Genomic DNA, 56474 nt, shown 5'->3' on the forward strand with positions numbered 1-56474 from the left:
CGTTCAATCAGGGCGTCGCCCGCTTCAATGTCAACGCCGGCAGATTTGTAGGACAGGGGTGTTTGGCTCATAACAGGGACTTTTTAGTAGCGTTTAGTGACTTTTCAGTAGCTATTGGCGGGTGCAGTGGTAGCTGTGATGCTGGGTAAAATGGCACATGGCGCGCAGCGTACCGACAGTAGCTGTGCCAGGCGTTTGCGCAGCCGCAGCACGGGGTGTGGCTTGGCAACAGTCGCTATTGTATGAATCTGTCGCCCTTTCTTGTGTACAAACGCTGATACCAGGCCCTTTTAGTCAATACACCATGCTCTTATCCCCCCAATTGCGCACAAGCCTGCTGTGGCTGGCCGTCGGCCTGTCCGCCGTGTGGCTTCTGAGCGCGCTGGCACCTGTGCTCACGCCGTTTATCGTGGCGGGCGTGTTGGCCTACGCGCTGCACCCAGTGGTGGAGCGCATGGCCTGCTACAACATTCCAAAGTGGCTGGGTGCTGGCATTGCCTTGGCCGTGTTGTGTGTGGTGTTGGTGGCTTTGTTGTTGCTGGTTGTGCCGGTGGTAACCAAGCAGCTGCCGCTGCTGCGCGACCAAATTCCAGCGCTGCTAACCCACTTCAACCAGTGGGCCACGCCGTTAGCCGCGCGTTTTGGCCTAAGCCTCACGGTAGATGTAGACATGGTGCGCCAGACCTTGCGCACCATGTTGGCCGGACACGAAACCGATATCTTGCAAACCTTGCTCACCTCGCTGCGCATTGGTGGCAGTGCCTTGCTGGCCGTGTTGGGTAACGTGGTGCTCACGCCCATAGTGGCTTACTACCTATTGCTGGACTATCCGCGTGTGCTGAGCAAAGCCATGCTGGTGGTGCCAGTGCGTTGGCGCGATAGCGTGCAACATTTTTTTACAGACGTTGACCACATGTTGGGCCAGTACCTGCACGGCCAAGCCCTGGTGATGTTGGTGCTTGCCGTGTTGTATGTGGTGGCATTGACCTTGGTGGGGTTGCAGCTGGCCTTGCCCATTGGCCTGTTTACCGGCTTGGCCGTGTTTGTGCCTTACATAGGTTTTGGCTTGGGGTTGATCATTGCGCTATTGGCTGCAGCCCTTCAGTTTCAAGACGCTACAGGCGTGCTGTGGGTGGCGGCTGTCTACGGCGTTGGGCAAGTGCTTGAGAGCATGTGGCTTACACCGCGTTTGCTGGGTGAGCGTATTGGCTTGCATCCCATCACCGTTATTTTTGCGCTCATGGCCTTTGGTCATTTGTTTGGCTTTGTGGGCGTGCTCATTGCGTTGCCTGCCGGTGCGGTGTTGCTGGTGGCCTTTGGCCGCTTGCACAAGTTGTACCTGGCCAGTGACTTGTACAACGCTGCATGAAACAACTGGCGCTAGACATTGGCTTGGCGCCGCTGCCAACGCTGGACAACTTTGATGCCGGTGGCAATGCCGAGTGCTTGCGGCACTTGCGTATGTGGGCAGCACACGTTAGCCGCTCACCTGTGCCCACTTATTTGTGGGGGGAGGCCGGTAGCGGCAAGACGCATTTGCTAAGCGGTTTGCGCCATGCCTTGGTGGAGCAGGGTTTGCGTGTGGGCTGGATGGACGCCAGCGTCTTGCACCCGCGCAGCTTTGACGAAAGCTGGGATGCCGTGGTGCTTGACGACTGCCAGCTGTACACCGCAGAGCAGCAAGCCTGCGCGTTTAACTGGTTTGTCAATGCGTTGTCGCCTGCCAATGGTGTGGTCAGGGGCGTGTTTGCAGCGGGTTTGCTGCCCCCAGCCGACTTGGTGTTGCGTGACGACTTGCGTACCCGGCTGGGTTGGGGTCATGTGTTCCAATTACATGCACTCAATGAAGCACAGCGCCGGGCGGTATTGCGCCGCGCCGCCGATGAGCGCGGGCTGATGCTGGGCGATGAGGTGATGGACTTTATGCTCAATCGCTTCACGCGTGACCTCAGCAGCCTGATGCAATTGCTGGCCCACCTAGACCAATACGCGCTGCGTACCAAGCGCGCCCTCACAGTGCCGCTGATAAAGGCCATGCTTGAGGCCAACGACTAACTTATGAAACTCGCACTTTTTGACCTGGACCACACCTTGCTGCCGCTGGACTCTGACCACGCGTGGGGTCAGTTCACGGTGCAGTTGGGTTGGCGCGACGCCCAACAATTTGCCAAAGCCAATGACGCCTTCTACCAACAGTACAAGGCGGGTACCTTGGACATCAACACCTACATACGCTTTGGCACGCAGCTTGCGCGATTTGGGTGACAACGCGCAAGCCTTGGCTGCACGGGCCCATGAGCAGTTCATGGCGCAGGTGGTATTGCCCGCGATTCGGCCGCAAGCCAGGGCCTTGCTGGACAAGCACCGCAGTGCTGGCGACGAGATTGTGCTGGTGACTGCGACCAACGCCTTTATTACCGCGCCCATTGCCAAGGCGTTGGGTATTGCCCACCTGATTGCTGTTGACTTGGTGCTGGACAACAATGGTGTGCCAACCGGCGACATTGCGGGCACGCCGTCCTTCAGAGAAGGCAAGGTCACACGTGTGGAACAATGGCTGGCTGACAGGGGCCTGAGCTGGGCTGATTTGCAGTACAGCTACTTTTACAGCGACTCCATCAACGATTTACCCCTTCTGGAGCGTGCCACTCATCCGGTCGCTACCAACCCGGACGATAGGCTAAAGGCTATCGCCACCGAGCGCGGCTGGCCCGTGCTGGATTTATTCAATGATTAAAAAATTTATAAAAAAACTACTGGGCGGCTCGCAGCCGTCTGAAGCATCCAGGTTTGGTGAGCGCGTAGACGTGCCTGCCAAGACACACAAAATCAATCTTGACTTGGTGGATAAGCGCGCCATTGATGTGGTGCAAACGCTGCAAGATGACGGCTTTGAGGCCTACATTGTGGGCGGCGCTGTGCGTGACTTGCTGTGCGGTGTGCGCCCCAAGGACTTTGATGTGGCCACGGATGCCACACCTGAGCAAGTCAAGCGCTTGTTCAGGCGCGCCTTCATCATTGGCAGGCGCTTTCGCATAGTGCACGTGGTGTATGGGCGCGGACGTGAGCACGAAGTCATAGAGGTGTCTACTTTTAGGGCCTATCTGGATAGCGCTGACGCGCAACAGGTCAGTGGCAACGAGCGCACCAGCAAGCACCAGCTGGCCACTGCCACGCACGCCGTTGACGCATCAGGTCGCGTATTGCGCGACAACGTGTGGGGCCCCCTGGAGGAGGATGCGGCCAGACGCGATTTCACCATCAACGCCATGTATTACGACCCCACGACGCAGGTGGTGGTGGACTACCACAACGGTATTCGCGACGCGCGCAAACGCGTGATGCGCATGATTGGCGACCCGGCCATGCGTTACCGTGAAGACCCGGTGCGCATTATCAGAGCCGTGCGTTTCATGGCCAAGTTGTCACACTTGGGCTTTTCGCTAGACAAGGCATCGCGCGAGCCGTTGGTGCTCAGCGCCAAGTTGTTAAACGATGTGCCGCAAAGCCGTTTGTTCGACGAAATGCTCAAGCTGCTGCAAACCGGCCATGCTGTTGCCACCGTAGAGACACTGCAAAGCTTGGGGCTGGCCAAGGGCATTTACCCATTGCTGGATTTGGCTGTGGCGCGCGCATCCAGTCCGTTTGTACACCAAGCCTTGGTGGATACCGACAGGCGCGTGGGCGAAGACAAGCCCGTAGCGCCTAGCTTTTTGCTGGCCTGTGTGTTGTGGTCAGACGTGCGTGATGGCTGGGACAAGCGCTTGCGTGCGCAAAAAGGCCCACGTCCCAGCAGTTTTCCGGCGTTGCAAGATGCGGTGGACGACGTGTTTGAGTCGCGTATTGGCGACGTATCGGGTCGTGGCAAGTTGGGTGCAGACATGCGCGAAATTTGGACCATGCAGCCACGCTTTGACAAGCGCACGCCAAGCAGCGCCATGAGTTTGGTCGCGCAAAACCGCTTCAGAGCTGGCTTTGACTTTTTGCGCCTGCGCGCCCAAGTGGGCGAGGTAGAGCCCGAATTGGCCCAGTGGTGGGAAACCTTTAGCATGGCCTCGGACGATGAGCGCTACGACATGCTGGAAGCCTTGCGCGCACAAGCCAACACCAAAACACCACGCAAGCGCGCGCCGCGTACAACTGCATCAAGCAAAGCGGCGGCCAACACCGATGCGGCGCTTGATGCGGACAACAATGCAGTTGCCACAAATGCGCAAGACATAGGGCTTGCATTGCGAGACGATGATTCAACTGGCGATGCCGGTGCACCCGCGCGCAAACGCCGTCGCCGCCGCCGCAAGCCCACTGGTGGCGACTTGGGCGGTGATGGCTCGGACACGCAGTCCGGTTAAGTAGCCGTGGCGGTGCGCTGTTTTATTGCGCTGGGTGCCAACCTGGGCGATGCGCGTGCACAGGTGCTGGCCGCGGCTTCAGAGGTTGCGGCCTTGGGTCTACCAGGCACCAGCAGCTTGTCGCCGCTGTATGCAAGCCCACCGTGGCAGGCAGATGGGCCAGACTATGTCAACGCTGTGATGGGCATGGACACCACGTTAACGCCGCCGCAGTTGCTGGCGGCGCTGCAGGCTATAGAGCTTGCTGGTGGGCGCGTGCGCAGCTACGCCAATGCACCGCGCACGCTTGATTTGGATGTGCTGCTGTACGGCAGTGCAAGCATTGGCTCGCCGCAGCTGACAGTGCCGCACCCACGCATGTGGCAGCGCGCGTTTGTGGTGCTGCCATTGCGTGATGTGGCACCGCATTTGGTGAGTGATGCGCAGTTGCAAGCGGTGGCGGACCAGCCAATTCGACAAATCCACTAACGCAGCATGTCAGGGTGCCAAGCGCTCACGCAACCACGTTGTGTCGTTGCTGGGCGTGTATTGCAGCCTGTCGTGCAGGCGGCTTTTGCGTCCTTGCCAAAATTCCCAGCGTGTGGGCTTTAGTCTAAAACCACCCCAGTGCGGTGGGCGTGGTGGGTTGAGCAAAAATTTGGCACCGTATTTGGCGGCTGCGGTGACCAAGACATCGCGTCCGCTGATGACTTCGCTTTGTGGGCTGGCCCATGCGCCAATGCGTGAGTCCAGTGGGCGGCTGTGAAAGTAGGCGTCACTTTCGGCGTCGCTGACTTTCTCGACAATGCCTTCAATGCGTACCACGCGCTCCAGCTCTACCCAATGAAACTGCAGGGCTGCATAGGGGTTGCCCGCCAGCTGCTGGCCTTTGCGGCTGTTGTAGTTGGTGTACCAAACAATACCTTGTTCGTCCAAGCCCTTGATCAACACCACACGCGTGCTGGGGCGCATGTTGTTGTCCACGGTGGCCAGTGTCATGGCGTTGGGTTCTGGTATCTGTCCCTCAATGGCCTCGTTCAGCCATTGCTCAAACTGCAACCTGGGGTCAGCTTTGGAGTCTTGCTCGTTCAAGGCGGCGCGTTCGTAACTTTTGCGCAGGTCGGCGATATGTTGAGTGCTCATGTGGCAAGTATATTGGGACTGGTCGCGCAGCCAATCTGATGGCGATGGCGTGACGCCTAATGCGTTTGCAGCGCTACCAAGACTTACAATTGGGTCGCAGGGCGCGCCGTTGCCCGGATCTCATTTTTTACAAAGGTATTGCAATGCAATCAGACAGCAACGAACAAGAACGCGTGGTTTTGTGCCTGTTGTTATCTATCCTGGTATTGGTGATTGGTGGTGTGGTGGGCTTGGGCGTTTTGAAAACCAAGGGCGCAACGGCTGGCGTATCGACTTCATCAAACAGTGCTGCTGTTGCATCACAAGACGCTGCCCTTGCTGAGGCTGAAGGCTACGCCAATGACGCCAGTGTGATTGTGGATGCTGGTGCGGTGACGTTTTACTTTGCAACGGGCAGCGCTGAGCTGGCCTCTGGCGCCGGTGCTGCCCTGGGTGACGCTGTGACTGCAGCCAAGGCCGGCAAGTTTGTGGTGTTGTCCGGTTTTCATGACGAGACCGGTGACCCGGCTTTCAATGCCGAGTTGGCCAAGCGCCGTGCCATGGCAGTGCGTGCATCGTTGCTGATGGCCGGCGCACCTGAAGACCGCGTGGTGATGAGAAAACCCGAGGTGCTGATAGGTACGGGCAGTTATGCGCAAGCGCGCCGCGTTGACGTGATGATCAGCGGCAACATGGTGCAGTGAACAGCCACTGCGTCTTGAAAAGTCCCGCATCTGCGGGATTTTTTACGTTGACTCAGGGCGCTGAATCAGCTCTATCTTGTAGCCGTCAGGGTCTGTCACAAACGCAATGACGGTGCTGCCGCCTTTGACTGGGCCTGCTTCCCGGGTGACGTTACCACCGGCTGCTTTTATCTTGTCGCAGGCTGCGTAGGCGTCTGCCACGGCAAGCGCAATATGGCCGTAGGCCGTGCCCAAGTCGTAGTCACTTTGGCCCCAGTTGTAGGTGAGCTCCAGCTCAGCGTGTTCAGGGTTGGAGCCGTAGCCAACAAATGCAAGCGTGTATTTGTACTCTGGGTTCTCGGATTTGCGCAGCAGCTGCATGCCCAAGACGTCTGTGTAAAAAGCGATGGACTTGTCTAAGTCGCCAACGCGCAGCATGGTGTGTAAAAGTCTCATGAGCCTGATTATGCTGGCAATTCGAAAACCAAACAGGTGGTGCTGGCGTGTGCGTACAAGGTGCCGTCAGGGCCAATGAGTTTGGCTTCGGCAGTGGCCAGTTGTTTACCGCAGTGCAGCACGGTACCTATGGCCCGCACAAGGGGTGTTCTGGCCAGGTTGACCGCTTTGACCAGGTTGACGCTGAGCTCGGCTGTGGTGTAACCGCGCCCCACTGGCATTTTGCTGTGCACCGAGCAGCCCAGCGCCGAGTCCAAAATGGCAGCGTACCAGCCACCATGCAAAGTGCCCATGGGGTTTAAGTGTGCAGGGCCAGGGCGGCCTTGAAACACTGCGCGGCCGTCGCCAACATCGACCAGCATAAAGTCCAGCGTGGCACCAATAGAGGGGTAGGGCGCGTTGCCAGCAAGCATGGCTTGCATGGTTTCCAGCCCTGTTTTACCGCCAAATTGTGCGGGCGTCATCACGCCAGGGCCGGCGCCTGTTTCCATGACGTGGCGTTTGGCCGCCTCGTCGGCCAGCCATTGCTCAAGAACGCTGTCTGCGTTTGTGGAGGTGGGTAGTGGGGCAGTATGGGAAGACATGCCCCGTATGGTGCCCAAAAAAACAGGCGTCCCAGACGCCTGTGTGACTAACGCAAAGTCGCTGCTTACTTGATGCGGCCAAAGTTGGTGCGCAGTGGGTCGGCTGGGCCGCGGTTACCGCCGCCCTGGCCACCACCATTGCCACCCGGGCCACCACGGCGGCGATTGCCGCCATTGCCGCCGCCACCGCGACGCTCACTCATGGCGTCAATGCTGGTGCGCAATGGGTCTGGCTGACGCGCGCCGCTGTGGTCACGTGGCTCGCCCCGCTCGCGGTCTTGGCGCTGGGCACCACCGCTGTTTCGCCTGGGTGCATCACCAAAAGCTTCGTTGCCGCGCTCTGGCCTGAAGCCTTGACCACCTTGACCACCTTGACCGCCCTGACCGCCACCACCTGCGCCATTGCGTTGTGGGCGACGACGGCGGTTGCCGCGTGAGTCCGGGTTGCGTGCTTCCTGGCCTTCGCCGCCAGCTTCAGCACGTGGGCTGTTGCCTTCGCTTCTTGGTGCACCGCCTTGATTGCGTCGGCCTTGTCCGCCACCGTTGCGACCACCACCATTGCCGGCGCGCCCGTGGTTGCTTTCTTTTCGCGGATGCGTTGCATCATTTCGCCCCGTGCGGCCTTGCCCGCCGCTGCCATGACATCGCGTGCGGGTGGCTTTCCAATGCCGCCCCACAACACCTGGCGACCCATGGCGATGGGTTCAGCTTTCTCGCCTTCGTCTGGACCAAAGCCGTCTATGATTTTGACTTCAATGCGCTGGTTGATAAAGCGCTCTACGTCTTGCATAAAGCCTTCTTCGTCCATACACACCAGACTCACAGCCTCACCACTGGCACCGGCGCGGCCTGTGCGGCCAATACGGTGCACATAGTCTTCGCTGATGTTGGGTATTTCGTAGTTCACCACGTGTGGCAGCTCGTCAATGTCAATGCCGCGTGCGGCAATGTCTGTTGCCACCAGGGCACGCACTTCACCGCTTTTAAAACCAGCCAGCGCTTGCGTGCGCGCTGCTTGGCTTTTGTTGCCATGCAAGGCCATGGCGGTGATGCCTTTGTCACTCAAAAATTGCGCGACGTGGTTGGCGCCAAACTTGGTACGCGTAAACACCAGCACTTGTGACCAGTTGTTTGCTTCAATGACGTGTGCCAACAGCTCTTTCTTCTTGGAGCGACCAACTGGGTAAATCCACTGGCTGATGCGTTGCACCGTTGTATTTTTGGGCGTGACCTGAATGTGCTGTGGGTCGCGCAACAAGTTGTTGGCAAGCTGTCGTATTTCGTCACTGAAGGTGGCCGAAAACAACAAGCTTTGCTTGTGCGCAGGCACGATGGCCAAGACTTTTTTCACGTCGTGAATAAAGCCCATGTCCAGCATGCGGTCGGCTTCGTCAAGCACCAAAATCTCAACGTGCGACAAGTCCAGTGCGCCTTGGCCGACCAGGTCTAGCAAGCGCCCGGGCGTGGCCACCAAGATGTCTACGCCTGCGCGCAGCTTCTTGACTTGGGGGTTCATGCCCACGCCACCAAACACAACAGTGGAGGTGAGGTCAAGGTTTTTGCCGTACAAGCGCACAGACTCTTCGACTTGAGCGGCCAGCTCGCGTGTGGGCGTCATGATCAGGGCGCGCACAGCATTGTTTTTGCGCTCGCGCTGGCTTAGCAAATGCAGGATAGGCAGCGTAAAACCTGCGGTTTTACCGGTGCCGGTTTGTGCACCGGCGAGTACATCTGCGCCAGACAGCACGGCCGGAATGGCTTGCGCTTGCACAGGTGTGGGGGTTTCGTAACCTTGCTCGCGCACGGCGTCCAGAATGGCAGGGGCCAGATTCAGTTCTTCAAAAGTCATTGAGTTAAAAGGTGCCGTCTCACGGCACTGGTGCATCGGTCTGCCTTTGGTGGTTACCTTGGGCCAGTCTTAGACCGATCAGTTTGGGTGTTTGAGTGGCGAGACTGTTGGTTTGAAGCCTTCGCTTACCCGCAGCATTGTGCTGCCGTCCGGGCGACTGGTGGCCCAAGACTTGTCCATTATCAGCGTTTTTAGAGGCTTGACGTTGGCAAATACGAGGCCAGCTGATCATTGTGTTGTGCAAAGACCACGGCCAGCAGCGCGGCAAAGGCCTGCAAATTCTCACCAAGCTTTAAGTGGGCTGGCTTATAGCTGGGATAATAGGCGGTTTGGCCGTTGGTCAATATCGTGTTTGATTGTTTGTTTAGTTGGGATAAGTTGCATGGCACAGTATGTTTTTTCTATGAATCGGGTGGGCAAAACTGTGCCGCCCAAGCGTCAGATTTTGAAGGACATCTCGCTGAGCTTTTTGCCTGGCGCCAAGATTGGTGTCTTGGGCTTGAACGGCTCTGGCAAGTCCACGCTGCTCAAAATCATGGCCGGCATTGACAAGGAAATAGAGGGCGAAGCCATTGCCATGCCGGGCATTCGCATTGGCTATTTGCCCCAGGAGCCAGAGCTGGACCCTGAACACAACGTACGCCAGGCCGTAGAAAGCGGTATGGGTGAAGTGCTGGAGGCCAAAGCGCGTCTGGATGCCGTGTACGCGGCCTATGCGGAAGAAGACGCCGACTTTGATGCCTTGGCCGCAGAGCAGGCACAGCTGGAAGCCATCATTGCGACAGCGGGTGGTGCTGATAGTGAGCACTTACTTGAAATTGCGGCTGACGCCTTGCGCCTGCCCGCTTGGGACGCCATCATTGGCCACTTGTCTGGCGGTGAAAAGCGCCGTGTGGCCTTGTGCCGCCTGCTGCTGTCCAAGCCTGACATGTTGTTGTTAGACGAGCCTACCAACCACCTGGACGCCGAAAGTGTGGAGTGGCTTGAGCAATTTTTGGCCCGCTTTTCTGGCACTGTGGTGGCCATTACCCACGACCGTTACTTTCTGGACAACGCGGCCGAATGGATTTTGGAATTGGACCGCGGACGCGGCATTCCCTACAAGGGCAACTACTCGCTGTGGCTGGAGCAAAAAGAGGCGCGCCTGGAGCAAGAGCAGCGCACGGAAGACGCCCGCACCAAGGCCATGAAAAAGGAATTGGAATGGGTACGCCAAAACCCCAAGGGCAGGCAAGCCAAGAGCAAGGCGCGTTTGGCGCGCTTTGAGGAGCTGTCTGATTACGAATACCAAAAACGCAACGAAACCCAGGAAATCTTTATCCCCGTGGCCGAGCGTTTGGGCACTGAGGTGATTGAGTTTACGGGCGTGTCCAAGTCATTTGGTGATCGCGTGCTGATTGACGACCTGAGCTTTAAAGTGCCTGCCGGCGCGATCGTAGGCATTATTGGTCCCAACGGTGCTGGTAAATCAACGCTATTCAAGTTGATTCGCGGTATAGAGCAGCCTGACAGCGGCGACATCAAAACCGGTCAAACGGTACAAGTGGCTTTTGTAGACCAAAGCCGCGAGGATTTGGACGACAGTAAAACGGTGTGGGAAGACATCTCTGGCGGCCTGGACATGATCACTGTGGGCAAGTTCCAAATGCCCAGCCGTGCTTACTGCGGTCGCTTCAACTTCAGCGGCGGCGACCAGCAAAAACGCGTGGGCAACTTGTCTGGTGGTGAGCGTGGACGCTTGCACTTGGCCAAAACCTTGGCTGAAGGCGGCAACTTGTTGTTACTGGACGAGCCATCTAACGACTTAGACGTAGAAACCCTGCGCTCACTCGAAGACGCGTTGTTGGAGTTTGCGGGCTGTGCCATGGTGATTTCTCACGATCGCTGGTTCCTGGACCGCATTGCCACGCATATTCTGGCGTGCGAGGGCGACTCTAAGTGGGTGTTCTTTGATGGCAACTACCATGAGTACGAAGCGGACAAGGTGAAGCGCTTGGGTGCCGAGGGCGCCAAGCCACAGCGTATTCGCTACAAGGCTTTGAAGTAAACGCCATGCACGACGTAGAAGCGGTTAGGGCGCACACGCTGCATTGGCTGGAGCAGGCCGTGATCGGCTTAAACCTGTGCCCGTTTGCCAAAGCGGTTTACAACAAGGGGCAGGTGCGCGTGGTGGTGAGCAGTGCCAGGCACTTGGACGGTTTTCTAGACGAGTTAGACGCGGAGCTCTTGCTGCTGCGCGACACGCCCGCAGCAGAGGTAGACACCACCCTGGTGGTGCACCCAGGTCTGTTCCCGGATTTTCTGGTGTTCAACGACTTCCTCAATATTGTGGACGACGTGGTGGCCGAGCACGAGCTGGAAGGCGTGGTGCAAGTGGTGCCGTTTCACCCCGAATTTCTATTCGGCGGTGAAGACGAGGCTGACATGAGCCATTACACCAACCGCGCGCCTTTCCCCATGTTGCACTTGCTACGCGAAGACAGCTTGTCTGCCGCGATAGATGCGCATGGCGACACAGAGGCCATACCCGAGCGCAACAAGGCCGTGCTGCGTGAGCTGGGGCTACAGGGCTGGCGCAAGTTGATGATGGCCAGCGCGAACTGACCACCAGACAACTGCTGCAACGCTGCAACGCTGCAAAAAAAAGCCGCTGCACTCGTGAGAGCCAGCGGCTTTTTTGATGCCAAGCCCTTTGCAGGGCTTAGGCCTTATCGCAATTACTGCTTGTCAAACGGCATGGCCATTTGAGACAGATCGCGCTTGGTCTCTACCAGTACCAGCGGGCCGTGGTCCACCACAACCGCTGGCACGCGCTCACGTGGCACGTGTACAGGCTTGGGCTCCGCAGCGATGGCGGCTTGCGCTTGCGCGATTTTGTCCGCATCGGAGTTCACCCAAGTCAGGCCAGAGCCGGCAGCGATGGCGCTCATGGCGTCAATGGCCAAGGTGTAGTTGCCAATACTGGGCATACGCTTGCCAGCCTCTGATGCAGCTACAGGTGCGGCTGCAGGTGAGCTTGCAGGTGCAGGTACAACCGCTGCTGGTGCAGCAGCTGGTGTAGCCAAGACTTGCTCGGCAGCGGCCTGTTGTGGCTCATCTTCTTGCGCCTGGCTGTTGTCAGCTGCTGCGTTGTTGCCTTCGCCAGCGTTGTCACCATCATCACGGCGGCGGCGGTCGCGTCCGTAACGATCACGGCTGCGACGCTCACGTGGCTGGCGTTCGGCCTGCTCGTGGGCTGGTGCGCTGGCCTGGTCTGTCTCGCCTGTTTGTACGTCAGTCGATTGCTCAGTGGCTGTAACAGAAGAATCCGTATCAGCCGCGGGGCGGTTGAAGTAGCTGTAGCTAGGCGTTTCGTTGGCTGCGCTGGCAGAGTTCAACGTGTTGGTGGCGTTGTCGTGTGCGGCTGCATCAGCAGATGATTGCTCGTTGCCCTGGCTAGTCGCCGCTGCGCTGCGCTCATCTGATTGCTCGCTGCGGTTGCGGTCACTGCCACGGCGTGCTCCGCGTTCACCACGCTCGCCACGTTCACGCCTGGGCGCGCGTGGCTTGTTGTCAGCGTCTACGCTGGCGTCTGTACTGGTGACGTTGGCGTTGTCAGCAAAGCCATTGTGTTGCTCGGCGTTGCCGGTGCCTTCGGCACGATCGTTGCGGTTGCGTGTGCGACCGCCACGTTCGCCACGACCTTGGCGTTCACCACGCTCTCCACGCTCACTGCGTTCGGCTGTGTCGCCGTCTGCTGCGCGCGGTCCGCGGTTGCGGCCGCGTGCAGCGCGAGATCCTTCGCCCTCGCTGCGTTCGCCACGGCCACCGCGCGCACCACGTGCGCCGCGCTCGCCGCGTTCACCTCGACCTGAGCGCTCACCTTTGGCGCCGTTTTTGTCTGCGTCTTTGCCGTTGCGCGTGTGCGGCTTTTTTGTAGTGGTGGCGGCGTCTTTGCCAAAGCCCAGCAAGCCCATGATCCAGTCCACAAAGCCACCACTTGCACCTGCAGTTGCAGCTTTGGCGGCAGGCTTTTGCGCTTTGGCCGGCGCAGCAACTGGCGCGGGCATGGGTTCATCGCGCAGTACGCCCTTGATGATGGGCTCTTGCTTGTTAGCGCGTTCCTGGCTGCGGCGTGTCACGGTGGCTACGTCGTCTACTTCTTCGGCCAAGGTGTAGCTGGCTTGCAAGTTGTCCAGGCGGGTGTCGTCGTGCTTTAGGCGTTCCAACTTGTACTGTGGTGTGTCCAGTGACTTGTTGGGCACCAGCAGCACGTGAATGCGCTGTTGCAGTTCAATTTTGGTAATCTCTGTGCGCTTCTCATTCAACAAGAAGCTGGCTACTTCGACGGGCACTTGCACCAACACAGCAGCGGTGTTGTCCTTCATGGACTCTTCCTGAATGATGCGCAAAATTTGCAGCGCAGAGCTCTCTGTGTCGCGAATGTGGCCAGAGCCACCGCAGCGTGGGCATGGAATGGATGCACCCTCACTCAGCGCTGGGCGCAGGCGTTGGCGGCTCATTTCAAGCAAGCCAAACTTGCTGATAGAGCCAAACTGCACACGCGCACGGTCTTGACGCAAGGCGTCGCGCAAGCGGTTTTCAACGTCGCGACGGTTGCGCGCTTCGTCCATGTCGATAAAGTCGATCACGATGAGGCCAGCCAGGTCGCGCAGCCGTGCTTGACGTGCCACTTCTTCAGCGGCTTCCAAGTTGGTGCGTGTGGCGGTCTCTTCAATGGCGCCGCCTTTGATGGCGCGCGCTGAGTTCACGTCAACCGAGACCAGGGCTTCAGTGTGGTCTATGACGATGGCGCCGCCACTGGGCAGCTGCACGGTACGGGCGTAGGCCGACTCGATTTGGTGCTCAATCTGGAAGCGTGAGAACAACGGTGTGTCGTCGCTGTAGCGCTTCACGCGGTGACCGTGCTCGGGCATCACATAGTTCATGAACTGATGTGCTTGCTCGTAGATGTCGTCGGTGTCTATGAGGATTTCACCGATATCGCTGTTGAAGTAGTCGCGAATGGCGCGTATGACCAGGCTGGATTCCTGGTAAATCAAGAACGCGCCTTTGCCATTGGTGGTGGCACCGTCTACAGCGGTCCACAACTTGAGCAGGTAGTTCAAGTCCCACTGCAGCTCTTCAGGCGCACGGCCAATACCAGCGGTGCGCGCGATGATGCTCATACCGTTGGGGTATTCGAGCTGATCAAGCGCGGCCTTCAGTTCTTGGCGGTCTTCACCTTCAATACGGCGGCTAACGCCGCCGCCACGTGGGTTGTTGGGCATTAGCACCACATAGCGCCCAGCCAGGCTGATGAATGTGGTGAGCGCTGCGCCCTTGTTGCCGCGCTCTTCCTTCTCGACTTGCACCACCAGGGTTTGACCCTCTTTGATGACGTCTTGAATGCGTGCTTGGCTGATAGATACGCCAGAGGCAAAGTATTGCTTGGAGATTTCTTTAAAGGGCAGGAAACCGTGGCGATCTTCGCCGTAGTCGACAAAGCAGGCTTCTAGCGATGGTTCAACGCGTGTGACAACAGCTTGGTAAATATTGCCCTTGCGTTGTTCGCGGCCTTCAATTTCGATTTCGTAGTCAAGTAGTTTTTGGCCCTCAACAATGGCCAAGCGGCGCTCCTCGGTTTGAGTCGCGTTAATGAGCATCCGTTTCATGATGCAGTTCCTTTTCAAGCACAGTCTGACCCAAATGGGTCCAAAGCCATGAATGAGCGGCGGGCAACACAAACGTCGGGTGGAATTGCCGGAGAGCAGCAGTTGAACCATGTTGGCCGGTGTGCACTAGGGTGCGTACGGGCCTGATATCAGCCTGCGCGTAGGCGCGTGACAATCAAATCGCTTGGTGACGCTATGGGTCCAAGCCGGTCTTGTTGTCTCAAGCAGCTTCTTGCATGCCAGCTGCTTGATAAGGTATTCCGTCGTTAGGGTTTGCGTGTCCGGTACACATTCCCAAAGCTGGTGTGCTGCGGTGTAGCGCGGCGAGCTCATGCGTAGCTGAGTCATTCAAGCCGCGTAGACCGAACTCACGCTCACAAGCAGTGGTAGGCAACGCTGCGTCTTTTTGACCGGTTGCCAGCGCTTGGGCGCTTGGCTTTGTTTGGTCAAACTTTTGGTGGTGATTTAAAGCGTTAAAAAATCAAACACTTAAAAGCTTCTTTGGACGCAGCGCTATTATAGGGGACGCTTGCCACCAATGGGTGTTTTTATGCAAGTTCGCTGCAAAAGGTTACCTCAGTGCAAGAAGCCATACGTTATTTGACCGTTGATGAATCTGGCCAAGACCAGCGTTTAGACAACTTTTTGTTTAAACATTTGAAGGGTGTGCCTAAAACCCACGTTTACCGCATTATTCGCTCTGGGGAAGTGCGTCGCAACAAGGCCAGAGTGCAGGCCGATACGCGTTTGGCCCAAGGGGACGAATTGCGCATTCCCCCAATACGCTTGTCCGAGCGCACACCAGACAGCCCACAGCAACTCGCTGGTACAGATATATCGGATGCTGCGCCGCCAAAGTCACTTCCTGTATTGTTTGAGGACGATGAGTTTTTTGCAATCAACAAACCAGCCGGTATTGCGGTGCATGGTGGCAGTGGTGTGGCTTTTGGCGTGATTGAGCAGTTGCGTCGTGTTCGCCCACAAGCCAAATATTTGGAGCTGGTGCATCGTTTAGACAGGGAAACCAGCGGCATTTTATTGATTGCCAAGAAAAAACGCGCACAAACAGCACTGCAAGATCAATTCAGGGCCAGGCAAACCGGCAAGGTTTATTTGACTTTGGTGAAAGGTGCATGGCAAAAGCCTCAGCACACGATTGATGCTTCTTTACAAAAATTCAATTTAAGCAATGGTGAGCGCCGTGTGCGGGTAGTGGCCAAAGACCATGCCGATGCCATGGCCAGTTTGAGTTTGGTGAAGTTGCTAAAGGTGCATGCCCCAAGCGCATTGACGCAACCGCACAGCAGCAGCTTGTTGGCCGTTACTATCAAGACAGGCCGTACCCATCAAATACGCGTGCACATGGCGCATGCGGGGCACGTGATTGCTGGCGATGATAAATATGGTGATTTTGATTGGAACAAGCAGCTACAGGCTGCTGGCTTAAAACGCATGTTTTTACATGCGTGGCGTTTGCAGTTACGCCACCCGGTAAGCGGCGAGGCCATGCAGTTGCAATGTGAATTGCCGCCTGAGTTGCTGCCGTGGGCAAAAGGTGATTCGCCCTGACAGCCTATTACGGCTGCATTATCTTGTAATCATGAGAAGCAAATGCGTGAAAGATTATGGATTGTCAATAACCACGGTTAATTCACGGTTTATTTGATATATAAATTTCTTTCAGATTAGAATAATGTACATTGTCATTTATTAATTAGGAGTAAATTATGGCTTCATATGAAGAGTTGCGCGCACAAGCTGAAGCGCTAATGGCGCAGGCTGAGCAAGTACGCAAAGAAGAAATTGCCTCTGTGATTGCGGGTATCAAAGCAACCATGAAGCAATACAACATCAGCGCCGCCGACTTAGGCATCGCTGGTGGCCCGCGCAAAGTGCGTGTTGCCAAAACACCAGGCGTGGTCAAGTACCGTGGCCCCAATGGCGAAACGTGGGCCGGCGGCCTGGGTAGAAAGCCTCAGTGGGTGCGCAACATCATTGACGCTGGGCGTAACATTGAAGAATTCAAGGTCTGAAGAGCCTTGTTCGTCGCCAACCACCTCATGCGAGTGAGGTGGTTTTTTTTCGTCCAAGCATTGAGGTGATGCTTGGTGGACAATGCACGCATGACAGACACAAACGCTTACAGCAACACCAATTACCGTCAGTTTGACCTTATTGCGTTTGACTGGGACGGCACGCTGTACGACTCTACAGCCGCCATTACCCATGCGATTCAGGCTTCTGTGGTGGACTTGGGCTATGCCCAGCCCAGCAAAGAGCAAGCCTCTTATGTGATTGGCTTGGGCTTGATGCAGGCCTTGGCCCATGCTGCCCCCGATGTTCCGCAAGACCGCTACGCCGAGCTGGGGCAGCGCTACCGCCATCATTTTTCCAAGGCCTTGGCCGACCTCAACCTGTTTGACGGCGTGTTGCCCATGCTGCACGCGCTGAAAGCCACTGGCGTGAAGTTGGCCGTTGCCACCGGCAAGTCGCGCAGCGGCCTTACCGAGGTGTTGCAAACCATGGACTTGCGCGGCGTTTTTGACGACTCGCGCACAGCCGACGAGACAACTGGCAAGCCTGACCCTCACATGCTCTACGAGCTGATGAGTAGCTTGGGGGTGGGACCCGAGCGCGTGTTGATGGTGGGGGACACAAGCCATGATTTGCGCATGGCCAATAACGCCGGTTGTGCGAGTTTGGGTGTGAGTTTTGGTGCACATGACCAAGCCAGCCTGGACGCCTGCAAGCCGCTGGCCGTGGTGCACAGCGTTAGTGAAATGCACCAGTGGTTGCTGGCGCGTCTATCAGGCTAGTCAATGACTGACCCAGTACCACACAAGCCTGAGCAGTGGCTGGAGTTGTGTGACAGCGCAGCCCTGACAGACGGCGGCTTGGCGGTTGGCTTTGAGGTGCTTTATCAGTCACAGGCCTGCCGCGCATTTGCCATTCGCTTCGAGGGCCAGGCCAGGGCTTATCTCAACCGCTGCACGCACGTCGCCATGGAGATGGATTGGGTGCCAGACCGCTTTTTTCAAACGACCGCCAGTGGTTGCTGTGCGCCACACACGGCGCAACGCATCACCCCTTGACAGGCGCTTGTGTGGGGGGACCTTGCAGCGGTGGCCTCACAGCTGTTGAGCTGCTTGAGCACGGCGGCAAAGTGTATTGGCGGTCACAATACGACTTGCTGCCAGTTGTTTTCTGAGCCGCCTGGCCAATGCTAGCGCTTGGCAAACTCTTTACCGCCATCACGATTCAAGCCTATTGCCATGACCAAGGACAACTCCATGCAACCCGCCACACCCGACGCCTCAAGCACCATTGGCGACAACTCCTCCAACTGGGAGCGTGACGCGCTGCGCGAATTGCTGCAAGAGCAGGTGCGTGCTGGGCGCTCGACCAGGCGCTGGAACTGGTTTAAGCGCGGCTTATGGTTGGTGTTGTTGTTGGGTGCAGCCTGGTGGATTGTGCAAAACAACCGCGCTGGTCATGCCATGCCAGCCAGCAGTGCCCATACAGCGTTGGTGGTGGTGGAGGGGCAAATAGCATCAGACACAGAAGCCAGCGCCCAAAATATCAACAGAGCCTTGCAACTGGCGTTTGAAGACGATGGTGCACAAGCTGTCGTGATGCTGATCAACAGCCCAGGCGGCAGCCCCGTGCAAGCAGGCATGGTATTTGACGAAATGCGTCGTCTCAAAGCCCTGCACAACAAGCCTTTGTATGCAGTGGTAGAAGAGACTTGTGCGTCTGCGGCCTATTACATTGCCGCTGGTGCAGATGATATTTTTGTAGACAAGGCCAGTGTGGTCGGCAGCATCGGTGTACTCATGGATGGCTTTGGTTTTACGGGCCTCATGGAAAAGCTGGGCGTTGAGCGGCGCTTGCGCACAGCGGGTTCAAACAAAGGGTTCTTAGATCCATTTGCACCTGAAAATCCAGAGCAAATGGCGCATGCGCAAGCCATACTGGACCAGATCCACCAGCAATTCATCGCTGCAGTGCGTGAAGGTCGTGGCAAGCGACTGAAGGAAACCCCAGACATGTTTAGTGGCTTGTTTTGGACGGGTGAGCAAGCCGTAGAGATGGGTTTGGCCGACAAGTTGGGCAGCCTGGACTTTGTCGCTCGCGATGTGGTGGACGCGCCAGATATCGTGGACTACACCGAGCGCGAGTCATTCAGTCAACGCGTGGCCAAGCAACTGGGGGCTGCAATTGGGCAGGGCGCTATCAAAGCCCTGGCTGGCAAAGGGCTGGAGTTGCAGTAATGAGCCGCAGCAGCGCATGCACAGAGCGCTGCGCTGCTGGGCTTTGCTGTCATGCGTTGTGGTTATCATCAGCGCATGACCATGACATCCACTGATAGCGCGCAAGCCGCAGCACTACCCGTTAGAAAAGCTGTATTCCCCGTGGGCGGCATGGGCACACGGTTTTTGCCAGCCACCAAAGCCATCCCCAAAGAGATGCTGCCCATTGTGGACAAGCCGCTGATTCAATACGCGGTGGAAGAAGCCTATGCTGCGGGCATACGCGAAATGATTTTCGTAACAGGCCGACACAAGCGCGCCATTGAAGACCATTTTGATACCGCTTTTGAACTTGAGCATTCGCTAGAGGTTGCGCATAAAACCGATTTGCTCAATCTGGTGCAAGCCATCAAGCCCGACGATATGCAGTGTGTGTATGTACGCCAGCCAAGGCCCCTGGGCTTGGGCCACGCCGTCTTGTGCGCCGAGGCGCTGGTGGGCAATGAGCCTTTTGCCGTGCTGTTGGCCGACGACTTGATGGTGGGTAAAACGCCGATATTGGCGCAAATGGTGCAGGCTTACGCACAAGTGCAAGCCAGTATTCTGGCGGTGCAAGAAGTGCCACGCGAGCACACCAAGCGCTATGGCATTGCAGACGTAGCGGGCAACCAAGATCAGCTTGCCAAAGTGTTTGGTTTGGTCGAAAAACCACAGCCTCAAGATGCACCGTCGACTTTGGCGGTAGCCGGACGCTACGTACTGGACAGCGCGGTGTTTGAGGCCATTCGCAAGCAGCCTGCGGGTGCTGGCGGTGAGCTACAGCTCACCGATGGCATTGCCGCGTTGATGGCCTCGCAAAGCGTGTACACCTACCGCTACCAAGGCCAGCGCTACGACTGCGGCAACCAAGCGGGCTTTTTGGCCGCCACGGTTGATTTGGCCCTACAGCGCGACGACATAGCGCCCGAGTTCAGACAACACCTGAAAAGCGTTTTGGGTGCGGCCTGAGTTCGGATGGTCTAGGCGTCATTGCTGCGAAAAATACGCGCCAGCAAACCGCGTTTAGGTGGCTCGGCGGCAGTGGGGTTGGCTGACTCGGCCAACACCGGGGCTGTGGCCTTGGCCTTGTTGGGGGCAGGCGCGGCAGCAAGCGGCGCTGCACTGGCTGTATAACTGCGCTGTTGCATAAAGCTGTTCAACACCTCTGATGCACCAGAGGTCCGACTGAGCTCACTGATGCCGGCACGCGCAGTTACGGCTTTGTGGCGCACATGGGCCATGCCTACGTCGGCCACACTTTTTGCAAATAATTTAAACGATGCACCAGCAGGATCGGGCAGCTCGCTGAGGTAGCCCTTTTTAAACAACTGCTTGGCTTGAGGAAAGTTCAGCACGGGCGGGCTTAGTATGAAGCCAATGGGAAACGTTTGCGACGTAAAGACCTCCCGCATGGAGTCTGTGGACTCCACACGGCTGGGACAAATCATGAGTTGCGGCGGTGTGCGCACTGTGGACTCAAACACCCAATGCAAGTTGGATAAAAAGCCAATGGTGGCCGCCACCTCGATACCAGACATTGACACAGGCGTGAGCACCACGTCGTAGTCAAACAGCCAGTTGCCGTCCAGTGCATCAGACCAGGTCAGGTCGGCCACCACGACATCAGAGCTCTCGGCTGCGTGGCGCAAGTGGCGCCTGGCATCAAGCGCTGCGCCGCGTCTGCCCAAGTCGAGCGGTAAAGGGTGGTGTTGCACGACCACCCCGATTGGGCGGGCCTCGCGCAGCCAGTCGCTGGATGAGCCGTGCAAGTCCAGATCCAGCAGCGTAGTGGTCAGGCCTAGCTCTGCTTTGAAGTAGGCGGCCAAATTGGCAGAAATGGTACTTTTGCCCACACCGCCCTTGCGGCTGGTGATCAAAATCTTTAACGGTTTGGCAGCTGAGAGGGTTGTTTGCATAAGAGTTGCTCGGCAATGTGTGCAGAGCAGCTCATTATGCAAATAGCTCTAGATTTGCATATTAGTTAAAAGTAGCGGTTCTGGTTTGGCGTGCCTGTAAATGAGTAGTAATTCATACATGCGACGCAAGGCTCACGCCGCACGAAAGGACGACTGGCGGTTACGACGCAGTAAGGGCTGTGCGCATTTTCTTCATGGCAGCGACTTCAATTTGGCGAATGCGCTCGGCGCTGACACCGTATTCACTGGCCAGTTCATGTAGCGTCATACCGCCTGATCCATCATCGTTGACCTTCAGCCAGCGTTCGGTCACTATGCGTTGGGCGCGCTCGTCCAGCTGGGCAAGCGCGCCAGCTACGCCGTCAGTGGCCAAGTGTTCGCGCTCTTGGGCCTCCAACACCGCAGTGGGCTCAAAGCGCGCATCGGTGAGGTAAGAAATGGGGCCAAAGGCTTCGTCACCGTCACCATTGGGCGTGGGGTCTAGCAACACATCGCCACCGGCCAAGCGCGCCTCCATTTCCAATACGTCTTCAGGTTTTACATTCAGCCGGCTGGCCATAGTGGCGACTTCGTCAGGGTTTAGCGTGTTGCGTGCGCTGCTGCCTTCTTGGCCCTGCGCGGTTTGGTGCATGCCGGCCTTCATGGAGCGCAAGTTGAAAAACAACTTGCGTTGGGCCTTGGTCGTGGCCACTTTCACCATGCGCCAGTTGCGCAGCACGTATTCGTGAATTTCGGCCTTGATCCAGTGTGTGGCGTAGCTCACCAAACGCACGCCTTGCTCGGCGTCAAAGCGGCGCACGGCCTTCATCAGGCCGATGTTGCCCTCTTGAATCAAGTCGTTGTGGGGCAGGCCATAGCCCAGGTACTGGCGCGACACCGCCACAACCAAGCGCAAATGCGACATGATGAGCGCGCCGGCTGCATCTAAGTCGTTGTTATCTTTTAGTTTTCTGGCGAAGTCTTGTTCTTGCTCTAGTGTGAGCATGGGCAAGCGGTTGACGGCACCAATGTAGGCGTCAAGGCTGCCAAGTGGAGGCAGCACAGACCATGGGTCGCGTACTGCCATTTGTTGGGGGGTCAAGGTCACGAGTGCATTCATTTGCTTGTCCTTTTCATTCATCACCCTATGATGTTAGCACTCTATCGGTTTGAGTGCTAAGACTTTGGGTAAATCGTTTATGGGCGGCCAGCAAGGCTCAGCAAAGCGCGTTCAGGCATGCTGGTGCCCAGGCGTAGTACTAAAAGGCGCGTGTTGTTGATGCGGGCGCTTGGCGCATCAGCCAAGCGGTTGAGATCAGGTGCGTCTGTGTACCAAGCTGGCGGCCAATGCATTGAGCGACTGCGTGTAGCCGTTGTCAGGCAGGCGCTGAATGGCGGCCATGGCGCGTTGGGCTTCAAGCTGGGCCACTTCGCGCGCTTGTACGAGGCCGCCATGTTGATGTATCAACTGTTTGATGCGCTCAAGCTGCGATAAATCACCGTTTTCAATGGCGCTTACGATGAGGTCATGCTCTGCGCCGCTGACTTGCTCCAGGGTGCAAATAACGGGCAAGGTGAGCTTGCCTTCGCGCAAATCGTCGCCCAGGTTTTTGCCCAGCTCTTGTGCCTGGCCTTCATAGTCCAACACATCGTCAATGATTTGAAATGCTGTGCCAAGGGCTTCGCCGTATTCGGCGCAGGCGGCTTCAGTTTGTTCGTCTTGCTGGTTCAATATCGCGGCAATGCGGGTACTGGCTTCAAACAGTTTGGCGGTTTTAGAGCGAATGACGTGCAAGTAGCCGTCACGCGACAGCGTGGCATCGTGCATGTTCATCAGCTGCAGCACCTCGCCTTCAGCGATGACGTTGGTGGCGTCCGACAGCACTTGCATGATGCGCATACTGCCCGCATCCACCATCATTTGGAAGGCGCGCGAATACAAAAAGTCACCCACCAGTACGCTGGCGGCATTGCCAAACAACTCGTTTGCGGTGTCGCGGCCGCGGCGCATGGTGGACTCATCCACCACGTCATCGTGCAACAAGGTCGCAGTGTGAATAAATTCCACGACCGCGGCTAGCGAATGGCGGTGTGCGGTGTCGGCGCCCAGGGCGCCAGACATCATCAGCAGCAAAGCGGGGCGCAGGCGCTTGCCGCCGCTTTGAATGATGTAGTTGGCCACTTGTGAGACCAATACCACCTCACTGTGCAGCTGGGTGCGAATCACCTCGTCGACCAACTGCATGTCGCTGGCCACAATGGCTAGCGGGTTGGTGGGGGCTGGGGTAGCGTTCAATTCGGTCAAGGCAGCAAGGCAGTGGTTGTTGGCAACAGAAGATGGTGCGCACGAGACAAACACCCGAGCCGCACGCCCGATTATCCACAAACACGGGTTACTGGTTGACAACGACTTATCAAGGCGACAGCCAGGGCAACTGAGACGCGCGCAGGAAAGTGACAGGTGCGACGGCAAAAAAACTCATGTTTAATCCGTTGCTGACGAGTCATGCAATGACGCACTGTTGTGTGCGTCATACCGCTTGAGGTGCTGAAGCGGTTGACTGGGCGGCACAGTACAAGCTGCGCTTGACACCACATAGGGCATTTTTTAATGAACACACTAGACAAGCTCAAAGCTACCAGCTTGGTGGCTTTGTTAAGCGTGGCGGCTATTTCAGTTGCCACGTTTTGGAGTCAAAACGATTTGAGCAAGGCCATGGACAATCGTTTTGTGTCCAGAGGGCTGGCCGCAGAGTTGCGCTCCAGCTCCGAGGAGCTGACGCGCTTGGCTAGAACCTACGTGGTAACAGGCGATGACCGCTACGAAGATGCTTACTGGCGGGTATTGGATGTGCGCAACGGCAAACTGCCGCGCCCAGATGGGCAGCAAGTGGCGCTGCACACACTGATGCAGCAGCAGGGTTTGACCAAGGCTGAGTTTGAGCAGCTCAAGCCAGTCCATGAGTGGGTGCACACCCACCGCCTTGGCTTCACCAAGGCTGAGTTTGAGCAGCTCAAGAAAGCCGAAGACAACTCCAGCAACCTGGTGACTACCGAGGCCACTGCCATGAACGCCGTCAAGGGTTTTTTTGATGACGGCCAGGGCGGCTACACCGTGCGTGGTGAGCCAGACGTAGACATGGCAGTGAGCATCATGTTTGACCAAAAGTACCATGCAGACAAGGCTTCGATCATGGGGCCCATAGACGAGTTTGAGCGCATGTTGGACGAGCGCACATCGACGCATGTACGTGACGCCGAGCGACTTGCTGACAGCCTGATGACTGCGTTGTTGGTGACAGTATCAATTTCCATAGCCTTGGTGTGGTGGGCCATTAAGCGCCACGGCGATGAGTTGCATTTGGCGGTGTCGCGTCTGCTAGAGTCCACTGCCAACGTGAGCGCTGGTGCGGCGCAGGTTGAGTCTGCCAGCCGGTCATTGGCGGGCAGCGCAGCTCAGCAAGTAGACGCGCTAGAGGCTATAGCCACCTCCACCACGCAAACCACGGCCATGGCCAACGAGAGCGCCAGGCGCACGCAGCAAGCTGGTCACCTGGTGGGGCAAGAGCAGCACAAGCTGGCTGAAGTTGTGGCCCTGCTGCAAGACATGGTGCTGGCCATGCAGGCCATTGATGAAGGCGGCCAGCGCATCACCAAAATCAACAATGTGATTGACGACATCGCATTCCAGACCAGTATTCTGGCCTTGAATGCGGCGGTAGAAGCTGCGCGCGCGGGCGAGGCTGGCCAAGGCTTTGCCGTGGTCGCCGATGAGGTGCGCAACTTGGCCATGCGCAGCACGGCTGCGTCTAAAGACACGGCAGATCTGATTGAGGCTGCGGCAGAGCGCACCCAGTTGGGGCGCGAACGCGTGTCACAGGTTGAGAAAGCGGTGTCGCAGTTGTCTGAGCAAGCCAAGCAGGTGTACGGTATTGTGGCTGGCGTTCAAGACGCCAGCGAGCAGCAGCGTGCCGCGCTGTCACGCGTGGCGCAGGCCCTGGACGACATAGAGACGAGTACGCAGCAGGCAGCATCTGGTGCTGAGCAGGGTTCTGCGGCATCAACCGAGTTGGCCGCGCAAGCTGTCGCGCTCATGGAGGTGGCACAGGATTTGAGCCGAATGGTGGGGACAAAGGCTTAGTTTGCCGCCTTTGTGTGTTCAACCCATGCTTTGTCGCCCCAGCTGGCAGGCAAGTCACCAGGCCTGTTCACCAGCACAGTAGGGCAGCACAGTAGGGCAGCTGCAAGTGCATGGCGGCTTGTGGCGGGCTGTGAAGAATTGTGGTGAAAGCGCGTCACATCAGTCAGATTGGGCGGTGGCAACGTGGCTGACTTGACTAAATATGTGCTAAAATCATGGGCTTGGCGGAAATTCGTCTGCCATTGATTTTTAGAGGTATCTATGTACGCGGTCATAAAAACCGGTGGCAAACAGTATCGTGTTGCTGCCGGTGAAAAAATTAAAGTAGAACAGATTGCTGCGGAAGTGGGTCAAGAGATTGTGTTGGATCAGGTGTTGGCAGTCGGTAACGGCTCAGACATCAAGATCGGCGCTCCCTTGGTCGCTGGTGCAGTAGTAACGGCCACTGTGGTTTCCCACGGTCGCGGCGACAAGGTTCGCATTTTCAAAATGCGTCGTCGTAAGCACTATCAAAAGCGCCAAGGCCATCGTCAAAACTACACAGAGCTGGCTATCGGCTCTATCAACGCATAAAGGTTGAGTAACCATGGCACAGAAAAAAGGCGGCGGCTCAACGCGTAACGGACGTGATTCCAATCCAAAAATGCTGGGTGTCAAGGCATTCGGCGGCGAATTGGTAACGGCCGGCTCTATCATCGTGCGTCAGCGCGGTACACGTTTCCACCCCGGTTCCAATGTTGGTATCGGCAAGGACCACACTTTGTTTGCAACCGTTGACGGTCACGTTGAGTTTGCAGTCAAAGGTGCGCGCAACAACAGCGTTGTGAACATCAAGGCAATTGCCTAAAGACTGGTTAGTGGACAGCTCAATGCTGACAGACACGCTTTGCGGCGGTGTTTGTCGGCTTTAAGCCTCATTAAAAAAAGGTCCTGTTGGGGCCTTTTTTTATTGCATGGTTTGCAATGCACACAAAGCGGTGGTCAGCCACCTAAAATCACACTATGAAATTTGTAGACGAAGCCACGATTGATATTGCCGCCGGTGATGGGGGCAATGGCTGTGCTTCGTTCCGCCACGAGAAGTACAAGGAGTTTGGCGGCCCCGACGGGGGCGACGGCGGCAGAGGTGGACACGTGTTCGCTATTGCCGACGTAGCACTCAATACATTGGTTGATTTTCGATTCGCCAGGCGCTTTGAGGGCAAGCGCGGTGAGCACGGCATGGGTTCAGACCTGTTTGGCGCAAAGGGCGACGACGTGGTGCTCAAAATGCCTGTGGGCACCATCATCACAGACGCGGAAACCGGCGAGGTGTTGCATGAGTTGCTGGTGCCAGGTGAAAAGATTGTGTTGGCCAAGGGTGGTGACGGTGGTTTTGGCAACCTGCACTACAAAAGCTCGACCAACCGTGCGCCACGCCAAAAAACATTGGGCTACGAGGGCGAGCGCCTAACCGTCAAGTTGGAGCTTAAAGTGCTGGCAGACGTGGGTTTGCTGGGCATGCCCAATGCGGGCAAGTCCACACTGATTGCTGCGGTCTCGAATGCGCGCCCCAAAATTGCAGATTATCCGTTTACAACGCTGCACCCCAACTTAGGGGTGGTGCGCGTGGCCCCCGAGAAAAGTTTTGTCATTGCAGACGTGCCAGGCCTTATTGAGGGCGCGGCTGAGGGCGCGGGTCTGGGCCACCAGTTTTTGCGGCATTTGCAGCGTACGCGCTTGCTGTTGCATGTGGTGGATATGGCACCGTTTGACGAGGCGGTTGACCCAGTCGCGCAAGCCAAAGCCATTGTGGGCGAGCTTAAAAAATACGACAAGGACTTGTACAACAAGCCTCGCTGGTTGGTCCTGAACAAGTTGGATATGGTGGCGGCTGACAAGCGCGAAGCGTTGGTGGCTGATTTTGTCAAACGCATGAAGCACAAAGGCCCTGTGTTTGAAATCTCAGCGCTCACGCGTGAGGGCTGTGAAACACTAATGCTCAAAGTGTTTGAGCATGTGGCCAAGGTGGCCAAAGCCGAGCAGCCGCCAGTGCAAGCTGACCCACGTTTTGAGACCAAGTCAGACGGCTCTTTTGCGCCTTTGGCCACTGAGCTGTCTAAAGAGTTGCCAGATCACTTGGCAGATGATCCACGCTTTAGTCGCTAAACAATCGACCCGTAACAAGCTATGTCCGCCACACCAATTGGCAATTTGACTCAAACGCCAGCGCAGTGCGCGGTGTTGGCGAACGCAAAACGCGTCGTGGTGAAGGTGGGCTCCAGCCTGGTCACCAACGAGGGGCGGGGTCTGGACGCCGATGCCATTGAGCATTGGGCCAGGCAGTTGGCCGTCCTGGTGGCTGACGGGCGAGAAGTCATCATGGTCAGCAGCGGCGCTATTGCAGAGGGCATGAAGCGCTTAGGCTGGGCCACACGTCCTCGTGAGGTGCACGAGCTGCAAGCCGCTGCTGCAGTGGGGCAAATGGGCCTGATTCACATGTACGAGAGCAAGCTGCGCGCCTTTGGTGTGGGCAGCGCCCAAGTACTGTTGACACACGGCGACCTGGCCGACCGTGAGCGCTATCTCAACGCCAGAACCACGCTCACCACATTGTTAGACCTTGGTGTTGTGCCAGTGATCAACGAAAACGATACCGTGGTCAATGACGAGATCAAGGTAGGCGATAACGACACCTTGGGCGCTTTGGTGGCCAACCTGGTTGTGGCCGATGCGCTCATTATCTTGACGGATCAAGTTGGCTTGTACACAGCTGATCCCAGACACAACCCACAAGCGCAATTTGTAAACGTGGCTCGCGCTGGTGATGCCGCGCTTGAGTCCATGGCCGGTGGCGCTGGCTCGCTCATTGGCAAGGGCGGCATGATCACCAAGGTATTGGCGGCCAAACGCGCCGCCTCGTCAGGTGCCAGCACCGTGATTGCCTCCGGCCATGAGCCCGATGTGCTGGTGCGCTTGTGTCGGGGTGAGGCGATTGGCACATGGCTGATGGCCCAGACGGGTAAACACCAGGCGCGCAAGCGCTGGATGGCAGACCAGTTGCAGTTGCGTGGCGCAGTGGTGATTGACGATGGCGCGGTTGAAAAAGTCGCACTACAGGGCAAGAGCTTGTTGCCCATAGGCATGACGGCTGTACAAGGTGATTTTTCACGCGGTGATGTCATTGCCGTGCTCAATACAGCAGGCCAGGAAATAGCAAGAGGCTTGGCCAATTACGCCAGCTTGGAGGCGCGTTTGTTGTGCAAAAAGTCGTCGGCCCAGTTTGAGCAATTGCTGGGCTACGCTGCCGAACCTGAAATGGTGCACAGAACCAACCTGGTGCTGACCAATGTGGATGCAGGGTCTGCTGCCTTGGCGGGTGCAACGCTGGGCGCCTGAGTCTCCAAGTTTGAGTGTCGGTTAGAGCGCGTCAGTAGGGTTTGCTGGCGTCTCGCAGCCGTTTGACGATTTGCTCAGCGGAGCCCCATACGATGCGCACATCGCAAAAGCCGTCGTTGGCTAAGGCCTGCGCATAGCGTGAGCTGGCGTGGCGCACCGCTGTCCACTGGGCATCGCCAAGTTCGCGCCAGCCGCTGTCTTTGCGCCAGCTGGCGTAAACCTTTACCTCGCGGGTATCGCAGCGCACACCTTCGTACAACACATTCATGGCACCGCTGGGGCTTTGGGCAACCACCACATAGCGCACCACCTTGTCAGGCCCTACCGCGACTGTGGCGGGCGCTATGCCATAGCTCAGGCGCGACGAGCGTGATGGGTTGTCTATAGGTATCAGGCCGTCAAGCTCAAAGTGGGCAGGCGGTGTTTGCGCCTGTTCCTGCCACGGTGGTGGCTCTTCAAAGTTGTTGTTTTGTGCTGAAACTGCAACACTGGCCAGTGCGCCTATCAGCGCCACAACAAGCCTGAACAATTGATTGCGTGATTGCATATGCGGTGAACCCGTTGCTTTATGTGGGGCTGTCTGTATCTGGGTTGGGGTGACCGGGGTCTGGGTCAAAGCTGGCGCCTGGCGGTAAGTCCATGGTGTGGTTGGCCAGGCCAAAGCCACGACGCACGGGTGCCTCGCGCGCGCTGTCGTTGTTGCGAGCGCCGCCACGCAAAAAACGATTGCGTGCATCGGCCTTTGGTACAAATCTGGCCAGCTCAGTGAGCGCCATTTCGTATACGCCACGCTTGAATGCCACGACCACGTCAAGTGGTACCCAATAGTCGTTCCAGCGCCATGCGTCAAACTCTGGGTGGTTGGTCGCGCGCAGGTTGAGGTCACCGTCGCGTCCGGTCAGACGCAGCAAGTACCAAATTTGTTTCTGGCCCTTGTAGTGGCCGCGCGACTCGCGCCTTATGAATCTGTCAGGCACCTCGTAGCGCAACCAATCACGTGTTCGAGCAACAATGCTGACATGCTCGGGCAGCAGCCCCACTTCCTCATGCAACTCGCGAAACATCGCTTGTTCTGGCGACTCACCACGGTCTATGCCGCCTTGCGGGAATTGCCAAGAGTGGGTGCGTATGCGCTTACCCCAAAACACTTGATTTTTTTGGTTGAGCAGAATGATGCCGACATTGGGCCTGAAGCCTTCTCGGTCGAGCATAATAAACCTCAATTATTTGTTGGAGCCATTATGCACTGCCGTTGCCACTTGCGACGGTTTTGCTGGCTTTGGCCTGTTACAAGCGCACACCAGAGTAGTTATGAAAGCCAGTCAATTTTTAATCTCCACCCTCAAAGAGGCGCCAGCTGATGCCGAGGTGGTGAGCCATCAACTCATGACCCGTGCGGGCATGATTAAAAAAGTTGGTGCTGGCATTTACACCTACATGCCCATGGGCTTGCGTGTGATTCACAAGGTGACCAATATTGTGCGTGAGGAGATGAACCGCGCAGGCGCCGTTGAGCTCGCTATGCCAGTGATTCAGCCTGCAGAGTTGTGGGCAGAGACCAAACGCTTTGACACCATGGGGCCAGAGCTGCTGCGTATCAAAGACCGGCACGGTCGTGACTTTGTGGTGCAGCCCACCAGCGAAGAGGTGATTACAGACGTTGCCCGCGCCGAGTTTCGTTCTTACAAGCAATTGCCGAAAAACTTGTACCAGATTCAAACCAAGTTCAGGGACGAGCGCCGTCCCAGGTTTGGTTTGATGCGTGGGCGTGAGTTCATCATGAAAGATGCCTACAGCTTTGACCGCGATGCAGATGCAGCCAAAGCAAGCTACCAAGTCATGGCAACGGCCTACCGCGCCATTTTTGACCGCTTTGGCTTGACCTACCGCGCCGTTGCGGCCGACAGCGGCGCTATTGGCGGCGACTTGTCCGAAGAGTTTCAGGTCATTGCTGCTACTGGCGAAGACGCCATCGTGTACTGCCCTGACAGCGAGTACGCGGCCAATATGGAAAAAGCGCACGCCCTGGCCCCAACAGGCACTGCGCCCGCAGCCACCAAAGCAATGGCTTGTACGCCCACGCCCAATGCCAGCACTTGCGCTGACGTGGCCAAGTTGCTGAACTTGCCTTTGCGTGCAACGGTGAAGTCATTGGTGTTGGCTACAGAGCCTTTGCTGGAGGACGGCAGCACTGGGCCTGTGCAAGTGTGGCTGCTACTGCTGCGCGGCGACCACGACATGAACGAAGTGAAAGTGGGCAAGCTCGCGCAGTTTTCCAACGGCTTTAGATTTGCCACCACTGAAGAAATTGAAGACCACTTTGGCTGCAAACCCGGCTACTTGGGACCTATCAACACCGTTAAACCCGTTGCGTTGTTGGTGGACCTTGAAGTGGCCGTCATGAGCGACTGGGTGTGCGGTGCCAACCAGCCAGACCACCACATGACAGGCGTGAACTGGGGCCGCGACATTGAGCTACCCGCTGCAGTAGCCGACATTCGCAATGTTGTGGCTGGTGACAAGTCACCAGACGGCAAGGGCGAGTTGGCCATAGAGCGCGGCATTGAAGTGGGCCACATTTTTTACTTGGGTAACAAATATTCCAAGGCCATGGATGCGACTTTCCTGGACAACAACGGCAAGCCAGCTCACTTCGAAATGGGCTGCTACGGTATTGGTGTGACGCGTTTGCCAGCAGCTGCTGTCGAGCAAAACCACGACGAGCGCGGCATGATTTGGCCAGATGCCATTGCGCCGTTTACCTTGGTGATTTGCCCTATCAACATGGACAGAAGCGAGCTGGTAAAAGAGACCGCTTACAAGCTCTACAACGAGTTGCTTGGCGCTGGTGTGGATGTGATGCTGGACGACAGGGGAGAGCGCCCAGGTGCCATGCTGGCCGACTGGGAGCTTATTGGCGTGCCTCACCGCGTGGTGCTGGGCGACCGTGGTCTGCAAGCCGGTGAGGTGGAATACCAACAACGCCGCGATACAGAGTCAACCAGGTTGCCAATAGACGGCTTGGCGCAGGCGTTGCTGGCAAAGCTTGGCCACTAAGTTGCCTGCATACCGCGCTTCACTGTCCAACAGGTCGTGCAATCAATAAGTAGTGTGATAAATAAGTAGTGCTGCAAAAAGGTAGCGCAACAAAAAAGCCACCCTGGGGTGGCTTTTTTGCATTTGAGGTGTCTTGGCTTAAGAAGCTGCGCCGCCGAACAGCTGTTGCATTTCACCAGACTCGTACATCTCCATCATGATGTCCGAGCCGCCTATGAACTCGCCTTTAACGTACAGCTGCGGAATCGTAGGCCACTGGCTGTAGTCCTTGATACCTTGGCGCACAACGGGGTCCTCGAGTACGTTCACAGTTTTGAGCGCCTTGGTGTCTACACCGCAGGCCTTCAAAATTTGCACGGCACGACCAGAGAAGCCACATTGCGGAAAGCTGGCGGTTCCCTTCATGAACAAGACCACGTCGTTGCTTTTTACCAATTGGTCAATTTGTTGCTGGGCGTCGCTCATATTTCTCTCCGGTCAAAAAAAGTGTGTCGCGCTGTGCGATTGGAATAGCTGACATTATTCCACGCCAAGGCGTCATTGGCACTGGCTGCATGCGAATTACACCCACTGCCCGCCAGTGCATCGAATATGCCCGCCTAAATCCTGGCGGTGCTGCACGTTGGTAAAGCCCGCCAGCTGCAGCAGCTGGCCCACCGCCTGGGATTGATTCCAGCCATGCTCCAGCAGCAGCCATGCATTGGGCTGCAGGTGTTGCGCAGCGGTTTGTGTGATGTGGCGTATGTCCTTCAGGCCGTCTGTGCCACTGGTGAGTGCGGATTGGGGCTCAAACTGCAGCTGTGCCATGTGCGGGTCGTCCAGCTCTATGTAGGGCGGGTTACTCACTATCAGGCTAAAGCGTTGTTGTCCAAGGGCCTGCAGCCAGTTGCTGTGCAGCCACTGTACGGCCAAGCCCAGTTGTGCGCCATTGTGTTGGGCCACCGCCAGGGCCTGCTCGCTGCTGTCTAGTGCCGTCACTTGCGCGCTGGGCGCGTTGGCTTTGATGGCCAGGGCAATTGCGCCGCTGCCAGTGCCCAAGTCCAATACTGTTGGCGCGTTAGTGGGCGCATGTAGCACTATGTCTAGTGCCCATTGCACCAAGGTTTCGGTGTCTGGTCTGGGTACCAGCACGGCAGGAGATACGGCAAGCGTCAGGCCAAAAAACTCTTTTTCTCCCACCAAGTAGGCGAGTGGTTGGCCTTGGGCCCTGGCGTGCACCAGCTGCTCAAAGTGTTGCCATTGCGCAGGCGACATAACGTGGTCGTCATGCGCTATGAGCCAGGCGCGGTCTTGCTGCTGGCGGCCAAGCGCGTGCAGTGCCAGCAACTGGGCGTCCAGGCGGTCTAGCTGTTGCGTGCTGGCAAATGCCAGTGCCTGCGCAATCGTGTGGCTCATACGCTTAGCTATTGCTGGCGTTTTCCAGCTCGGCCATCTGCTGTGCGCCTCGCGCCAGTTGCAGCTGGTGTACCACGTCGCCCAAATCGCCCTCCATGGCCTGGGCCAGTTTGTACAAGGTGAGGTTGATGCGGTGGTCTGTGATACGCCCTTGCGGGTAGTTGTAGGTGCGTATGCGGTCAGATCGGTCACCACTGCCAATGAGGCCCTTGCGCTGCGCTGCTTCCTTGGCTTCGCGCACGCTGCGTTCGGCCTCGGCAATACGTGCGACCAGCACTTGCATGGCCTTGGCTTTGTTGCGGTGCTGGCTGCGGTCGTCCTGGCATTCGGCTACCGTACCCGTAGGTATGTGGGTGATACGCACGGCTGAGTCTGTTTTGTTGATGTGCTGGCCGCCTGCACCGCTGGCGCGGTAGGTGTCTATGCGCAAGTCTGCTGGATTGAGCTGTACGGCCTGGGTCTCGTCTGGCTCTGGCATCACGGCTACCGTGCAAGCGCTGGTATGTATGCGGCCTTGCGTCTCTGTTGCTGGTACCCGCTGTACACGGTGTCCACCTGACTCAAAGCGCAAGAGACCGTAGGCGTTCTTGCCAATAATGCGCATCACCACCTCTTTGTAGCCACCCAGTTCAGACTCGGATTCGCTGATCAGCTCCATGCGCAGCCCAGCGGACTCGCAGTAGCGTGTATACATGCGCAGCAAGTCGCCAGCAAACAAGGCCGACTCGTCACCGCCGGTGCCTGCGCGAATCTCGATAAAGCAATTGCGCTCGTCGTCAGGGTCTTTGGGCAGTAACAGCGTTTGCAGCTGCTCGTTGAGGCTTTGCATGTCGGCCTCGCATGCGGCAATTTCCTCTTCCGCCATAGCCGCCATATCGGGGTCGCCCAGCATGTCGCGCGCACCGGCTTGGTCTGCCTCGCGTTGTTGGTATTGCTTGTACAAAGCCACCAGTTCAGACAGCTCGGTGTGCTCTTTGCTCAATGCTCTAAAGCGATCCATATTGGCCACCACGTCTGGGGCACTGAGCAGCGCGTCTAGTTCTTCAAGACGCCAGGTTTGGCGCTCAAGTGTTTGCTGGACAAAGGGTTTCATAGGCTGACGTATTGGTGTGGCTTGTGTGTAGGGTGTTGCGCGGTGGGCGTTGCCGGCAGGCTGCGCATGGGCGCAACAGCAATGGGGGCTTGTGGGCGCGGCTAACGCTGGCGATCAGCGCCGCGCAAAAACAAGCGCTCTATGGCTTGCTGGCTGTTGCTGGCTTGCTCAGGGTCGCCAGACTGCAGCTCGGCCATAGCGCCGTGCAGCATTTTCTGGGTGAGGCCTTTGGCCAAAGCTTGCAAAGCTTGCTCGGGTGAGGCGCCTTTGGCCAATAGTTTGCGCGCGCGTGCCAGTTCAGTTTCGCGCCAAAACCCAGCTTGCTGTTGCAAGGCTTGTATGGTGGGCACGCGGGTGCGTTGGTCCATCCACTGCATAAAGCCGCGCACGCCGTTGTCAATAATTGCCTCAGCTTGTGCTACGGCGGCTTGGCGGCTGTCGCGCCCAGTCTGTACCACGGCTGCCAGGTCGTCCACTGTGTACAGGTAGACGTCGTCCAAGGCTTTCACATCAGGCTCAATGTCACGCGGCACGGCCAAATCCACCATGAACATGGGCTTGTGGCGGCGCTTTTTGAGGGCACGCTCTACGGCGCCCAAGCCAATAAGCGGCAAGGTGCTGGCCGTGCAGCTGATCACCACGTCAAAGTCATGCAAACTGTCTGGCAAGTCAGACAAAGCCATGGTGGTGGCACCAAAGCGAGCCGCCAAGGATTCACCTCGCTGTGCAGTGCGGTTGGTGATGACCATGCGTTTGGGTGACTTGGCGGCAAAGTGGGTGGCGGCCAGCTCTATCATGTCGCCAGCGCCTACAAACAGCACGGACAAGTCTTTGATGTCTTCAAACAATTGGCTTGCCAGGCGTACGGCGGCTGCCGTCATGCTGATAGAGTGCGCGCCGATTTCGGTAACGGTACGCACCTCTTTGGCCACAGCAAATGAGCGCTGAAACAGCTGGTGCAAGGTGGTGCCCAAGGCACCTGCAGATTCTGCAGCGCGCACGGCGTCTTTCATTTGGCCCAAGATTTGGGCCTCGCCCAACACCATACTGTCCAGGCCACAGGCCACGCGAAACGCGTGTCTGGCCACTTCACTGTCTTTGAGGGTGTAAGAATGGCTGCGAAGGGTTTGAGTGGGCACGCCACCGGCATGGGCCAGCCAGTCCAGGCTGCGCTCAAGTGACTGCAGGTCACCAGAGCCGTAAATTTCGGTGCGGTTGCAAGTTGACAACAGCGTGGCCTCTGGCCCACCTGTCAGGGCCTCGCGCAAGCGTTGCACCGTGGGGGCCAGCTGGTCAGTGGCCACGGCAAAGCGACCGCGCACATCCAGGGGCGCCGTTTCGTGGTTGATGCCAAGGGCCCAGACGGTCATTGCGACATTATAAAATCTATCTGCTGTGCGCACCGGCGCACCCAAAGGAGCCCTCGCTTGAACTGGCTGGACGCATTCGTACAAATTGCCTGGCATGTCGCCAATTTTTTGGCACCAGCCTTTGGCATGGCTTGCGTGCTTGGTGGTGCGTTGAAGCTGCGTGGTGCAGGTGTACCCAGTGCCAGCTTTGGGCGTGTTTGGGCCACCTTGTTTGGCTTGGGTGTGGCCGTCAGTGTGCTGGGCATGGCACTCACTGGGCTGGATGGCGCCATGGCTACATATGCAGCCTTGGTGCTGGTGACTGGCGCGGCCAGTGCTTGGTTTGCCAAGGCTTAGTTGGCTGTTTGTGCCCTGATTTAGCCTTTGAACAAATCCACGCTGTCTGTAATGAGGTGGTCAATGCCCCAGCTTAAAAAACGTTGCGCCAGCTGTGGCTCGTTAACGGTGTAGCTGGCACACCACCAGCCGTTGTTGTGGCAGGCCTCGATAATCTCAGGTGACACCAGCGCGGCGTGCAGCACCACGCCCTGGGCCGCCACACATCGCACAAGGTCTTGCCAGTTGGCAGGCAATGTTTCAAATAAATGCGCTAACGCCAAGTTGGGCTGGGCCTTGTGGGCCGCTTGCAGCGCACGGGTTGAAAAAGAGCTCAGCACCAGTTGCTGCGTTTGCGCGCCCCACAGCGCGTTGGCGGCATGGGCTACCACTTCGCCTGTACGTGCATCGGTGCCCGCCGTGGGCTTGATTTCCAGGTTGACAAAGTCGCCTCTGGGCAGGCAAAACCGGGCAATATCGGCCAAGGTGGCAATGGGCGTGCCGGTAAACTGCTCCGACAGCCAGCTGCCTGCGTCCAGCTGGGCCAGTTGTGCCCAAGTCTGCTGCCCAGCTGGCCCCGTACCGTTACTTGTGCGCTCCAGGGTGTCGTCGTGTAGCAACAGGCATACCTCGTCAGCACTGAGCTTGACGTCACACTCAAAGGCTTTGTGTCCCAGCTGCGCCGCCAGCTGAAACGCTGGCAATGTGTTCTCAGGTGCCAACTTGCCAGCGCCTCTGTGAGCAATATAGGTAGGGAAGGTCATAGGGTGATTGATGCTGGGGATAATAGAGGCTAATTACTACAGAAAACCATATGAACGCCACGGTCCCCCACAGTTTGCTAGCAGCAGCCAAGTCTCACGAGCCAAGACTGCGTGAAATCCCTTACAACTACACATCGTTTTCTGACCAAGAGATCGTAGTGCGCTTGTTGGGTAAACGCGCTTGGGAGCTGCTCAACCAGCTTCGCCAGGAACGCCGCACTGGCCGCTCTGCGCGTATGTTGTACGAGGTAGTGGGCGACATGTGGGTGGTACAACGCAACCCCTACCTGCAAGACGATTTACTGGCCAATCCCAAACGCCGTCGCGCCTTGGTCGAGGCTTTGCGCCACCGCATGGCCGAGGTGCAAAAGCGCCGCACACCTGGCGAAGATGCCGTACGCGACGCGCTGGTGCAAGAGCTAACCGATGCCGCCGGCAAGGCGATTGCCGACTTCTCTGCAGCCTTTGACGACATGGCCAAGCTGCGCACCAAGGTATCGCGCCGTTTTAAACATCACACTGCCAAAGACAACGTCAAGTTTGACGGCTTGTCTCGTGTGAGCCACGTAACAGACGCTACAGACTGGCGTGTGGAGTACCCGTTTGTGGTGCTGACACCAGATACCGAGGCCGAAATGGCCCAATTGGTGCGCGACAGTATTGAGCTGGGCCTTACGATTATTCCGCGCGGCGGCGGCACGGGCTACACAGGTGGCGCGATTCCGCTGACCTGGAAGTCGGTGGTGATCAACACCGAAAAGCTGGAAGCCATGACCGAGGTGGAAATGGTGAAACTGCCAGGCCTCGATGAGCCAGTGGCCACGGTTTGGAGTGAGGCAGGCGTGGTCACGCAGCGCGTGGCCGATGCGGCAGAGCGCGCCGGCTTTGTATTTGCGGTAGACCCCACATCGGCTGAGGCGTCTTGTATTGGTGGCAATATCGCCATGAATGCCGGCGGTAAAAAGGCTGTGCTGTGGGGTACTGCGCTGGACAATTTGGCGTCTTGGCGCATGGTCACACCTGACGCGCAGTGGCTAGAGGTCACGCGTGTGGGGCACAACCTGGGCAAGATTCACGATGCTGACAAAGCCGTGTTCGAGTTGGCCTATTTTGAGGCAGACGGTCGAACACCGGTGCGTACAGAGACCCTGGAAATTCCAGGCAAGGCCTTTAGAAAAGAAGGCTTGGGCAAGGACGTGACCGACAAGTTTTTGTCTGGCCTGCCAGGCATACAAAAAGAGGGCTGTGACGGCTTGATCACCAGTGCACGCTGGGTGGTACACCGTATGCCTGCGCACACGCGCACCGTTTGTTTGGAGTTTTTTGGCAACGCCAAAGACGCTGTGCCCAGCATTGTCGACATCAAGGAATTCATGTTCGCCGAGCAAAAGCGCAGCGGCACATTGCTGGCTGGCCTTGAGCACCTGGACGACCGCTACCTCAAAGCCGTTGGCTATGCCACCAAGAGCAAGCGTGGCGGTGTGGGCGTGCCCAAGATGGTGTTGGTGGGCGACATTGTGGGGGACGACGCCGACGCGGTAGCGCGCGCGGCCTCTGAGGTGGTGCGCATGGCCAACAGCCGCAGCGGCGAAGGCTTTGTGGCCATTAGCCCTGAGGCTAGAAAGAAGTACTGGCTTGATCGCAAGCGCACTGCCGCTATCAGCCGCCACACCAACGCCTTCAAAATCAACGAAGACGTGGTGATACCGCTTGAGCGTATGGGCGAGTACACAGATGGCATAGAGCGCATCAACATCGAGCTGTCGCTGCGTAACAAGCTGGCTCTGTGCGATGCACTGACCGAATTTGTAAACCAGCCCAAACTGCCGCTTGGCCGCAGCGATGACCCCGACGCCGCCCTAGAGTGGCTGGAAGACCGTGTGGCGCAAGCCAACGGCGTGATTGCAGGTGTGCGTGCGCAGTGGCAGCAGTGGCTTGACGGTATTGACGTTTTGTTTGAGCAGCTGCAAACCCACGAGCTGCGTGCCAGCTGGAAAGAGCAACTGCAAAAGCCATTGCACGCTTTGTTTGTTGGCGCTGCCTTTGCGCCCATTGCCGCCGAACTTGACGCCATTCACAAGCGCGTGCTCAAGGGGCGCGTGTGGGCGGCGCTGCACATGCACGCTGGTGACGGCAACGTGCACACCAACTTGCCCGTTAACAGCGACGATTACGCCATGCTGCAAACCGCCCATGAGGCTGTGGCCCGCATTATGGTGCTGGCCCGCTCCCTGAATGGCGTGATATCTGGCGAGCATGGCATCGGTATTACCAAGCTGGAGTTTTTGACCGACGCCGAGCTGGCGCCGTTTGCCAACTACAAGCAGCGCGTAGACCCCAACGGCCATTTCAACAAAGGCAAGTTGCTGCGTGACAGCGTGATGCCAGCTGGCCTCAGCTTGTCGCCAGATACCCACGTGGCCGACTTGAGCCACGCCTATACGCCCAGCTTTGGCTTGATGGGGCATGAATCGTTGATCATGCAGCAATCAGATATTGGCGAAATTGCTGCCAGCGTGAAAGACTGCTTGCGCTGTGGCAAGTGCAAGCCTGTATGCGCGACCCATGTGCCACGCGCCAATTTGCTGTACAGCCCACGCAACAAGATTTTGGCCACTTCCTTGCTGGTGGAGGCGTTTTTGTATGAAGAGCAAACACGCCGTGGCATTTCAATCGCGCATTGGCAAGAGTTTGAAGATGTGGCCGACCACTGCACCGTGTGTCATAAGTGTTTGTCGCCTTGCCCGGTAGACATCGACTTTGGCGAAGTCTCCATGAACATGCGCAACCTGTTGCGCAAGATGGGGCAAAAGAGCTTCAGGCCAGGCAACGCTGCGGCCATGTTTATGCTCAACGCCACCAACCCCGAGACCATCAAGTTCGCACGCGCAGCTATGGTGGGCGTGGGTATGCGTGCCCAGCGCTGGGCCAATGACTTGCTGGGAATGGCCGCCAAAAAGCAAACGGCAGCACCACCAGCAACGGTTGGCAAAGCGCCCATTAAAGAGCAGGTGATTCACTTCATCAACAAAAAGCTGCCCGGCGGTTTGCCCAAAAAGACAGCGCGCGCGTTGTTGGATATTGAAGACGCGGATTACGTACCCATCATTCGAGACCCCAAGGCCACGACGGCTGATACCGAGGCGGTGTTTTACTTCCCCGGCTGCGGCTCTGAGCGTTTGTTCAGTCAGGTGGGGCTGGCCACGCAAGCCATGCTGTGGCATGCAGGCGTTCAAACCGTGCTGCCGCCGGGCTACCTGTGTTGCGGCTACCCGCAGCGTGGCAGCGGCCAGTTTGAAAAAGCCGAGAAAATGATTACCGACAACCGGGTCTTGTTTCACCGCGTGGCCAATACGCTGAACTACCTGGACATCAAAACCGTGGTGGTGAGCTGTGGTACCTGCTACGACCAGCTGCAAGGCTACCAATTTGACCGCATCTTCCCGGGTTGCCGCATCATTGACATTCACGAGTACTTGCTGGAAAAGGGCATTACGCTTAGTACCAACAACGGCTACATGTTCCATGACCCATGCCACTCACCCATGAAGTTGCAAGACCCCATGAAGACGGTCAAGGCATTGGTGGGCGACGCCGTGGTCAAGAGCGACCGCTGTTGTGGTGAGTCAGGCACCTTGGGCGTTACCCGCCCAGACATCTCCACCCAGGTGCGCTTTCGCAAGGAAGAAGAGCTGCTGAAGAACGAACAGCAACTGGTGGCTCTCAAGGCTGAACAAGCGGTGCCGGCCACCAGCAAACCTACCAAAATTCTCACCTCGTGCCCCAGCTGTTTGCAAGGACTGAGCCGCTACGGCGACGACTTGAACAACGGCTTGCTGGAGGCCGACTATGTGGTGGTGGAAATGGCCAACCAGATATTGGGCGAGAACTGGATGCCAGAGTACGTGGCCCAGGCCAACAACGGCGGCATTGAGCGCGTACTGGTATGACCGACGCGAGCAAGTCCCTTGAATGCCTGTTGTGCACCGACGATGGCGGCGACTTGGTGTGGCGCGACGCGCACTGCCGTGTGGTGCTGCCTGCAGAGGCTGAATATCCCGGGTTTGTGCGTGTTATCGCCAACCAGCACGCAGCCGAAATGACAGACTTGCCCCCCGCTGTGCGTGACCACATCATGGCCGTGGTGTGGGCTTGCGAGGCTGTGCTGCGAGAGGTCATGGCGCCCACCAAAGTGAATGTCGCCTCCCTTGGCAATGTGGTGGCCCATGTGCACTGGCACATCATTGCGCGCTTTGCAGACGACAGACACTTTCCCAATCCCATATGGGGTGCGGCAGCCCGCCAAACCTGCCCCACAGACCACATACGCCGCCAAACGCGCGCAGGCACACTGCCCGTGTCCTTGGCGTTGGCGCTTGACCAGCAATTCCCAACCGTTCAACCAGCAGCCGCACCATGAGCCAAGACACTTTTACGCCACACAAATCAGGCCCAGTACCTACAGACGTGGTGCTGCACCAGGTCAGCCGCCTGCTGGAGCTAACTTACGAAGGCGAAGGCAGCTTCAAGGTGCCGTTTGAGTTGTTGCGCGTGTACTCGCCGTCTGCCGAAGTGCGCGGCCACGGCATAGGCCAAGAGGTGCTGCAAACCGGCAAGGCTGAAGTGGGCATTGTTGACCTGGAGCTGGTGGGCAACTATGCCCTTAAACCCACTTTCACCGACGGCCATGACAGCGGCCTATTTGCTTGGCCTTACTTGCATGAGCTGGCTACCAAACAAGCCACTTATGAGGCCGACTATGTGGCCAAACTGCAAGCCGCCGGCGTCGATCGCGACGCGCCCATGGCGCCTGCGAAAGCAGGTGGTAGCTGCGCATCATGATGGTTGGGGCTACTACACTACACCCATGACTCAAACACATTTCGGATTCAAGACTGTCAACGAGGCCGATAAGGCCAAACATGTGCGCCAAGTGTTTGACTCGGTCGCGCCCAAGTACGACATCATGAATGACTTGATGTCGGCCGGCTTGCATAGATTGTGGAAGCGCTACACGCTGACCGTGGGCAACGCATTGCCAGGGCAGCAGGTTCTGGACATTGCAGGTGGCACGGGTGATTTGGCCATGGGCTTTGCCAAGCAGGTAGGCCCTACCGGCACGGTGGTGCACACGGATATCAACCATGCCATGCTGAACGAAGGGCGCAACAGGTTGTTAGACGCGGGTGTGGTGTTGCCCACCACAGTGTGCGACGCGGAACACTTGCCGTTTGAAGACGCACGGTTTGACATCGTGAGCGTGGCCTTTGGTCTGCGCAACATGACGCATAAAGACGGTGCATTGCGCGAAATGTGCAGGGTGTTAAAGCCAGGCGGCAAATTGCTGGTGTTGGAGTTTTCCAAAGTAGCCAAGCCTCTGGCAGGGCTATACGACCTTTACTCCTTCAAGGTTTTGCCAAAACTGGGACAGTTGATAGCTGGCGACGCGCAAAGCTACCAATATTTGGCGGAGTCCATACGCATGCATCCCGATCAGGACACGCTCAAAGCCATGATGGTTGAGGCGGGCTTTGGTCATGTCGATGTACACAATATGACCGGCGGCGTGGTTGCACTGCATGCCGGACGCAAAGTTGGTTAAACAAATATTCGAGACACTGGAGTAACGATGAAACATGTATGGGTGATTTTGGTAACTGTGGCGATGGCGTTGGCCACAACGCACGCCTCGGCCAAGCGCATGGGTGGTTTTTCATTTGGCAAGCAGTCCAGCAAGGTGACCCAGCGTCAGGCTGCGCCGCCCAGCACGCCTGCCGCTCCTGCGCAGGCGGCGGGAGCCGCCGGTAGCCGCTTTGGCGGTATGGGGGGCGTGGTTGGCGGCCTGGCGGCTGGCCTTGGCCTGGCATGGTTGGCCAGCTCATTGGGCTTGGGCGCCGAGTTTGGCAACATATTGATGATTGCGCTGTTGGTGATGGCAGGCGTGTTTGTGTTCCGCATGCTGAGTCGTCCGCGTATGGCACCAGCAGGTGCAGGCGGCGCCAACATGTACCGCGGTTACGATGCCAAAAACGTGGGCAATGACGCGTCGGCCAGGCCTTGGGAGGCCAGCAACACTGGCGGCAGTGCCGGTAGTGTGATTGGCTCCGGCTTGCTGGGCAACCAGATGTGGGGTGTGCCAGAGGGTTTTGATACCATGGGCTTTCTGAATGCGTGCAAGCGCAACTTCACCACGCTGCAAGCAGCCTGGGACGCCTCGGACGTAGACAGCCTGCGCGCCATGATGACCGACGAGATGGTGGCCAACATCCAGCAGCAGCTCAACGAACGCGATGCCCACAGCAATGGACAGCCCAATGTCACAGAGGTGTTAAAGCTGGATGCGCAGTTGCTGGGTATTGAAGAAATCGCAGGCCACTACATGGCCAGTGTTGAATTCAATGGTTTGATTCGCGAAAGCGCCGACGCTGGCCCCACACCCTTCCGTGAGGTCTGGAACGTTACCCGCCCCATGAGCGGCCCCGGTGGCTGGGTGGTAGCTGGTGTGCAGGCACTGGGCTAACGCCTGACAGCATTCAACGCAGCCTCGCTGTGACAACGCCCTGTCTGATTTGTCAGCAGGGCGTTTGTTATTGGAGCTGGGACACACAAATCCGGCACAATTGGACCATGACAAACGCACCGCACTCCAAAGCCGCATCGTCGCGCCACGCGCTACCCAGCTTAGACACCTTGGCGGCCTTGCCGCTGCAGTTGTTAGACGGCGTGCAGCGCTTTATGGACAGTAACCCGCCCCCAAGCTGGCTGTTGGCTGAGGCGCAAAACAAAGCGCTGTTGCTGGTCAACCACGTTTTAGACCAGGAGCCACAAGCCACCGCGCGCCTGGCCAGGCACAAAGGCAAGCGTATTGGGTTTGCATGGGGTGGCTTGCAGGTGCAGCTTGTTATCAGTCCCGCCGGCTTGTTGATGACAGCCCCCGACCAGGGTGGCACAGAGCCAGACTTGCGCATTGACATGCGCAATGCGCCTGTGTCGCAAATCGCCACAGCGGTGATGCAAGGCCAGCAACCTGAGTTTGATATCCACGGCGACGTGATGTTGGCTGCTGAGTTGGGCTGGCTTAAAGAACATGTGCGCTGGGACATAGAGGACGACCTGGCCCGTGTCGTGGGTGATGCACCTGCCGTGTGGCTAACCACTGCGGCTACGCGGCTTGTAGATGCGGCCAAAAGCTTTGTGGCCAGACGTTCACCGGTAGCTGGTAACGAGGTGACACCGCTATGAGCCACTGGTTTCGTGGCCTTCTTATTTTGTCGACCGTGTGGCGCTTTGGTCTGCACGAAATTGTGCTGAGCAATTTTGCAAAACCGTGGGTGCACACCGTTGGGCGTGTGTTGTCGTTGGGGCGCAGCTACAGTGTCCCAAGAGGCCAGCGCTTGCGTTTGGCGCTAGAAAGTTTGGGGCCTATTTTTGTCAAGTTTGGTCAAGTGCTTAGCACTCGTCGAGACTTGATGGCGCCAGACATTGCCGACGAGTTGGCCAAGCTGCAAGACCGCGTGCCGCCGTTTGACAGTGCAGTGGCGGTTGCCCAAATTGAACAAGCCTTTGGCAAGCCCCTGGGTGAGTTGTTTGCCAGCTTTGACCAAACGCCAGTGGCCAGTGCCTCTATCGCCCAAGTGCACTTTGCGGTGCTGCCAGGCGGTGAGGAAGTCGCCGTCAAGGTATTGCGCCCAGGCATGCTTAAAGTCATAGACAAAGATTTGCAGCTGATGGCCACCATGGCCAAATGGGTGCAAGCCGTGTCGGTAGACGGCAAGCGTCTAAAGCCTCGCGAGGTGGTGGCTGAGTTTGACAACTACCTGCGCGACGAGCTTGACTTGGTGCGCGAAGCTGCCAATGCCGCGCAGCTGCGCCGCAACATGACAGACGTTGAGGTGATTCAAATACCCACCATGTACTGGAATTTGTGCAGCACCACTGTCATTGTGATGCAGCGCATGAAGGGTGTGCCCATTAGCCACAAGCAGCGTTTGATAGATGCCGGTGTTGACATGGCCAAGTTGGCCAAAGACGGCGTGACCATCTTTTTTACGCAGGTATTCAGGGATGGTTTTTTTCATGCCGATATGCACCCCGGCAATATACAAGTCAGCATTGAGCCCGAAACGCTTGGGCAGTACATCTCTTTGGACTTTGGCATTGTGGGCACGCTGACCCAAGTGGACAAAGAGTATCTGGCTCAAAACTTTACTGCGTTTTTTAGGCGTGACTACAAACGCGTGGCTGAGTTGCATATTGAATCTGGCTGGGTGCCTGCCAATACCCGTGTGGATGAGCTGGAGGCTGCCGTGCGCACCGTGTGCGAGCCCTACTTTGACAGGCCTTTGAAGGAAATTTCGTTGGGCATGGTGTTGATGCGTTTGTTTCAAACCTCGCGCCGCTTCCATGTGGAGATTCAGCCGCAACTGGTATTGCTGCAAAAGACCCTGCTCAATATCGAAGGCCTGGGCCGCGAGCTGGACCCCGACCTGGACCTGTGGCAAACCGCCAAGCCATTTTTGGAAAAATGGATGCTGGACCAAATCGGACCTAAGCGGTTTTTGGATCAGCTCAAGCTAGAGGCCCCCCAGCTTGCCAAGATACTGCCGGCGTTGCCGCGTCTGGTATCTGACTATTTGCAACAAAAGCCACAGGATATGCGCGGTGAGCTCAAAGCACTGGTGCAAGAGCAACGCCGGACCAACCGTTTGCTAAGCGGCCTGATGTACGCAGGTATTGGCTTTGTGCTGGGCTTGGTGGTGATGCAAATACTGTGGCAAATGCAGGTGTTTGGTGTGTTTTAGCGGGCTAGGCGCCGTTACAGGCCTTAAACCTATCAACCGCGCTGGTTTTGGGGCTTTGCAGAATTTATAATGACGGGTTGCCTCAATGTTGGGGCTTGCTGGCCGTGGCCGTTCACGCGCCCCTCTAATCTGTCGTCCCCATGCCCATTTACGCTTACAAATGCGCCGCTTGTGGTTTTGCCAAAGACGTGTTGCGCAAAATGTCTGACCCCGCACTCACACAGTGCCCATCTTGCCAAGCCGAGTCATTTGAAAAGCAAGTAACAGCCGCTGGCTTCCAGCTTAAGGGCTCTGGCTGGTATGTGACGGATTTCAGAGATGGCGCACAAAAAGACGGTGGCTCAAAAGAGGGCTCGTCAAAAGAGCGCGCATCCGCGGGCAGTGGTGAACAATCCAGTGCTGCTGCAACTTCCACATCGTCGGCATCATCTGCTACGGCCCCGGCAGCCAGCACACCATCGCCTGCTGCTGCGGCGCCCAGCGCTGCAGCTGGCAGCACCACTTAATTTTTAGAGGTTGTCGCCACCCCATGTCTTCTTTACGCAAATGGTTGTTCGCTGGTTTGTTGGTGCTGGTGCCACTGATCATCACCGTTGGCGTGCTCAACTGGGTGGTGCAAACCCTTGACTTAACGCTGCAAATATTGCCCACGCATTGGCAGCCCGAATATGTATTGGGCTTTTACATTCCAGGCATTGGCGTGGTGTTTGCGTTGATGGTGGTGCTGCTCATTGGCGCGCTCACCTCCAACTTTGTGGGCAACAAGCTCATGCAGTGGTGGGATGGTTTACTCAACCGCATACCGGTGGTGCGCTCTATTTATTCAGCCGTTAAGCAGGTATCTGACACGCTGTTTTCTGAAAAAGGCAATGCGTTTCGCAAAGCCTTGCTCGTGCAGTGGCCGCGTGAGGGTACCTGGACAGTAGCCTTTTTAACGGGCGCGCCTGGTGAGAGCGTGGCCAAGCATTTGGATGGTGAGCATGTGTGTGTGTACGTGCCCACCACCCCCAACCCAACCAGTGGCTACATGATGATGGTGAAGGCATCGGACTGCCAGGAGCTGGACATGAGCGTGGACGAGGCCCTGACCTATGTGATTTCCATGGGTGTGATCGTGCCAGGTGAAAACAAAAAGCTGTTGGCGCGCAAAGCGCTTGCAGCGCAACAGGCAAGTGGCAACAACGCTGCCTAAGCGGCGGCTACCCACAGTTACTATTTAGCGAAAGACGAGGAAAAAAAGATGGCCATGCGTACCCACTATTGCGGTTTGGTAACCGAAGCCCAAATGGGCGAAACCGTTAGCCTGTGTGGCTGGGTCAACCGTCGCCGTGACCACGGTGGTGTTATTTTTATCGACCTGCGCGACCGTGAAGGTTATGTGCAAGTGGTGTGTGACCCCGACCGTGCAGCCATGTTTGCCATTGCCGAAGACATTCGCAACGAGTTTTGCGTGCGTATTACGGGCCTGGTGCGCGCACGACCAGACGGCACCGTCAACGACCAAATCAAGAGCGGCAAGATTGAGGTGTTGTGCCACGAGTTGGAAGTGCTCAATGCGTCTGTCACGCCGCCGTTCATGCTGGACGACGACAACTTGTCAGAGACCACACGTTTGACCCACCGTGTATTGGACTTGCGCCGCCCCGCCATGCAGCGCAACCTCATGTTGCGTTACCGCGTGGCCATGGAAATCCGCAAGTTTTTAGACAGCAACGGTTTTGTAGACATTGAAACGCCCATGCTGACCAAGAGCACGCCCGAAGGCGCGCGCGATTACTTGGTACCCAGCCGTGTGAACGATGGTCAGTTCTTCGCGCTGCCACAGTCGCCACAGCTGTTCAAGCAGCTGTTGATGGTGGCTGGCTACGACCGCTACTACCAAATCACCAAGTGCTTCCGCGATGAAGACTTGCGCGCCGATCGTCAGCCTGAATTCACCCAGATTGATATTGAGACGTCCTTTATGGGCGAGCAAGAAATTCGCGACATGTTCCAAGGCATGGTGGCCAACATGTTCAAAGAGGTACTTGCCATTGACTTGGGCGAGTTCCCCGTCATGACCTACGCCGATGCCATGCACCAATACGGTTCTGACAAACCTGATTTGCGTGTCAAATTGGCGTTTACCGAGCTGACCGACGCCATGCAAACGGTGGACTTTAAGGTGTTTTCAGTGCCTGCCCAAATGGCCAATGGTCGTGTGGTGGCCTTGCGTGTGCCTGGTGGCAGCGAGATGAGCCGTGGCGAGATTGACGGCTACACCGAGTTTGTAAAGATTTACGGCGCCAAGGGCTTGGCTTGGATCAAGGTGAACGATGTGGCACAGGGGCGTGATGGCCTGCAAAGCCCCATAGTCAAGAACCTGCACGACCAAGCCATTGAGACCATTTTGCAGCGCACAGGCGCGCAAAACGGCGACATCATTTTCTTTGGCGCTGACAAAGCACGCATCGTCAATGACGCTATCGGTGCACTGCGCATCAAAATTGGCCATAGTGAGTTCGCCCGTAAGTCGGGCTTGTTTGAAGACCGCTGGGCACCCATGTGGGTGGTTGACTTCCCCATGTTTGAGTTTGACGAAGACGCCCAGCGCTGGTCTGCCGTGCACCATCCGTTTACAGCACCTAAAGACGGGCACGAAGATTACATGGCAACAGCGCCAGAAAAGTGCTTGTCCAAAGCCTACGACATGGTTATCAATGGCTGGGAAGTGGGCGGTGGCTCTGTGCGTATCCATAGAGCTGACGTGCAGCAAAAAGCTTTTGATGCGCTGCGTATCAACGCTGAAGAAGCACAGCTCAAGTTTGGTTTCTTGCTGGATGCCCTGCAATATGGCGCACCACCGCACGGCGGCCTGGCCTTTGGCCTTGACCGCATAGTCACACTCATGACGGGCGCTGAGAGTATTCGCGATGTGATAGCCTTCCCCAAGACTCAGCGTGCGCAGTGCTTGTTGACGCAAGCGCCATCATCTGTGGATGACAAGCAGTTGCGCGAGTTGCACATCAAGCTGCGCAACACGCAAGCCGCTGCGTAACAGGCGCGACCCGGCATAAAAAAGCCACCCAATGGGTGGCTTTTTATTCGAGCGTAAAAGCCGTTTAGGGGCGCAGGTAGCTCCAGCCGTCGGCTTGTTTGGTCATGATCTCCACCACACCAGCTGGCACGTAACCAATATCGGCGTGCATGTCTGCTGCAGTGAGCTTTTGGCCGCGCATGGTGTTTTGGCAGGCCACGACCTTGATGCCAGCGCTGCTGGCTGCCGCAATGCGGTTGGCAACGGTTGCGTCTGCCTTGAGCATGCCAATGCCTGGTCCGTACACAACAATCTCAACCTCGGACCCGGGTACGGCTTTCAAAACGTTGTTGGCATTGTTGAGCGCCAGGTTCCACTTTTGTGGTGTGTTGTCGCTCACCTGAATCACCACCTTTGTCGCCGATGCAGCAAGGGCTGCAATTGGTGCAGCGCACATGGCCAAGGCTATTGCTGCTGCGGTCATTATTTTTTTCATCAAAGTCTCCAAAGTTTTATTGAGGGAATGCATAGTGTAGCAAGCGTTACCTTGCTGTGGTTTTACTGCGCTTGGCGCCAGTGGCACTTGGTTGGCCCAAGCTTTGCGCCAGTGTGCGTACTTGTGCCAATATCGTATGGTCAACAAGCGTTGGGCGGGTGACCAAGGCCACTGTGCGCTTGGGTGCAGGTGAGGCAAAGGGTCTGGCCACCACACCGCTGGCTTTTAAGATGCCGGCCTTGATCGCCATGCTAGGCAGCATAGACAGGCCCAAGCCAGCTTCGACCATTTGTACCAATGTGGTCACGCTGCTGGCTTCAATGTCAGATAGCGTGGTTGCACGTCCTTTGCGTGCCGTCGTGCAGGCCTGTATGGTGTGGTCGCGCAAGCAGTGACCTTCGCCCAATAACATGAGCTTGTGTGTGTCTAGCCCCCGCAGTGTGGGCGCTTGCGTGGCTGTGGCCGCCTCTGATGTGGCGCTGACCAGCCATAGCTCCTCGTCAAACAGTGGCCAGGTATGTAGCCGCCCCACGTCCATGGGTAGGGCAATGATGGCTGCATCCAGCGCGCCATTGTCGACGGCTTGCAGCAGGTAGTCTGTTTGGTCTTCACGCAGAAACACTTTCAGTTGTGGTGCCTCCAGGCGCAAGCCGCGCAGCAAGTTGGGTAGCAAAAATGGCGCAATAGTGGGTATGGCCCCCAACGACAGGGTGGCGTTATTGGGGTCATTGGCCAAGGCTACCGCGCTTAGTAAGTCGGCACCCATGCTCAGCAGTGTTTGGGCGCGTGCCACCACATCGTGGCCAATGGGGGTGAGCATGACGTGCTTGTTGTTGCGCTCTAACAAGGAGGTGCCCAGTTGACGCTCAAGCTCTTGTATGCCGCCAGACAGCGTGGACTGAGTCACAAAACAGGCTTTGGCAGCCTGCGTAAAGTTCAGCGTTTTGGCTACTGCTATCAAGTAATGCAGCTGCTTAAGCGACAGGTTGGAGGCAGATTGAAAGGTGTTGGTTGCCATAGGTCATTGGGTTTTAACACAATCGGATAAAACGATTAAAGTGATCGTAATTATCTGTTTTACAGATTGATTATGCACGCTCACAATAGCACCCATACCAACCGCTAACCTAAGAAAGAAAGCACGCAAATGAGCCAGAACAACGCCAACTCCATAACCGTCCAAAACCTCGAGGCCGCATTCGCCGGTGAGTCTATGGCCCATATCAAGTACCGTTACTTTGCCAAGGTGGCGCGTCAAGCCGGTGACATTGCCACTGCCGAGGCCTTTGAGGCGACAGCCGACCAAGAGGTGCAGCACGCCTTTGGCCACTTGGATTTGTTGTACCCCAAGTCAAAGCTCACACCTGCCAAGGCGCTGGAAATAGCCATTGAGGGAGAAACCTACGAGTACACCGAGATGTACCCCAAGTTTCGCCACTTGGCAGTACAAGAGGGCAATAGTGCCGCGGTGGCTGAGTTTGACGAGCAGATTGCCGAGAGCAAGGAGCACGCAGAACAATTCAAGGCGGTGCTGGAAAAGGCAGCCAAGCGCTTTGCCGCTTTGGCCAAAGTCGAAGAGCGTCATGCCAACCATTACAAGAAAGCCCTGGAGGCCGCCAACGCCTTTGCCAACGCTTAATTGAACAACCTCACAACGATTTTAAAGAACTGACAAGAGAACCATCATGAAAACATACCTTTGCATTGTTTGTGGCTTTGTATACGACGAGGCCTTGGGCCGCCCCGAAGACGGTATCGCCGCTGGTACGCTATGGGCCGACGTGCCCGAGTCCTGGGAGTGCCCTGACTGTGGCGTGGCCAAGGCCGACTTTGAAGCCGTCGAAATTTAACCGTTAGATACAGGAGCAAATCATGAGCAACCCGACCATTTCAGCTGCCAGCAGCACCACAGCCAGGCCAATCGCAATTGTTGGCTCAGGCCTAGCCGGTTGGACGGTTGCCCGTGAGCTGCGCGCGGTCGCGCCAGACGCTCCGATTGTTGTAATCAGCGAGGGCCGTGGGGACTTCTACAGCAAACCCATGTTGTCCAACGCCTTTGCGCTTAACAAGTCGGTTGACGCCTTGATGGGTGTACCAGGGCCTGCGCAGGCAGACAAAGTGGGTGTGCAGTTAATGGCCAACACGCAGGTGTTGTCGATTGACACAGCGACCAACACGCTGCACACCAGCGCCGGTGAGGTGGCCTATGCCAAGCTGGTGCTGGCCATTGGCGCTGACCCCATTCGCCTGAGCATGCCTGGTGACGAGCACGTGTTGTCGGTCAATAACTGGGACGACTATGCCGCGTTTAGGCTCGCGCTAGACGCGGTTATACACTCCGAGCGCGCATCAGTACTTATTATGGGCGCGGGTCTCATTGGTAGCGAGTTTGCCAACGACCTCAGCACGGGTGGGCATAAAGTGCACGTGGTAGACCCCGGCGAGCGCCCCTTGGCCAATCTGTTGGCCGTAGAGCAAAGCCATGGCTTACAACAAGCTTTAAGCGCCCTGGGTGTGCAGTTTCACCTAGGCACCACCGCGCAAAGCGTGCAAGCCACGCCACAGGGGGCTAAGCGCGTCACTCTTGCCAACGGCCAGGTGGTGCAGGTTGATGTGGTGTTGTCAGCCGTTGGTTTGCGCGCACGAGGCGCGTTGGCGCAAGCGGCTGGCTTGGCGGTGGGGCGCGGCATACACGTCAACGAGTTGGGCCAAACCAGCAACCCCCATGTGTTTGCTGTTGGCGATTGCGCCGCTTACGCCAGCGCAGCCAAGCCCGAGTTGTTTGGTGGCGCACCGCGTGGCTTGCCATTTGTTGCGCCCATCATGACGGCCGCCAAAGCCATGGTCAAAACGCTGACCGGTGTACCCACACCGATTGTGTTTGGCCCTATGGCTGTACGCGTTAAAACGCCGGCGTTCCCACTAAGCGTTCAGGCCTGATCGGGCGGGGTCTGTAGGCGCTCAGCGCGCAGCACCAGCCACAGTGCTGCACTGCCCAAGGTGGCAAAGCCTAGGGCCACAGGCATTAGGGTGCCGTTATAGCCTTGGCCTATGAGCGTGCCAAAGGTGAGCGACACCACGTTGGATGCCGCTGCAATAATGGCGGTGGCCGTGCCTGCAATGTGGCCCATGTGCTCCATGGCCAAGGCGTTGAGGTTGCCCAGTAGCAGCCCCACACAAAACAGCGACGTCAAGCCAAAGGCAAAGAACATGGCAAAGGGCACCACCATCACAGTGCTCAGTGCCGCCATCAAAAGCCCCAGTGCGATGATGGCCAACAAGCCACGAATCACAATAAAACGCATGCCCACGCGCTCAACCATGCGCGAGTTTAAAAGCGACGACATGCCAAAGCCCAAGGCTTGCAGGCCAAAATACACCACGAAGATGCTGCCAATTTGGAACTGCACTTGGAAAATTTGCTGGGTTGAAAGCGGATAACCAATGAAACTGCCCAACACCAAGCCCATGGCAAGGGCGTAGCTGCGTGTGGCTTTGTGCGTTACAACTTGGTGTGCAGCGTTGCAAATGGTGGCGACTCGCCAAGGCGTGCGTTTGCTAGGTGGCAAGGTTTCTTGTAGTGCCAGTGCGGCCCATAGTCCAACGGCCAAGGCATACACCACAAAAAACGCAAATATCATGCGCCAGTGCGCGAACAACATAATGCCTTGGCCCAGCGCTGGTGCCAGTACTGGGGCCATGATGAAGATCATCATCACCAACGACAACACCTTGGCCATTTCGCGACCCTGAAACTTGTCGCGCACAATAGACACACATGACACGACAGGCCCAGCGGCCCCCAAACCTTGTATGACGCGGCCTACCAGCATGGTGCCCATGGTGCTGGCCAGCAAACAAATCAGCGCACCTAGCATGTACAACGCCAAACAGGCCAGTAACAAAGGCTTGCGGCCAATGGCATCCGACACAGGGCCTGCTAGTAATTGTCCAATGGCCATGCCGCCAAATACGGCGGACAAAATCAGCTGCGGCTGGTTGGGGTAAGCGCTATGCAGATCAATGCCAATCTGCCCCAGTGCCGGCAACATAGCGTCTATGGAAATAGCTGCTACGGACATCAGTGCGGCCATTAGTACTACAAATGAGGCGGGTATGGCGCTTGGGTCTGAGACCTGTGTGGATGTGTGCTGGGCGTGGTCCATGGCATCGTGCAAATGAATAACTTGGTATTATCTCATGATGGTAACGACCCAAGCTTTTAAAATTCCACAGTCGGTGTTGGTAGTCATTTATGTGCAGCCCTCAAAGCCTCTTGGGCCATGCTGGAGCGAGGTGCCCGTGTTGCTGCTTGAGCGCGCAGGCCACAGTGGTTTTTGGCAAAGCGTGACGGGTTCTTTGGACGCTTTGGACGAGCCTTTTGAGCAAGCCGCAGCCCGAGAGGTGCTAGAAGAAACGGGGCTTGATGCGCACGCGCGTGGTTGTACCTTGCAAGACTGGCAGCTAGAAAATATCTACGAGATTTACCCGCAGTGGCGTTGGCGCTACGCGCCGCAGGTGACCCACAATACAGAGCGTGTGTTTGGCTTGGCGCTTCCCAGTCAGCTGCCAGTTTGTATCAGCGCCGAGCACACCGCCTTTGAGTGGCTGCCCATGGCACAGGCCATGCAGCGTTGTTTTTCACCATCCAACACCGAGGCCATTTCATGGTTGCCGCGTTTGGGGCTTTGCGCGGCATGACCGCTGCGGTTGCGCTGGCCACCTGCAACATGCAAAAGGGTGTGGTGTGAAGCGTTCTCGCCCTGACATGGCCACCGAGCTTGGACACAGCGTACAGCTGCTGGCGGGCGGGCGGGATTTGTTCCCTGCCATGATCAAGGCCATGGCCAATGCTCGCAGCAAGGTACGGCTAGAAACGTATATTTTTGACTTTGACGGCGATGCGCTAAGCGTTGCCCAGGCCTTGGCCGATGCTGCAAGGCGTGGGTTGACCGTGCAGGTGGTATTGGATGGTGTGGGTACACCGCATGTGCCGCAGGCGTGGCAGCAGCGGTGGGCGCAAGCGGGTGTGCAGTGGCGCTGGCACGCCCCCTTGGGGGCCTTTGGTTTGCTCATTCCCAGTCGCTGGCGGCGCTTACACCGCAAGCTGTGTGTGGTGGACGAAGAGCTTGCGTTTTGCGGCGGCATTAACGTAGTAGACGATTATTTGGATGTTGCCCTTGGCCCTTTATTGCACCCACGCCTGGACTTTGCTGTGCAAGTGCAAGGCCCTCTGGTGGCGCAGGTGTGCGAGACCATGCAGCGCCAGTGGCAGCGTTTGCCCATACAACGCTTGTGGCAAGGCCAGCCAAGGCAGGCTGCAAAAGCCGTTAAGGACAGGGCGCAGGTGATGTGGCGCGCGGCGGCGGGCCTGATAAGAGGCAAGCTCATCACCAACCCTTACGCCTTTAAGCGATACACGCCCCAGGTTAGCGGCGCGGCCGCACGGCTGGTGTTGCGTGACAATGCGCGACACCGTCACGACATTGAAAAGGCTTATTTGCAAGCCATTGCCAACGCGCGAACAGACGTGTGGATGGCCATGGCTTACTTTGTGCCCGGGGCCAAAATACGCCGTGCCATGTACGCAGCTGCCGCCAGGGGCGTCGCGATTCATGTCGTGGTGCAAGGGCGGTACGAAAATTTCATGCAGTTTCGGGCGGCTAGGCCCATATACAAACGCCTGGCTGCGGCCGGTATCGCGTTGGCGCATTATTCACCCAGTGCCTTGCACGCCAAAGTTGCGGTGGTGGACGGGCAGTGGGCCACTGTGGGGTCTAGCAACCTGGACCCACTGAGCTTGCTATTGGCCAAGGAAGCCAATATTGAAGTGAGCGACAGGGAATTTGCCCAGGACTTGCGCGACAGGTTGCAAACCATTTGGGCGCACAGCGAAACGGTGACGCTGAGCCTGGCGCGCGAGACGGGTTGGCGCGGTTGGTGGGAGCGCGGTCTGGACGCCATGGCCTTTGCACTGATGCGCACCGCGCTGTGGCTGACCGGGCACACTTACTAGCGACCAGACACGCTGGTCAATGCCCTTAGCCTATCTGTGGCCGCTTGAACCTGGCCACCGGTTTGGCTGTTGGGGGGTGATACGATTTGGGCATTGAATGTAGACTTGCGGGTCATCCGCCACGATCTGCACCTTTTTAGCGCACCAACAATGACCCAACTTATGAACCCAGAAGACGAAGGCGTACCGGTATCGGTCAAGATTCGTGAGCGCTTAAAGGCCAATCGCCAGCGTTTTCACTCCAATGACAACATCTCCAGCGTCATCAGGCCCGGTGAGTTAGACGCCTTGCTGGACGAGGTCTCTGAAAAGATGCAAGGCGTGCTGGACGCCATGGTGATAGATACCGAGAATGACCACAACACGGGCGACACCGCCAGGCGCGTGGCCAAAATGTACCTCAAAGAGGTGTTTAACGGGCGCTATGTGCCTGCGCCAGCCATCACAGAGTTTCCCAATGCTGAGCATTTGAACGAGCTGATGATCGTGGGCCCCATCACCGTGCGCAGCGCTTGTAGCCACCACTTGTGTCCGGTTATTGGCCAAGTGTATATAGGCATATTGCCCAACGAACACACCAACGTGATTGGCCTGTCCAAGTACGCGCGTTTGGCCGAGTGGGTCATGGGCCGGCCGCAAATTCAAGAAGAAGCGGTGGTTCAGCTGGCCGATTTGATACAAGAAAAAACGCAGCCCGACGGCTTGGCCATAGTGATGGAAGCCAGTCACTTTTGCATGGGCTGGCGTGGTGTGAAAGATATGGACAGCAAAATGATCAACTCCGTGATGCGCGGTGTGTTTTTGAAAGACACCAATTTGCGCCGCGAGTTTTTGTCTCTCATTCCCAGGAAGGTGTAAGTCATGTTGGTTAGACTTTTATACGTTAGCCGCGCGGTAGACAAAAACGCGCAAGGTGCCATTGAATCCATATTGAGTGCCTCACGTGGGCACAACATCAGCAACGGTATTACTGGCATCTTGTGCTACGGCGGCGATATGTTTTTGCAAGCCATCGAAGGCGGTCGCGAAGCCGTCAACGAGCTGTACAACCACATTACCAAAGACCCGCGCCACAAGGACGTGGTGGTGTTGCACTACCAAGAAATCCGTGAGCGCCGCTTTGGCGGCTGGACCATGGGTCAAGTGAATCTGGCCAAGCTCAACACATCCATTGTGTTGAAGTACTCCGAACGCCCCGAGTTCGACCCTTATTCTGTGTCAGGCGAGGTGTCTTTGGCGCTGCTTGAAGAGTTGATGGCCACAGCATCCATTATTGGCCGCGCCTAAGCGCGCCGGCCGGTCCACAGGTTGTCAGGCGGTGCTGCTGGGTTGTGATTTTTCAAGTGCTCCCAGCAAACGCAAACCCAACGTCCTGGCTTGGGGTCAGCTGCGTCGCGGTGTGGTCACACTCAGTCACCTTGAGCTGTGTGCCACGTTGGCAGACACTGAACAAGCCCTGGTGGCCCAGGCGCAGTGGACAGGTGGTTTTGATTTGCCGTTTGGCTTGCCGCGTGAGCTGGTCCAAACGCTGGGCTGGCCCACACAGTGGCCTGCACTGATGGCCCACTACCAAAGTCTCAGTCGTGAGGCCATTCGAGACGCTTTTGCGGGCTTTTGTGATGCCAGACCGGTGGGCGGCAAATTTGCCCACCGTGCCACAGACAAGCCAGCCGGCTCAAGCCCATCCATGAAGTGGGTTAACCCACCAGTCGCCTTTATGCTGCATGCAGGCGTGCCGCTGCTGCAGCGGGCAGGCGCTGCTTTCCCGG

At 57.1% G+C, this 56474-nt stretch carries 55 protein-coding genes and 3 pseudogenes (2 of these 58 running past the window's edge); 39 read left to right on the plus strand and 19 right to left on the minus strand.

The genetic code is table 11. The features are described from left to right. Window positions 1-71 carry the 5' end (the start) of a phosphoribosylformylglycinamidine cyclo-ligase gene (purM, locus tag LN050_11195; GenBank protein UFS56275.1) on the minus strand. Its footprint begins 967 nt before the window's first position, so 71 of the gene's 1038 nt are visible here — the first part of the coding sequence; the start codon lies at window positions 69-71; its stop codon lies beyond the left edge, outside the window. 233 nt (window positions 72-304) lie between these two features. On the opposite strand from purM, the gene LN050_11200 reads away from it, so the two are divergent. The 5 genes and pseudogenes from LN050_11200 (at window position 305) to folK (ending at window position 4820) form a co-directional block, all read left to right on the plus strand. Then, window positions 305-1369: an AI-2E family transporter gene (locus tag LN050_11200; GenBank protein ID UFS56276.1), complete on the plus strand. Its 1065-nt coding sequence runs from the start codon at window positions 305-307 to the stop codon at window positions 1367-1369. Continuing rightward, window positions 1366-2055, plus strand: a complete 690-nt coding sequence (gene hda, locus LN050_11205; GenBank protein UFS56277.1) for a DnaA regulatory inactivator Hda — start codon at window positions 1366-1368, stop codon at window positions 2053-2055. The genes LN050_11200 and hda overlap by 4 nt, the downstream gene beginning before the upstream one ends. Window positions 2056-2058: 3 nt before the next feature. Further along, window positions 2059-2737, plus strand: a pseudogene (locus tag LN050_11210) (HAD-IB family hydrolase). Further along, the gene (gene pcnB, locus LN050_11215) at window positions 2730-4352 is read left to right on the plus strand and encodes a polynucleotide adenylyltransferase PcnB (GenBank protein ID UFS56278.1); all 1623 of its coding nucleotides are present in this window, start codon (window positions 2730-2732) and stop codon (window positions 4350-4352) included. Before LN050_11210 ends, pcnB begins: the two are co-directional and overlap by 8 nt. A 6-nt stretch (window positions 4353-4358) precedes the next feature. Beyond that, complete coding sequence (gene folK, locus LN050_11220; GenBank protein UFS56279.1) at window positions 4359-4820, plus strand: 2-amino-4-hydroxy-6-hydroxymethyldihydropteridine diphosphokinase; 462 nt, start codon at window positions 4359-4361, stop codon at window positions 4818-4820. 9 nt (window positions 4821-4829) lie between these two features. Here folK and pdxH read toward each other — a convergent pair whose 3' ends face one another. Beyond that, entirely contained in the window at window positions 4830-5474 is a 645-nt protein-coding gene (pdxH, locus tag LN050_11225; GenBank protein ID UFS56280.1) for a pyridoxamine 5'-phosphate oxidase, read from the minus strand. A gap of 143 nt (window positions 5475-5617) precedes the next feature. Here pdxH and LN050_11230 point away from each other — a divergent pair, with 143 nt between their 5' ends. Beyond that, entirely contained in the window at window positions 5618-6157 is a 540-nt protein-coding gene (locus LN050_11230) for an OmpA family protein (GenBank protein ID UFS56281.1), read from the plus strand. 42 nt (window positions 6158-6199) lie between these two features. Here the strand turns inward: LN050_11230 and gloA are convergent, their stop codons facing one another. From gloA to LN050_11245, 3 genes and pseudogenes are all read right to left on the minus strand, one after another. Beyond that, window positions 6200-6592 (minus strand): lactoylglutathione lyase, encoded by a 393-nt coding sequence (gene gloA / locus LN050_11235; protein UFS56282.1) that lies wholly within the window; start codon window positions 6590-6592, stop codon window positions 6200-6202. Window positions 6593-6600: 8 nt separating this feature from the next. After that, window positions 6601-7176, minus strand: a complete 576-nt coding sequence (locus LN050_11240; GenBank protein UFS56283.1) for a PaaI family thioesterase — start codon at window positions 7174-7176, stop codon at window positions 6601-6603. Window positions 7177-7241: 65 nt separating this feature from the next. Continuing rightward, window positions 7242-9025, minus strand: a pseudogene (locus LN050_11245) (DEAD/DEAH box helicase). Window positions 9026-9407: 382 nt separating this feature from the next. On the opposite strand from LN050_11245, the gene ettA reads away from it, so the two are divergent. Then, entirely contained in the window at window positions 9408-11072 is a 1665-nt protein-coding gene (gene ettA / locus LN050_11250; GenBank protein UFS56284.1) for an energy-dependent translational throttle protein EttA, read from the plus strand. A 5-nt stretch (window positions 11073-11077) separates the two neighbouring features. Continuing rightward, window positions 11078-11629 carry a DUF1415 domain-containing protein gene (locus LN050_11255; GenBank protein UFS56285.1) on the plus strand — a complete coding sequence of 184 codons (552 nt, stop codon included), beginning with the start codon at window positions 11078-11080 and terminating at the stop codon, window positions 11627-11629. 113 nt (window positions 11630-11742) lie between these two features. On the opposite strand, the gene LN050_11260 is transcribed toward LN050_11255, so the two are convergent. Beyond that, complete coding sequence (locus tag LN050_11260; GenBank protein ID UFS56286.1) at window positions 11743-14679, minus strand: Rne/Rng family ribonuclease; 2937 nt, start codon at window positions 14677-14679, stop codon at window positions 11743-11745. Window positions 14680-15258: 579 nt separating this feature from the next. Between LN050_11260 and LN050_11265 the strand changes: the two genes are divergently transcribed. The 6 genes and pseudogenes from LN050_11265 to galU all read left to right on the plus strand — a co-directional run bounded on the left by LN050_11265 (window position 15259) and on the right by galU (window position 19937). Next, on the plus strand, window positions 15259-16248 hold the full coding sequence (locus LN050_11265) for an RluA family pseudouridine synthase (GenBank protein UFS56287.1): 990 nt from the start codon (window positions 15259-15261) through the stop codon (window positions 16246-16248). Between the two features lie 158 nt (window positions 16249-16406). After that, window positions 16407-16712, plus strand: coding sequence for an H-NS histone family protein (locus LN050_11270; GenBank protein UFS56288.1), 306 nt, complete (start codon window positions 16407-16409; stop codon window positions 16710-16712). A gap of 90 nt (window positions 16713-16802) precedes the next feature. Further along, window positions 16803-17495: an HAD-IA family hydrolase gene (locus tag LN050_11275; GenBank protein ID UFS56289.1), complete on the plus strand. Its 693-nt coding sequence runs from the start codon at window positions 16803-16805 to the stop codon at window positions 17493-17495. 3 nt (window positions 17496-17498) lie between these two features. Beyond that, window positions 17499-17887: pseudogene (locus LN050_11280) on the plus strand (Rieske 2Fe-2S domain-containing protein). Between the two features lie 82 nt (window positions 17888-17969). Beyond that, the gene (locus LN050_11285) at window positions 17970-18950 is read left to right on the plus strand and encodes a S49 family peptidase (GenBank protein UFS57400.1); all 981 of its coding nucleotides are present in this window, start codon (window positions 17970-17972) and stop codon (window positions 18948-18950) included. An 81-nt stretch (window positions 18951-19031) separates the two neighbouring features. Next, complete coding sequence (gene galU, locus LN050_11290) at window positions 19032-19937, plus strand: UTP--glucose-1-phosphate uridylyltransferase GalU (GenBank protein UFS56290.1); 906 nt, start codon at window positions 19032-19034, stop codon at window positions 19935-19937. Between the two features lie 11 nt (window positions 19938-19948). On the opposite strand, the gene LN050_11295 is transcribed toward galU, so the two are convergent. The 3 genes from LN050_11295 to LN050_11305 all read right to left on the minus strand — a co-directional run bounded on the left by LN050_11295 (window position 19949) and on the right by LN050_11305 (window position 23108). Next, the gene (locus LN050_11295) at window positions 19949-20884 is read right to left on the minus strand and encodes a P-loop NTPase (protein UFS56291.1); all 936 of its coding nucleotides are present in this window, start codon (window positions 20882-20884) and stop codon (window positions 19949-19951) included. A gap of 160 nt (window positions 20885-21044) precedes the next feature. Beyond that, a complete protein-coding gene (gene rpoH, locus LN050_11300; GenBank protein UFS56292.1) occupies window positions 21045-21983 on the minus strand; it encodes an RNA polymerase sigma factor RpoH in 939 nt (312 codons plus the stop codon). Window positions 21984-22178: 195 nt separating this feature from the next. Continuing rightward, window positions 22179-23108 carry a polyprenyl synthetase family protein gene (locus LN050_11305; GenBank protein UFS57401.1) on the minus strand — a complete coding sequence of 310 codons (930 nt, stop codon included), beginning with the start codon at window positions 23106-23108 and terminating at the stop codon, window positions 22179-22181. Between the two features lie 366 nt (window positions 23109-23474). Between LN050_11305 and LN050_11310 the strand changes: the two genes are divergently transcribed. The 5 genes from LN050_11310 (at window position 23475) to proB (ending at window position 28382) form a co-directional block, all read left to right on the plus strand. Then, entirely contained in the window at window positions 23475-25004 is a 1530-nt protein-coding gene (locus LN050_11310) for a methyl-accepting chemotaxis protein (GenBank protein UFS56293.1), read from the plus strand. Window positions 25005-25265: 261 nt separating this feature from the next. After that, window positions 25266-25577, plus strand: coding sequence for a 50S ribosomal protein L21 (rplU, locus tag LN050_11315; GenBank protein ID UFS56294.1), 312 nt, complete (start codon window positions 25266-25268; stop codon window positions 25575-25577). Window positions 25578-25590: 13 nt separating this feature from the next. Continuing rightward, the gene (gene rpmA / locus LN050_11320; GenBank protein UFS56295.1) at window positions 25591-25851 is read left to right on the plus strand and encodes a 50S ribosomal protein L27; all 261 of its coding nucleotides are present in this window, start codon (window positions 25591-25593) and stop codon (window positions 25849-25851) included. A gap of 155 nt (window positions 25852-26006) precedes the next feature. After that, window positions 26007-27152, plus strand: a complete 1146-nt coding sequence (gene obgE, locus LN050_11325; GenBank protein ID UFS56296.1) for a GTPase ObgE — start codon at window positions 26007-26009, stop codon at window positions 27150-27152. Between the two features lie 21 nt (window positions 27153-27173). Then, on the plus strand, window positions 27174-28382 hold the full coding sequence (gene proB / locus LN050_11330) for a glutamate 5-kinase (protein ID UFS56297.1): 1209 nt from the start codon (window positions 27174-27176) through the stop codon (window positions 28380-28382). A gap of 31 nt (window positions 28383-28413) precedes the next feature. Here proB and LN050_11335 read toward each other — a convergent pair whose 3' ends face one another. After that, window positions 28414-28929 carry a CNP1-like family protein gene (locus LN050_11335; protein ID UFS56298.1) on the minus strand — a complete coding sequence of 172 codons (516 nt, stop codon included), beginning with the start codon at window positions 28927-28929 and terminating at the stop codon, window positions 28414-28416. A 19-nt stretch (window positions 28930-28948) separates the two neighbouring features. Next, the gene (locus tag LN050_11340) at window positions 28949-29593 is read right to left on the minus strand and encodes an RNA pyrophosphohydrolase (GenBank protein ID UFS56299.1); all 645 of its coding nucleotides are present in this window, start codon (window positions 29591-29593) and stop codon (window positions 28949-28951) included. 100 nt (window positions 29594-29693) lie between these two features. On the opposite strand from LN050_11340, the gene LN050_11345 reads away from it, so the two are divergent. Beyond that, complete coding sequence (locus LN050_11345) at window positions 29694-31439, plus strand: proline--tRNA ligase (GenBank protein ID UFS56300.1); 1746 nt, start codon at window positions 29694-29696, stop codon at window positions 31437-31439. Window positions 31440-31577: 138 nt separating this feature from the next. Here the strand turns inward: LN050_11345 and grxD are convergent, their stop codons facing one another. The 4 genes from grxD to hemA all read right to left on the minus strand — a co-directional run bounded on the left by grxD (window position 31578) and on the right by hemA (window position 35297). Beyond that, entirely contained in the window at window positions 31578-31904 is a 327-nt protein-coding gene (grxD, locus tag LN050_11350; protein UFS56301.1) for a Grx4 family monothiol glutaredoxin, read from the minus strand. Between the two features lie 96 nt (window positions 31905-32000). Further along, the gene (prmC, locus tag LN050_11355; protein ID UFS56302.1) at window positions 32001-32834 is read right to left on the minus strand and encodes a peptide chain release factor N(5)-glutamine methyltransferase; all 834 of its coding nucleotides are present in this window, start codon (window positions 32832-32834) and stop codon (window positions 32001-32003) included. A 4-nt stretch (window positions 32835-32838) separates the two neighbouring features. After that, window positions 32839-33927, minus strand: coding sequence for a peptide chain release factor 1 (gene prfA, locus LN050_11360; GenBank protein ID UFS56303.1), 1089 nt, complete (start codon window positions 33925-33927; stop codon window positions 32839-32841). 101 nt (window positions 33928-34028) lie between these two features. Next, window positions 34029-35297, minus strand: coding sequence for a glutamyl-tRNA reductase (gene hemA, locus LN050_11365; protein ID UFS56304.1), 1269 nt, complete (start codon window positions 35295-35297; stop codon window positions 34029-34031). A gap of 57 nt (window positions 35298-35354) precedes the next feature. Between hemA and LN050_11370 the strand changes: the two genes are divergently transcribed. Continuing rightward, complete coding sequence (locus LN050_11370; protein UFS56305.1) at window positions 35355-35633, plus strand: hypothetical protein; 279 nt, start codon at window positions 35355-35357, stop codon at window positions 35631-35633. Window positions 35634-35653: 20 nt separating this feature from the next. Here the strand turns inward: LN050_11370 and ugpQ are convergent, their stop codons facing one another. Then, complete coding sequence (ugpQ, locus tag LN050_11375) at window positions 35654-36376, minus strand: glycerophosphodiester phosphodiesterase (protein ID UFS56306.1); 723 nt, start codon at window positions 36374-36376, stop codon at window positions 35654-35656. A 50-nt stretch (window positions 36377-36426) separates the two neighbouring features. Between ugpQ and LN050_11380 the strand changes: the two genes are divergently transcribed. The 10 genes from LN050_11380 to aspS all read left to right on the plus strand — a co-directional run bounded on the left by LN050_11380 (window position 36427) and on the right by aspS (window position 48214). Then, on the plus strand, window positions 36427-40326 hold the full coding sequence (locus LN050_11380; GenBank protein ID UFS56307.1) for an FAD/FMN-binding oxidoreductase: 3900 nt from the start codon (window positions 36427-36429) through the stop codon (window positions 40324-40326). After that, window positions 40323-40796, plus strand: coding sequence for an HIT family protein (locus LN050_11385; protein ID UFS56308.1), 474 nt, complete (start codon window positions 40323-40325; stop codon window positions 40794-40796). Before LN050_11380 ends, LN050_11385 begins: the two co-directional genes overlap by 4 nt. After that, window positions 40793-41218 carry a DUF971 domain-containing protein gene (locus LN050_11390; GenBank protein ID UFS56309.1) on the plus strand — a complete coding sequence of 142 codons (426 nt, stop codon included), beginning with the start codon at window positions 40793-40795 and terminating at the stop codon, window positions 41216-41218. The genes LN050_11385 and LN050_11390 overlap by 4 nt, the downstream gene beginning before the upstream one ends. A 25-nt stretch (window positions 41219-41243) precedes the next feature. Continuing rightward, window positions 41244-41978, plus strand: a complete 735-nt coding sequence (gene ubiE, locus LN050_11395; protein ID UFS56310.1) for a bifunctional demethylmenaquinone methyltransferase/2-methoxy-6-polyprenyl-1,4-benzoquinol methylase UbiE — start codon at window positions 41244-41246, stop codon at window positions 41976-41978. Between the two features lie 27 nt (window positions 41979-42005). Continuing rightward, window positions 42006-42896, plus strand: a complete 891-nt coding sequence (locus LN050_11400; GenBank protein ID UFS56311.1) for a 39S ribosomal protein L45 — start codon at window positions 42006-42008, stop codon at window positions 42894-42896. A gap of 107 nt (window positions 42897-43003) precedes the next feature. Then, on the plus strand, window positions 43004-43618 hold the full coding sequence (locus LN050_11405; GenBank protein ID UFS56312.1) for a hypothetical protein: 615 nt from the start codon (window positions 43004-43006) through the stop codon (window positions 43616-43618). Beyond that, a complete protein-coding gene (ubiB, locus tag LN050_11410; protein ID UFS56313.1) occupies window positions 43615-45177 on the plus strand; it encodes a ubiquinone biosynthesis regulatory protein kinase UbiB in 1563 nt (520 codons plus the stop codon). Before LN050_11405 ends, ubiB begins: the two co-directional genes overlap by 4 nt. Before the next feature lie 140 nt (window positions 45178-45317). Beyond that, a complete protein-coding gene (locus tag LN050_11415) occupies window positions 45318-45683 on the plus strand; it encodes a zinc ribbon domain-containing protein (protein ID UFS56314.1) in 366 nt (121 codons plus the stop codon). 23 nt (window positions 45684-45706) lie between these two features. Beyond that, a complete protein-coding gene (locus LN050_11420) occupies window positions 45707-46369 on the plus strand; it encodes a DUF502 domain-containing protein (protein UFS56315.1) in 663 nt (220 codons plus the stop codon). A gap of 48 nt (window positions 46370-46417) precedes the next feature. Next, on the plus strand, window positions 46418-48214 hold the full coding sequence (gene aspS / locus LN050_11425) for an aspartate--tRNA ligase (protein UFS56316.1): 1797 nt from the start codon (window positions 46418-46420) through the stop codon (window positions 48212-48214). Window positions 48215-48278: 64 nt separating this feature from the next. Here aspS and LN050_11430 read toward each other — a convergent pair whose 3' ends face one another. Next, window positions 48279-48689 carry a DsrE family protein gene (locus LN050_11430; protein UFS56317.1) on the minus strand — a complete coding sequence of 137 codons (411 nt, stop codon included), beginning with the start codon at window positions 48687-48689 and terminating at the stop codon, window positions 48279-48281. 46 nt (window positions 48690-48735) lie between these two features. Further along, on the minus strand, window positions 48736-49707 hold the full coding sequence (locus tag LN050_11435) for a LysR substrate-binding domain-containing protein (GenBank protein UFS56318.1): 972 nt from the start codon (window positions 49705-49707) through the stop codon (window positions 48736-48738). Between the two features lie 129 nt (window positions 49708-49836). Between LN050_11435 and LN050_11440 the strand changes: the two genes are divergently transcribed. Genes LN050_11440 through LN050_11450 form a run of 3 tightly spaced genes read left to right on the plus strand, consistent with a single transcriptional unit; the run spans window position 49837 to window position 51629 of the window. Next, window positions 49837-50328 (plus strand): rubrerythrin family protein, encoded by a 492-nt coding sequence (locus tag LN050_11440; protein UFS56319.1) that lies wholly within the window; start codon window positions 49837-49839, stop codon window positions 50326-50328. Window positions 50329-50374: 46 nt separating this feature from the next. After that, on the plus strand, window positions 50375-50539 hold the full coding sequence (locus LN050_11445) for a rubredoxin (GenBank protein ID UFS56320.1): 165 nt from the start codon (window positions 50375-50377) through the stop codon (window positions 50537-50539). Between the two features lie 22 nt (window positions 50540-50561). Beyond that, complete coding sequence (locus LN050_11450; GenBank protein UFS56321.1) at window positions 50562-51629, plus strand: FAD-dependent oxidoreductase; 1068 nt, start codon at window positions 50562-50564, stop codon at window positions 51627-51629. On the opposite strand, the gene LN050_11455 is transcribed toward LN050_11450, so the two are convergent. Further along, complete coding sequence (locus tag LN050_11455; GenBank protein UFS56322.1) at window positions 51620-52855, minus strand: MFS transporter; 1236 nt, start codon at window positions 52853-52855, stop codon at window positions 51620-51622. The two genes, LN050_11450 and LN050_11455, sit on opposite strands and share 10 nt — an antisense overlap. Window positions 52856-52889: 34 nt before the next feature. Between LN050_11455 and nudB the strand changes: the two genes are divergently transcribed. From nudB to LN050_11480, 5 genes are all read left to right on the plus strand, one after another. After that, the gene (gene nudB / locus LN050_11460) at window positions 52890-53390 is read left to right on the plus strand and encodes a dihydroneopterin triphosphate diphosphatase (GenBank protein UFS56323.1); all 501 of its coding nucleotides are present in this window, start codon (window positions 52890-52892) and stop codon (window positions 53388-53390) included. Window positions 53391-53457: 67 nt separating this feature from the next. After that, window positions 53458-54705: a cardiolipin synthase ClsB gene (gene clsB / locus LN050_11465; GenBank protein UFS57402.1), complete on the plus strand. Its 1248-nt coding sequence runs from the start codon at window positions 53458-53460 to the stop codon at window positions 54703-54705. A gap of 150 nt (window positions 54706-54855) precedes the next feature. After that, window positions 54856-55563 carry a GTP cyclohydrolase I gene (locus tag LN050_11470; protein ID UFS56324.1) on the plus strand — a complete coding sequence of 236 codons (708 nt, stop codon included), beginning with the start codon at window positions 54856-54858 and terminating at the stop codon, window positions 55561-55563. A gap of 3 nt (window positions 55564-55566) precedes the next feature. After that, window positions 55567-55992, plus strand: coding sequence for a BLUF domain-containing protein (locus tag LN050_11475; GenBank protein UFS56325.1), 426 nt, complete (start codon window positions 55567-55569; stop codon window positions 55990-55992). Beyond that, on the plus strand, window positions 55979-56474 hold the 5' portion of the coding sequence (locus LN050_11480; protein ID UFS56326.1) for a DUF429 domain-containing protein. 371 nt of this gene lie beyond the right edge of the window; the window shows 496 of its 867 coding nt (coding positions 1-496); its start codon is at window positions 55979-55981; the stop codon falls past the right edge of the window. The genes LN050_11475 and LN050_11480 overlap by 14 nt, the downstream gene beginning before the upstream one ends.

The sequence above is a fragment of the Comamonadaceae bacterium M7527 genome, from assembly GCA_021044545.1.
GTDB lineage: Bacteria > Pseudomonadota > Gammaproteobacteria > Burkholderiales > Burkholderiaceae_C > RS62.

Bases quoted from the DNA above. Each gene is read 5' to 3' on its own strand.
- ubiE (UFS56310.1), top strand. From the start codon at position 41,244: ATGACTCAAACACATTTCGGATTCAAGACTGTCAACGAGGCCGATAAG.
- LN050_11405 (UFS56312.1), top strand. From the start codon at position 43,004: ATGACAAACGCACCGCACTCCAAAGCCGCATCGTCGCGCCACGCGCTA.
- LN050_11430 (UFS56317.1), bottom strand. From the start codon at position 48,689: ATGAAAAAAATAATGACCGCAGCAGCAATAGCCTTGGCCATGTGCGCT.
- LN050_11340 (UFS56299.1), bottom strand. From the start codon at position 29,593: ATGCTCGACCGAGAAGGCTTCAGGCCCAATGTCGGCATCATTCTGCTC.
- prfA (UFS56303.1), bottom strand. From the start codon at position 33,927: ATGAAACCCTTTGTCCAGCAAACACTTGAGCGCCAAACCTGGCGTCTT.
- ettA (UFS56284.1), top strand. From the start codon at position 9,408: ATGGCACAGTATGTTTTTTCTATGAATCGGGTGGGCAAAACTGTGCCG.
- LN050_11305 (UFS57401.1), bottom strand. From the start codon at position 23,108: ATGCAGTTGGTCGACGAGGTGATTCGCACCCAGCTGCACAGTGAGGTG.
- galU (UFS56290.1), top strand. From the start codon at position 19,032: ATGACATCCACTGATAGCGCGCAAGCCGCAGCACTACCCGTTAGAAAA.
- LN050_11380 (UFS56307.1), top strand. From the start codon at position 36,427: ATGAACGCCACGGTCCCCCACAGTTTGCTAGCAGCAGCCAAGTCTCAC.
- ugpQ (UFS56306.1), bottom strand. From the start codon at position 36,376: ATGACCTTCCCTACCTATATTGCTCACAGAGGCGCTGGCAAGTTGGCA.
- LN050_11310 (UFS56293.1), top strand. From the start codon at position 23,475: ATGAACACACTAGACAAGCTCAAAGCTACCAGCTTGGTGGCTTTGTTA.
- hemA (UFS56304.1), bottom strand. From the start codon at position 35,297: ATGACCGTCTGGGCCCTTGGCATCAACCACGAAACGGCGCCCCTGGAT.
- prmC (UFS56302.1), bottom strand. From the start codon at position 32,834: ATGAGCCACACGATTGCGCAGGCACTGGCATTTGCCAGCACGCAACAG.
- LN050_11285 (UFS57400.1), top strand. From the start codon at position 17,970: ATGCAACCCGCCACACCCGACGCCTCAAGCACCATTGGCGACAACTCC.
- pcnB (UFS56278.1), top strand. From the start codon at position 2,730: ATGATTAAAAAATTTATAAAAAAACTACTGGGCGGCTCGCAGCCGTCT.
- proB (UFS56297.1), top strand. From the start codon at position 27,174: ATGTCCGCCACACCAATTGGCAATTTGACTCAAACGCCAGCGCAGTGC.
- gloA (UFS56282.1), bottom strand. From the start codon at position 6,592: ATGAGACTTTTACACACCATGCTGCGCGTTGGCGACTTAGACAAGTCC.
- LN050_11415 (UFS56314.1), top strand. From the start codon at position 45,318: ATGCCCATTTACGCTTACAAATGCGCCGCTTGTGGTTTTGCCAAAGAC.
- LN050_11230 (UFS56281.1), top strand. From the start codon at position 5,618: ATGCAATCAGACAGCAACGAACAAGAACGCGTGGTTTTGTGCCTGTTG.
- LN050_11450 (UFS56321.1), top strand. From the start codon at position 50,562: ATGAGCAACCCGACCATTTCAGCTGCCAGCAGCACCACAGCCAGGCCA.
- LN050_11260 (UFS56286.1), bottom strand. From the start codon at position 14,679: ATGAAACGGATGCTCATTAACGCGACTCAAACCGAGGAGCGCCGCTTG.
- LN050_11440 (UFS56319.1), top strand. From the start codon at position 49,837: ATGAGCCAGAACAACGCCAACTCCATAACCGTCCAAAACCTCGAGGCC.
- clsB (UFS57402.1), top strand. From the start codon at position 53,458: ATGGCCACCGAGCTTGGACACAGCGTACAGCTGCTGGCGGGCGGGCGG.
- LN050_11475 (UFS56325.1), top strand. From the start codon at position 55,567: ATGTTGGTTAGACTTTTATACGTTAGCCGCGCGGTAGACAAAAACGCG.
- LN050_11345 (UFS56300.1), top strand. From the start codon at position 29,694: ATGAAAGCCAGTCAATTTTTAATCTCCACCCTCAAAGAGGCGCCAGCT.
- rplU (UFS56294.1), top strand. From the start codon at position 25,266: ATGTACGCGGTCATAAAAACCGGTGGCAAACAGTATCGTGTTGCTGCC.
- LN050_11275 (UFS56289.1), top strand. From the start codon at position 16,803: ATGACAGACACAAACGCTTACAGCAACACCAATTACCGTCAGTTTGAC.
- LN050_11420 (UFS56315.1), top strand. From the start codon at position 45,707: ATGTCTTCTTTACGCAAATGGTTGTTCGCTGGTTTGTTGGTGCTGGTG.
- LN050_11335 (UFS56298.1), bottom strand. From the start codon at position 28,929: ATGCAATCACGCAATCAATTGTTCAGGCTTGTTGTGGCGCTGATAGGC.
- aspS (UFS56316.1), top strand. From the start codon at position 46,418: ATGGCCATGCGTACCCACTATTGCGGTTTGGTAACCGAAGCCCAAATG.
- LN050_11435 (UFS56318.1), bottom strand. From the start codon at position 49,707: ATGGCAACCAACACCTTTCAATCTGCCTCCAACCTGTCGCTTAAGCAG.
- hda (UFS56277.1), top strand. From the start codon at position 1,366: ATGAAACAACTGGCGCTAGACATTGGCTTGGCGCCGCTGCCAACGCTG.
- nudB (UFS56323.1), top strand. From the start codon at position 52,890: ATGATGGTAACGACCCAAGCTTTTAAAATTCCACAGTCGGTGTTGGTA.
- LN050_11470 (UFS56324.1), top strand. From the start codon at position 54,856: ATGACCCAACTTATGAACCCAGAAGACGAAGGCGTACCGGTATCGGTC.
- LN050_11390 (UFS56309.1), top strand. From the start codon at position 40,793: ATGAGCCAAGACACTTTTACGCCACACAAATCAGGCCCAGTACCTACA.
- LN050_11240 (UFS56283.1), bottom strand. From the start codon at position 7,176: ATGTCTTCCCATACTGCCCCACTACCCACCTCCACAAACGCAGACAGC.
- LN050_11385 (UFS56308.1), top strand. From the start codon at position 40,323: ATGACCGACGCGAGCAAGTCCCTTGAATGCCTGTTGTGCACCGACGAT.
- grxD (UFS56301.1), bottom strand. From the start codon at position 31,904: ATGAGCGACGCCCAGCAACAAATTGACCAATTGGTAAAAAGCAACGAC.
- obgE (UFS56296.1), top strand. From the start codon at position 26,007: ATGAAATTTGTAGACGAAGCCACGATTGATATTGCCGCCGGTGATGGG.
- LN050_11400 (UFS56311.1), top strand. From the start codon at position 42,006: ATGAAACATGTATGGGTGATTTTGGTAACTGTGGCGATGGCGTTGGCC.
- LN050_11455 (UFS56322.1), bottom strand. From the start codon at position 52,855: ATGGACCACGCCCAGCACACATCCACACAGGTCTCAGACCCAAGCGCC.
- LN050_11270 (UFS56288.1), top strand. From the start codon at position 16,407: ATGGCTTCATATGAAGAGTTGCGCGCACAAGCTGAAGCGCTAATGGCG.
- rpmA (UFS56295.1), top strand. From the start codon at position 25,591: ATGGCACAGAAAAAAGGCGGCGGCTCAACGCGTAACGGACGTGATTCC.
- ubiB (UFS56313.1), top strand. From the start codon at position 43,615: ATGAGCCACTGGTTTCGTGGCCTTCTTATTTTGTCGACCGTGTGGCGC.
- rpoH (UFS56292.1), bottom strand. From the start codon at position 21,983: ATGAATGCACTCGTGACCTTGACCCCCCAACAAATGGCAGTACGCGAC.
- LN050_11200 (UFS56276.1), top strand. From the start codon at position 305: ATGCTCTTATCCCCCCAATTGCGCACAAGCCTGCTGTGGCTGGCCGTC.
- pdxH (UFS56280.1), bottom strand. From the start codon at position 5,474: ATGAGCACTCAACATATCGCCGACCTGCGCAAAAGTTACGAACGCGCC.
- LN050_11255 (UFS56285.1), top strand. From the start codon at position 11,078: ATGCACGACGTAGAAGCGGTTAGGGCGCACACGCTGCATTGGCTGGAG.
- LN050_11445 (UFS56320.1), top strand. From the start codon at position 50,375: ATGAAAACATACCTTTGCATTGTTTGTGGCTTTGTATACGACGAGGCC.
- LN050_11295 (UFS56291.1), bottom strand. From the start codon at position 20,884: ATGCAAACAACCCTCTCAGCTGCCAAACCGTTAAAGATTTTGATCACC.